Below are 57,671 nucleotides of genomic sequence, written 5' to 3' on the forward strand. Positions count from 1 at the left end.
TGCTCTATGATCATAGTGCAGGAACTTGCACTATGATCGGGGGCAGTCTTTCACCGAGCAATGCTCAATTCGATATCGCGTTTGTCAATCGGTCTGCTGGCACTGAAGAGTTCCGGGTCGGTAGCGGGGTTGGACACAACAGCAATACCCATAATGGCTGTTCGATCGGGAGCGTTACGAGAACTGCCGGGACCAGTTGCGCCGCTGATCGGACGACGAATGGGACGGAAACAGCGACGATCACGATTGATGGTAGCGATGGCGCAACCATTCGCATGACGCTTTCATATACCGTTGCCGCAGCGGGAGCCAATTTTAGCTACAACAGCGGTTCAGTAACAATCACTACGCCGGATTCGTCGGATTCGTCATCGGATAGATCGGCTGTAAGCCAACGCGCTGTTCAGGTGTCGGCGACACGGTCGCAATCTGCGGTGATCGGTCAGAATTTTGGGTCGCGGGTAGCAAATGTTGCGGCGGGTTCATCTGGTGTTGGGGTGCCAGGTGGTGTGGCACCAGAACCGACAACGCCAAGCCAACAGCCCAGCTTTGCGTCATATGGTTTTTGGGATGATGCTGAAAATCAGAAGCCGACAAGCATGGGGGCGTCCTTGCGCGGGCTGGCGATGCTTGCATCATTCGATACGTCGCACGCGCTAGGTGCGGCGGAAAATAGCAATCGGCCCACCGACGGCAGAGACCAACGCATATTAATGGGGGCTGAAAGCGCCTTTACAATTTGGGGGCATGGATCTTTTACGGATATCGAAAATACCCGCAATCGATCAGGTGAGGATAGTCGCTTTGACGGTAGCGTGTGGGGCTATAACCTTGGGGCCGATTACCGTGTGTCGCCGAAACTGGTCGCGGGTTTATCCATCGGCTACGCCCAAACCGACATTACCACCACATTTGAGAGTGGTAGTTATGAAGAAGACACCTGGAACATTTCGCCATATGTCATCTATATGCCGTCGGAAACACTGACATTTTCGGCAATCACTGGATATACGTTTGGGGATGTGTCCCGTAGCCGTGATAGCAATGTTACTGCAAACACCGATAGCCGCAGTTTTTATCTGCAGGTTGATGGACGCCAGACATTCCAGCCAATCGCCGAAAGCCCGGTTCGCATATCTGCCGGGCTTGGCGCGCTGGTATCGCGCAATAGGCTGAGTGCTTATAGCGAAAGTGACGGGACGCAGGTTGGGGAAACGTCGGTCAATACGATCCAAGTGAAGCCGAATGCCGAGCTGGCCTATCCGACGCAGATTGGCGGGGCGGGGATGGTGCCATATGTCAACTTGGCCTATATCCATGATTTTACCGATCAAATTAATGGCGATGCTGGCGCGTTTGACCTTGGTGGCGGGTTACGCTTCACGGCAGGAAATACCGGCCTTTCGGGTGCCATCGAAGGTTCGCGGCTATTTGGCCGTGAGGATTATGATGACTATACGGTTGGTGGGTTGGTTGCCTATGGGATTAGCTTCAGTGGCAAGGACGGTAATTTCGTCGGGGTTGTATCACCATATCTTGGCACCAACTTGTCGGAAGCGGGGGCTGCGGAAATGTCGGTCGGAGCGACACTGGTCGATTTTGGTGAACGATTTTCCGGCAAGCTTAATGTTTCCGGGAACCCCGGTACAAGGCGTGCAGGTGTGATGGTCATGGTCGATATAAAGTTCTGACCGCAAGCTTTGCAGACATCAAATTCCTAAAGGGACATTCACCAACATCAAAACAAAACCCCGCCTGATGGCGGGGTTTTGCGTTTCAGACCTTTGTAGCCGTAGGTAATTGCAGATCAGCTGCGCGGCTTGAGGTTTTCCGGGTCGTAGATCGGTTTGTAGCCGATGCCATAGACTTCGACCGGATAGATCTCGTCCATATAGGAGACCGTCAGTTTGCGACCTTCCTGGCAGTAATCCCACGGCAGATAGGCAAGGGCGATGTTTTTGCCAACACTCGGACCAAAGGCGATGGAGGTGGTGTAGGAACGACGGCCCAACTCATCAATCAGGGTTTTGCCGGTTTCCGGGTCCATCACTGGCAGGCTCCCGACCGGGTAACGCGCAACACCGTTGGCATCGACGTTTTCGGTCATGATCAGCGTGCAAAGCATAGCTGGCTGATGATCGCGTTCGCGGAATTCGACATGCTTGGCTTTGCCGCGGAAGTCGGCTTCCTTTACTTTCGGGCGGGCCAGATCGGCTTCGAGCAGGTTGTACTGGGTGTGCAGGTCAGCGTTCTGCAGACGCAGCGATTTTTCCAGACGGCGCGAGTTGGCATAGGTTTCAACACCAACGGCAAGAACGCCGATTTCACGCAGCGCATCCCAAACGGCCAGGCCGTCTTCGTAGCGCATGTGAAGTTCCCAGCCCTGTTCACCGACATAGGAAATGCGGAAAGCTGAAACGGTCTTGCCGGCAATCGTGATCGGGCGAATGGCGGCAAACGGGAAGTTTTCGACGTTGAGCGCGTCGGGATCAGCGACAACCTTTTTAAGGTTCTCACGTGCGTTCGGGCCCCAGATGCCAATCGTGGTGTAGTCTTCGGTCACATCAGTGATCGTGACATCCCACCCCTTGTCCTGGGCCATGCGACGCATATAGGTCAGGTCACGCGGGCCGGCATCGGCACCGTTTACCAGACGGCAGCGGTCTTCCATGCGGAAGACGGTGAAGTCGGCGCGTACCATGCCTTCGTCATCAAGCATGTGGGTATAGATACCCTTGCCGATATTGGCATCCCCGCCGATTTTGGCGGCACAAAGCCATTCCATCAGCTCGACATGATCCGGACCGGAAATGTCGGTCATGTGGAAGTGCGACAGGTTCATGATGCCGCAATCATCACTCATGGCGAGCTGTTCGGCGTTCGAGACACGCCAGAAGTGGCGGGTGTCCCATTCATTTTCACGGACAGGCACGCGATCAGCGTATTTTTCCAGAAGATGCTCGTTGGCGGCATAACCGTGCGCACGTTCCCAGCCGCCCAGTTCCATGAAGTAACCGCCCAGCTCGACTTCGCGCTCATAGAACGGGGAGCGACGAATGCCACGCGCGCTTGCAAACGGCTCACGCGGGTGAACTGGCGGATTGTAAATCTTCTTCGCGGTTTCGTAGCAGCGCTGATAGATGTAATCGGCGTCGAGCTGGAACTCGTTATAACGCGAGAAATCGACAGCGTGGTGGTCAACATGGGTACGGCCGTGGGTCATCCAGTCGGCAATCAGCTTGCCCATGCCCGGTCCGTCCTTGATCCAGATACCAACTGCATACCAAAGGCCACGCAATTTCTGGCTTTCACCCATCGACGGACCACCATCCGCAGCAGACTGCAGCAGGCCGTTGAACGAGTGGCTTTCGTTAAAGCCAAGCTCGGTCAGGATCGGGGTCAATTCCATGGCGCGTTCAAGCGGCTCGATGACGTCTTCGAGTTCAAGGTCGCGCTGGGACGGGGACAGGCGTGCCTGATCCTTTTCAAGGATGTCGCGCGGATGGACCAGACGCGGGTTTTCCTCGTAGTAGTAACCCCATTCGATCTGGCCGCCCTCGGTGCTTTTGGGGTCACCGGTATCGCGCATATAGGCCGAGTTGCCCTGGTCACGCAGCAACGGGTAACCGATTTCAACGCCGGTGCCTTCGAATTCGTTATACGGCCCGAAGAAGGTCAGCGGATGGTCGACCGGCATTACCGGCAGGTCTTCGCCCGCCATTTCAGCGATCAGACGGCCCCAGAGACCCGCACAAACCACAACATAGTCGGCATGAATCGTCCCGCGTTCGGTGACGACACCCTTGATGCGGCCATTTTCGGTGATGAGTTCAAGGGCTGAGGTGTTGGCAAAGATCTTGAGCTTGCCGGTTGCTTCGGCCTGATCGATCAGTTTGCCTGCAACGGTCTGAGAGCGCGGGATAACAAGGCCCGCATCCGGGTCCCACATCGCGCCCTGAATCTGGTCTTCTTCGAGAAGCGGGAATTTTTCCTTGGCCTCGGATGCCGAGATCATTTTGACGTTGGTGCCAAATGCCTTGCCAGAATCAACGCGGCGTTTGAGTTCACCCATGCGTTCGTCATCACCGACGCGTGCGACTTCCAGACCGCCGATGCGCGCGTAATGGCCCATCTTTTCGTAGAAATCCATGGAATACATGGTGGTCCAGGTGGTCAGCAGGTCGTGGCTGGTCGCATAGCAGAAGTCAGATGCGTGCGCGGTCGAGCCGATATCGGTCGGGATGCCCGATTTGTCGATGCCGACAATATCGTCCCAGCCATTTTCGATCAGGTGATGTGCCACCGAGGAGCCAACAATACCGCCGAGACCGACGATGACGACTTTGGCCTTGCTTGGAAATGCGCTCATTTCTCTCAATCCTTCTTTCCGAGATGTTTGTCAATGCTCGGCATGGCGAAAAACGCGTCAGAGACCGGTCAAAGCCGGCCCCCTTGCAGGAGTTTACTACAAAGTGAAGACAACCGTTCGGTGATCGTTAAGCATCACCCGGCCTTCAAGATGGTATTTGACGGCACGGGCGAGAACCCGTGATTCGATATCGCGGCCCGCCGCGACGAAATCTTCGGCCGACATCGCGTGGTTCACGCGTTCGGTTTCCTGTTCAATGATCGGGCCTTCATCCAGATCCGGCGTGACATAGTGTGCTGTCGCCCCGATCAGTTTCACACCGCGTTCGTAAGCCTGATGATAAGGCTTTGCGCCCTTGAAGCTTGGCAGGAACGAGTGGTGAATGTTGATGATCATGCCGTAGAACTGGCTTGAAAGCTCGTTGGTCAGGACCTGCATGTAACGGGCAAGGACCACCAGTTCAGACTTGGTTTCCTTGATCAGGTCAGCAAGCTTGGCTTCCTGTTCAGCCTTGTTTTCCTTGTTCACCGGCCAGTGATAGAAGGGAATGCCTTCCTGATCGGCAACCTTGCGGGCATCTTCGTGGTTCGAAACGATGGCTGCGACTTCGGCATCGAGCCAACCCACCTTGATTTGATACAGAAGGTGCAGCATCGCATGGTCAAATTTCGAAACCATGATGATGATCCGCGGACGGCGTGCAACTTCATCAATCTTGAGCTTGAGATTAAAGCGATCAACAGCCGGGTTAAGCGACAGGGCAATGGATTCCTTGTCGATATCTGACGGCGTGATGACTGCAACACGCAGGAAGAATTTGTTGGTGTGGCGATCCCAGAACTGGTTGGACTCGGCGATGTTCGCGCCGCGCGTGGCCAGAGCCGAGGTAACGGTCGCAACGATGCCCGGCTGATCGTCACAGGCAATACGCAGGATATAAGAGGTATCGTTCACTGGTTTGGTTCCGTCTCGATTTCTCTGGTTAAGCGTTAAAGCTGGTTTTCCAGCTGCGGCAGAATGTCAAACAGATCACCGACAATGCCGTAATCCGCGACCTGGAAGATCGGCGCTTCTTCATCTGTATTGATGGCGACAATGATCTTGGAATCCTTCATGCCTGCCAGATGCTGGATCGCGCCGGAAATGCCACATGCGATATATAGGTCCGGTGCAACAACTTTACCCGTCTGACCCACCTGAAGATCGTTTGGCGCATAGCCCGCATCAACAGCGGCGCGCGATGCACCAACAGCTGCACCAAGCTTGTCAGCCAGCGGCGTGATGACGGATTTGAATTTTTCTTCTGATCCAAGCGCACGACCACCGGAAACAATAATCTTTGCAGAACCCAGTTCCGGGCGATCATTTTCCGACAGAATGTTTTCGAGGAAGGAAGATTTCCCGGATTCTGCCGAGCCGGCTTCAACCGACTTGATCTCGGCTGCGCTGTCGCCAGCCTCAACCGCGCCAAAGCTTGAAGTCCGGATGGTCAGGACTTTTTTGGCATCCGTGCTTTGGACAACTTCGATGGCGTTACCAGCATAGATCGGACGTTTGAAGGTTTCCGCGTCGACAACTTCCATCACATCGGACACCTGCATGACATCAAGCAGGGCTGCAACGCGCGGCAGAATGTTTTTGCCATTCGCCGTGGCCGCAGCAACGATGGTGTCATACTCACCCGCAAGCGAGACGATCAGGTCTGCTGCGTTTTCCGCAAGATGGTTTGCCAGTGCGTCGCTTTCCGCAACCAGAACGCTGCGAACACCGGAAAGTTTGGATGCCTGTTCTGCAACCGCGCCAACGCCATTGCCAGCAACCAGAACATCGATATCACCACCGATCTGCGATGCAGCGTTCAGCGCCTTTGCAGTCTGTTCAGACAGAGCGGCGTTATCGTGTTCGGCAAAAAGAAGAATAGCCATGATTTCAATCTCCGCCTGGGTCAGATGACGCCAGCTTCATTCTTGAGTTTGTCGGTGAGTTCAGCAACATCGGCAACCTTGATGCCCGCCTGGCGCGTTGCGGGTTCTTCAACCCGGATGACGCGCAGACGCGAAGCAACGGTTACGCCGAAGTCAGCGGCGGTTTTGCTATCAAGCGGCTTTTTCTTGGCCTTCATGATGTTGGGAAGCGACGCGTAGCGCGGCTCGTTCAGGCGAAGGTCGGCCGTAACGATTGCCGGCAAGCTGACGCTGATCGCCTGAAGGCCACCATCCACCTCGCGGGTAACTTTTGCATGATCGGCCGACAGTTCCAGTTTGGAAGCAAAGGTTGCCTGCGACCAGCCCAGCAGGGCGGACAGCATCTGACCCGTCTGGTTGGCGTCATCATCAATCGCCTGCTTGCCCAGAATGACAAGGCCGGGGTCCTCGGCCTCGACAACGCCTTTAAGGATTTTTGCGACATCAAGCGGTTCAACCGGGCCATCGACCGTGATCAGGATGGCGCGATCGGCACCCATGGCAAGGGCGGTGCGCAGGGTTTCCTGTGCCTGAGCCGGACCAATCGAGACAGCGACGATTTCGTCAGCCTGGCCAGCCTCTTTAAGGCGGATGGCTTCCTCGACAGCGATTTCGTCGAAGGGGTTCATCGACATTTTGACATTGGCAAGGTCAACACCGGAACCATCCGTCTTGACGCGGATTTTCACGTTGTAGTCGACGACCCGTTTAACAGGTACGAGAACCTTCATCATTTCCCTCTCTGACGAAATCCGGAACAGGTCTGTCTGGTCCGGGGTGGTCGCCGACAAAGCGACCCGAGTTGTGTTTCAAAGACTGGAAGCGTTACGTGATGTGACACTACCGGAGGCGACATTTAACTTGGTGCAATTCGGGATGCCGATTTCCGGGAACGGGACAATTGTTACACATTTTTGGCCAACGTTTCGGGGCGCGAATGTACTGTTTGCCGATTTTGGCGTCTTCATCGCAATCCGATTGTTGATCCTGCCGAGACCCTGTGTTTCTCTTGCTTCCCCGATATACCCCTCGGTATCATGAAAATTAATCTGGCGACTTTTTGCGCCAAAAAATAGAATGTTTGCGTCAAACTGAGATTACCGCTACGACAAACCCGACAACCTTGCCTGTATCGGAGGAACCGATGCTCAAGAAGCCTGATTCCCGTGCTCAAGCCGCACCACGCTTGAACGTCGGTTTTATCCTCGCAAAGCGCTTTACGCTGTGTGCCTTTGCGAATTTTGTTGATGTTTTGCGACTGGCCGCAGACGAAGGCGATCGAAGTCGTCCGATTCTTTGTAAATGGACGGTTCTGTCGGACACGATGGATCCGATCACATCAAGTAGCGGCATCGCAGTCCATCCCAAGGAGAGGTTAGGGGACCCGAGACGGTTCAACTATATCGTGGTTGTCGGCGGGTTGATGGATGACGCCGAAAAGCTCAGTCCTGCCTATCAGAAATTCCTGCATGAAGCGGCCGCGGCCGGGGTGCCGCTTGTGGGGGTTTGTACCGGTGTCTTCATGCTGCATGAAGCAGGGCTTCTGGATGGTTATCGCTGTTGTGTCAGCTGGTTCCATCATTCTGAGGTTGTTGAACAATTCGAAGGGCTTGACCCTGTCACTGAGCAGATTTTCGTCGTTGATCGCGACCGGTTGACCTGTTCGGGCGGGGTGAGTTCTGCGCATCTGGCGGCCTATCTGGTTGATAAGCATGTTGGCCGGGCCCAGGCCAATAAAAGCCTGCATATCATGATCATTGATGATGCGCTTCAGGCGGAAAAACCGCAGCCGGGCATTCCGCTGGATCTGAAGACGCAGGATCAGATCGTCCAGCGTGCCCTTTTGATCATGCAGCAAAATATCGACATGCCAATCTCGGTTCAGGAAATTGCGCGCCGCATGGGCAACAGTAAGCGCCAGATCGAACGGCATTTCAGACTGGCGCTTGATACCTCACCACAGGTGGCGTTCCTGAATATCCGTCTGGATCTGGCCCAACACCTGATCGAGAAAAGCGACAAGTCTGTCGCGCAGATTGCCGTTGATTGCGGGTTCTGCGATTCGTCGCATCTGAGCCGCATGTTCCGGCGCCGCTATGGTTGCACGCCACAGGCCCTGCGGCGTCCGATCCCCGATTCGCTTGCAACCAGTGCCATGATCGAAGAAACCCCGCAGATTGAGGCACAGGCATAAGAAAACGCCCCGCTCACATTTGATTGCGAGCGGGGCGTTTTATATTGGTTGTCGGTCTCAGGCGACCCTAGAGTTCGACCTCGACATCGGAAAGCGGGGTCGAGCAGCAAATCAGGATTTTGCCCTGATCGACTTCGCGCTGGCGGATACCACCGCCATGCTGCATATCGACTTCACCCGAATTCAGCTTGGATTTGCAGGTGCCGCAAATGCCGCGCTGACAAGATGACATCGGCATCAGGCCGGCTTCCTTTGCAGCCGACAAGATGGTCATGCCCGGATTACATTCCACAACGTGGCCGGTCTTGACGAAGCTGACACGGAATTTTTGATCGCTGATCTCTGGTGCTACAGACTCATGTTCTTCGAGGGAGCCTGCGGTTTCAGCGCCGAAATCGAAGCTTTCCTCGTAGTATTTGTCCATGTCGAAGCCGGCTTCCTCGAGCATGGTACGCACGCCCTCCATGAAGCGGCCCGGACCACAGCAAAAGACCTTGCGGTCCTTGAAGTCCGGCGACATCAGCGACAGCATCGGCAGGCTCAACCGGCCGGTGAAGCCGGACCACTGATGGCTGGCAGAGGTCGTGTCAACGGTCAGTGAAACCTTGAGCGACGGATTCTGCGACATCAGAAGGTCAAGCTCATCGCGGAAAATCAGATCCGACGGTGTACGTGCCGCATGGACAAAATGCAGATCGGTCGGTTCCGACAGATCGCAGGCCGTCCGGGTCATCGACATCATCGGCGTGATGCCGCTACCAGCCGAAATGAACAGCAGTTTCTGATCAGCCGTCGCATCGGTGGTGAAGTCACCGGCCGGGCCGGTGACATTTACTTCCTTGCCCGGCAGCATGTTGTCATGCAGCCAGTTCGATCCCGGGCCACCCGGAACACGTTTGACCGTGATTTCCAGACGGTAAGGCCGTGCGGCCGATGCCGAGATCGTATAGCTGCGCGTGACCATGCCTTCGACCGGCAGCTCGAAGGTCATGAATTGGCCGGGGTAGAAACGAAACGCACGCGGCTCACGCCCGGAAAACACAAAGGTTTTCACGTCATGCGTTTCCTGACGAACTTGCCGACAAACAAGGACATCGTCGTGTTCCGGGTCCCACAGGGGGACCCGGTTGACTTCGGTCACGATTTCTTCGACGGGCACGTCTTCGCCCTTCGCGTCCTCGTTTGGCTTCTTCTCACTCATTCTGCGGCAATCCCGGCTTTAGTCGTTGCGTAGTGGTCTTCCAGGCGTTTGATGTACCAGTCACAGAACGCCTCAACGTGCGGTTCGGTGAACTGGGAATACGGACCCGGTTCGTAAGCAGGCTGTTCACTGCCAATCTGGGCAAGACGCACAAGATCTGCGTCCTGCTGGTTGGTCATGTTCCAGACGTGGGTGAGGTTATCAAGGGTATAGTCCTCGTTCTCACGCGCGTCCTTGTGAACCAGCCAGGTGGTGCGGACCAGCGTTCTGTTCGGCGAGAGCGGCAGAACAGAAAAGGTCACAATATGGTCGGCCATGAAGTGGTGCCAGGAGTTCGGGTGCGTCCAGAAACTCAGGCCACCAAGTTTGGCATCGGTAAAATTGCCAAGCAGTTTTTTTGATGCCGACTTTGTATCAAGCGTGTGTGATTCCCCTTCGCGCATCAGTGGCAAACGCATGGTACGGAAACCGGTGATGTTTGAAAGCTGATCCTGTTCGGCAGACGGCAGGCCGCAGGATTCCCAGCGGGCATGGTCATCCGCGATGGTTTGTGAGTACTTATTCACATCGTCGGAACGACGTTGATCAAGTTCGTCTGGTGAGAAACCAAAGCCGAATTCCGAGAGCGGTACGGTCAGCTGCGGGTGATTGCTCTCGCAGTGATAGCACTCGCGGTTGTTTTCCATGGTCAGCTTCCAGTTTCCTTCCTCGATCAGTTCAGAAACATGAGCGACCTTACAGTTCTCAATGTCATGGGGCGCAAGATAGGGCTCCATGACATTGGCCATTTCTTCGATATCGGACGGGGCTTCCTTGGCCAGGCAGATAAAGATCAAACCCGCGACGGAGCGGACATGAACGGTTTTCAGGCCATGGCAGCTTTTATCAAAGCCCGAACCCATATGTTCAGCAAGGATAAGGTCGCCATCCTCGTTATAGGTCCAACCATGATAACGGCAGACGATGTTGCCAATGGTGGTCTGGCGTTCGTCAATCAGTTTTGCACCGCGGTGACGGCAAACGTTATGGAATGCACGAAGATCCATATCGTCGCCACGCAGGATCAGGATGGATGCGCCGCCGATTTCGACGGTGATGCAATCGCCCGGCTCGGGAAGTTCCGGTTCGACGCCAACAAAAATCCAGTTCTGCCCAAAGATGACATCAAGATCGAGATCCAGAATGTCTTGGGAATTGTAAAAGGGTGCTTCGAGACTTTTGAATTTCTCGCGGCGGGCAACAAGCTTTTGAATATCAGAAGAATGCATGGTCGGATACCTCGGCTTCTCTCAATGGTATCTGGATGGAATCCTGTGCAGGGCTTGCCGTGTGCATCAGGGCGTAAGCATATCACCGAAGGGGACGGTCGGTGTACAAACATTTGAAACCGGTTGTTTCCGGTTTCGGGCTTATTTCCTGGACGTCTTCGGTGGCTATCTGCGTTCGAGAGAGTTGGTATAGCCGAGGTAGCTGACAGTTTTGCTTCTTTACATCACGCGATGAAGCCGAACGCAGCAATCCAGTTCCAACAACGTGGTGGTTGTCAGCACGATTGGTATTCGCAACCAAAAGCGAATACGAACAATGGTTCACGTACGGCGTACGTGCCAGATTGCGGGCTGTCAGTTGCACCCAAAGTCTCCCTCTTCTCAGCCGGCAGGTAACCTGCTCTTTGGCACGCCCACGGCATAGAGTGAGCGATCAGAAAATCTATTTCGGAAAGTGGGTGCTAAGGGAGAAAACATAAGTCAATTGGGCAGTAGTTTTGCGACGCAATTATCATTGTCTGGCACGCTATCCCGGCTACGTGGCCTTTGCGGGGATAAATTCCAATATCCGGGGGTCGTTTTTCTGCCCTTTTTTGACGTCCCCGGGTCTCAGTGGCATCATCAGAACATTTTACTGAGAAAATTGGGGATTCGGGTGATGAAAGTCGGAATTGTTGGGGCCGGAATGGTCGGAAGTTCGGCGGGCTATGCGCTGGCGGTTATGGGACTGGCAAGTTCGGTGGTTCTGGTCGACCGAAACCATGATCTCGCGGTTGCACAGGCCGAAGATATTGCCCATGCAGTTCCCTTCATGTCCTCCACCATTGTCGAGGCCGCAGACTATAGCGGTCTGGCCGGTGCATCGGTGGTCATTCTGGCCGCCGGGGTCAGTCAGAAACCCGGTGAAACCCGACTGGCATTGCTTGAACGAAATGCCGCCGTTTTCAAGGATGTGGTGGGCAATGTGCTTGCGGTTGCGCCAGACGCAATTCTTCTGATCGCGTCCAATCCGGTCGATATCATGACCCAGATCACCCAGCGTATCTCCGGGCTTCCGGCAAGCCGGGTGATCGGGTCGGGCACCATTCTTGATACTGCGCGCTTCCGAAGCCTTCTGGGGCGCCAACTTGGGATTTCGCCACAATCGGTGCATGCCTATGTGCTTGGGGAGCATGGAGATAGCGAAGTTCTCGCCTGGTCAAATGCCAAGGTGGGGTCGCTTTCGCTGGCCGATATTGCAGCCCAGGTCGGTTCACCGATCACTGAACATGTCCGGGCAACCATTGATGATGGTGTGCGCAATGCCGCCTATAAGATCATCAAGGGCAAGGGGGCGACCTATTACGGGATCGGGGCCGGACTGGCGCGAATCGTCAAGGCCATCGGCCATGATCAGCATGATGTTCTGACCGTGTCTTGTGTGACGCCGGAAATTGTCGGTGTTAAGGATGTCGCTCTTTCCATCCCGCGCGTGGTCGGGGCACAGGGGATCGAAACCGATTTGATGCCAGACCTGATTGCATCCGAGCGGGAGGGACTTGAAAAAAGTGCGAAGCTTCTCAAAGACAGCGTCGAATCGATCCGCCTATAGGGCGGGCGCGCCGGGTCAGGAGGTTCGTGCCGCCGACTGTCCTTTGCCGCGCATCGTGCGCAAGGTTGTGCCAAAGGCTTGCCCGTAGGCACGGCTTAGCGCCGCGTGGCTTTTAAAGCCGGTTTGAAGGGCGATATCGGCCAGTTTCAGGTCGGTCGACCGTGCCAGATCACGCGCCCGACCAAGACGCAGCATCTGATAATACTTTCCCGGTGCCATTTGCAGATTGTCCTGAAAAGCCCGGTCGAGGCTGCGCAATGAACATCCCGCATGTGTCGCGATGGTCTTAAGTGCAACAGGCGTTTCAATACAGGCAATCATTTTGGCAACGGCACGTCGCACATGATCTGCGTCCGGACCATGCAAACGATCCGCGCCGCGTGGTGCTGTGCTGTCGGGATCGGTTTGTGCCTGATGGCGGGCGTCATAGACAAACAGGTTGCTGACATCAAAGGCGACAGCGGCACCAAATTCCCGGGCGAGGATATGAAGCATCAATTCCATCACCGTTGCCGCCCCGCCTGACGTGATCATTTTGCCATCTTCAACGAACCGGTCCGTCGAAACACGCACATCGGGGAACTGTTCGCGGAACTGATCAAGTTCCTGCCAATGGATGGTCGCTGATTTCCCGTCCAGCATATCGCAAGCGGCCAGCAACCAGGCGGCGGTATCGACACCAATCACCGTCCTTGCATGTTGCGCAGCATTTTGCAGCCGGGCACGGTTTCGGGACGATAGATGATGGCGCATGTCATAGCCCGATATCACCACCAGATAATTAATCCGCGTGGGATCCGCGATGGCATTGAGCGCGGCCTTGGGCGTGATGACAAGATCACTTGAACTTGTCGCGGGGGATCCATCAATGGTGCAGATATCCCAACTGATTTCCGGCCCGCCCGGCAGGCCTGCGGCCGCGCGCAACGGCTCCAATGCGCTGGCGAGGACCAGATTGGAAAAACCGTCAAACAGGACAAAGACAAATCGGTGATGGGTATTTGGCATGATCAGGAAAGTAAATGACGGGATATGTAAAATCAATATCGCCAATCACGATACCCTGATCGCAGCAAAATGATCCCAAAAGCCAGAGAGGCCAACATGCCGCTTTCGATGAACAAGGAAGTCTTCATTACCGCCGCCGTAACCGGATCGGGCGGCACACAGGACAAATCGCCGCACGTGCCGCGCTCGTCAGAGCAGATCGCCAACAGCGCGATTGATGCCGCCAAGGCCGGTGCTGCGGTGGTGCATTGTCATGTGCGCGACCCTGAAACCGGTGCACCATCACGCGACGTCAAATATTACCGCGAACTGACCGAACGGGTGCGGGCCGCCGACACTGATGTTGTCCTGAACCTGACGGCGGGTATGGGCGGCGATATCGTCTTTGGCTCGACCGAGGCACCGTTGCCGGTCAATGAAGCCGCAACTGACATGATCGGGGCGTCCGAGCGCATGGCCCACATCGCTGATTGCCTGCCGGAAATCTGCACCCTTGATTGTGGCACAATGAACTTTGCCGAGGCCGATTATGTCATGACCAATACGCCGGGCATGCTGCGCGCTATGGGGCAGATGATGACCGATCTTGGCGTCAAACCAGAGATCGAGGCATTCGATACCGGCCATCTGTGGTTTGCCAAACAACTGGTGTCTGAAGGCATTCTCAAAAGCCCGGCACTGGTGCAGCTTTGTATGGGCATCCCGTGGGGGGCGCCCAATGATCTCAATACCTTTATGGCAATGGTCAATAATGTGCCCTCAGATTGGGAATGGTCGGCCTTTTCCATCGGGCGAGATCAGATGCCTTATGTTGCGGCATCGGTACTGGCCGGGGGCAATGTGCGCGTTGGTCTGGAAGACAATATTTATCTCTCCAAGGGCGTGCTTGCCACCAACGCCCAGTTGGTTGAACGGGCAGTCGGCATTGTTGAGGGCATGGGCGCCACGGTGATTGGCCCGGACGCGGTCCGCAAGAAGCTTGGCCTGACCAAGCGGGAGCCGCGCTGATGTCTGCGATCGCAATTAAAAAGGCCGCCATCATTGGCGGTGGCGTGATTGGTGGTGGCTGGGCCGCGAGGTTCCTGCTCAATGGTTGGGATGTCGCAGTATTCGATCCCGACCCACAGGCCGAACGCAAGATCAATGAAGTGCTGGCGAACGCACGCCGCAGCCTGCCGGCCCTTTATGATCGCGCCCTGCCAGATGAAGGCAAGCTGACCTTCCATGGCGATATGGCAGCGGCGGTGGCCGGGGCGCAGTGGATTCAGGAAAGTGTTCCTGAACAGCTTGCGCTCAAACACAAGATCCTTGCGCAGATTCAGGCCCATGCGCCCACTGATTGTCTGATCGGGTCTTCGACATCGGGCTTTAAGCCAAGCGAGCTGCAGCAGGGTTCGATCAAGCCCGAACAGATCGTTGTCGCCCATCCGTTCAACCCGGTTTACTTGTTGCCATTGATCGAAGTCGTGCCGTCTGCGGAAACCGACGCCGAGGTGCTCGCGGCCGGGTGTGACGTACTGCGGTCCGTCGGGCTGAAGCCGCTTGTCGTGCGTAAGGAAATTGATGCGCATATTGCCGACCGCTTGCTTGAAGCCGTCTGGCGTGAAGGGCTGTGGCTTGTTCATGATGAAGTCGCTACGACCGAGGAAATTGATGATGCCATCCGCTTTGGCTTTGGCCTGCGCTGGGCCCAGATGGGGTTGTTTGAAACCTATCGTATTGCCGGTGGTGAAGCCGGGATGGAACATTTCATCGGGCAGTTCGGCCCGGCCTTGAAATGGCCTTGGACGAAACTGATGGATGTGCCGGAACTCACCCCGGAACTGACCGCGCGTATTGCGCAGCAATCCGATGATCAATCCGGTCATATGAGCATCCGTGACCTCGAACGCCTGCGCGATGACAACCTTGTTGGCATGATGCGCGCGCTCAAGAAATCGGGCAGTGGTGCCGGTGGCACGATCAATGATCATGAGGCGGCTTTGCCCGAACCAGCACCGCTTGATGATCTTCCTGTGACCGGGGATCGTCAGATCCCGCAAAGCTGGACGGATTATAACGGGCATATGAACGAAGCCCATTATGTCGAAGTCAGCTCACAGGCAAGCGACCGCTTCATGGAGATGGTCGGTGCGGATGCCGACTATATCGCCAAGGGTGGCAGTTATTTCACGGTCGAAACCCATGTCTGCTATTTGCAGGAAATCAGTGCCGGGGATCATATCCGGGTCACGACACAGCTGATTAATGGTGCGGGCAAAAAGCTGCATCTGTTCCACCGTCTGATCAATGATGCGGGTGCGGTTGCTGCAACTGTCGAGACGTTCTTGCTGCATGTGGACCTTACAACCCGTCGGACGTCCGAACCGACTGGCCTGGTGGCGACCAATCTGGCGGAAATGGCCAAACGCCATGCGGCCCTACCCAAACCCGATCAGCTTGGCCGCGCAATTGGCTAGGCCGGTGCCTTGAACTGAATCGCTTGGAACCAGTTCACAATTGCGCTGTGAGTTGCCCCTGCAGTCTTTAACTACGGGGGCTTCCGCGTTAGGCTGAGACATCAAGTCTCTGCCCACAAGGATCCGTTGATGGCCAATTCTGATCAGGTTTCCTCCGAAATGGCCTATGACCCGATGCCAGAAGAAGAAGGCATTCGCGCCTTCATTGCCAAATGTGACGGGTTTTATCCGCCCGACGCAGTGGCGGCTTCAATTGATCAGCAACGCAGCTGGTATGATGCGCTTTGCGCAGAATTCGCCTTCGCCCACCCGGCAGGCATGCAGGTCGAAGACGATGAGATTGCCGGTGTACCGGTGCGTCATTACCGTCCGGTTGATTGCGCCTCAAACCACAAGATCGTCTATATGCATGGCGGTGGCTTTGTCGTTGGATCGCGCGACAGCCATGATGCGATTTGTGCCGAAATTTCCGAGGCGGCAAAGGCTGAACTGATCGCCATTGATTACCGTCTTGCCCCCGAACATATCTGGCCCGCCCAGCACGAGGACTGCCACAAGGTAACCCAAAGCATCTTGGCATCAGGCAAGAAGGTCGTGCTGGTCGGGGATAGTGCCGGGGGTATGCTGGCCGCCGGGATCGCCGTTCGGGCCCGTGAAGAGGGCTTTGGCGATCGCGTTCTGGGACAGGCGTTGATTTATCCGGCTCTTGGCGGGGATTTGAACTGGCCAAGCTATGGGCAGATGGCCAATGCGCCGGGCTTAAGCACCGATGACGTGATTTATTATCGCGATGTGCTCAAGGCGCCGATGGATGATCCGTTTGCCCATGCATTGTCGGTTGATGACCTTCGTGGGTTGCCGCCGACCTTTATTACGGCAGCCTATTTTGACCCGCTGCGCGATGATGGACGTGAATATACCGCACGCCTTGCCCGTGCTGGCATATCCGTGCAGTACCGCGAAGAACCGCAAATGATCCATGGCTGGCTGCGTGCACGGCATATGAGTCCGGGGGCGAAAACGGCATTCGGGCATCTTTGCGATGCGATCAGCGCGATGGTCGATAAGGACTAGAAAAAGGGCCGGAAAACCGGCCCTTTGTTTTTAGTGTGTGCTTACATGAAGTTTCGCGGGATGGCTTTTTCCCACTTCTTCTCAAACACCTGTTCGGTGCCTTCGTAGCCGATGACCCAGGCCGCGACATACCAGTTGTCCCGGTCACATTTAAGCTCGGCATGGCAGTCGGTGCGCACCGACCAGCCATCGCGTTCAAGATCGCAGGTCCAGGCGGCCTCACCGGTTACGGATGTCGGATCCAGCGGATTGATGGTCCAGGTTTCGCTGCGCACTTCACGTGTCGCAAGGCGCGAGTCCGGATGTTCAAACAGGCCGGTATCTTCATAAATGCGATAACGCGTTTCGTTTTGCGTCAGATTGCGCTGAACGCTGCGTTCCGTGCGGCTCGGTTTGTGTTCGATATATTTGGGCAGCGGATCGGGATTGTTCGGTTCCTTGACCTCAATCGCCTCATAATCGCCCAGAAGCGGTAGATCAAAGGCAATCGAAGACGGCGCGACCGTCAGGCCCGCATCGAAGGGCGGTGGCAGGATCATCGGCCAATAGGATGTCGAAAGCGAAAGCCTGATGCGATGCCCGGCATTAAAGCGATACCCGCAGGCATCAAGCACCAGCGTAATGGTGACCTTCTTGCCGCGCGGCATCGGTTTGGGATCGGCGTAGTTGGCATCGAGATCGCGATGGGCAAGGTTCAGCACCCCGAATGATACGCGGGTCGCAGTGCCATCGGGATGAACATCAACCAGCCGTGCGCACAGGTTTGACCAGTCCGCGTCGCATTCCACATCAAGCTTTACAACCGGACGGCCCAGAAGGTCGATTTCGGCTTCCAGCGGGGCTGTTTCGAACACCAGCGATCCGGCGTCATCAGAACGCTGATCAATCGCCATTTCGACGTCGGGTTTCAGGGTGAAGTACTCACCCGACGCGGTGCCGGTATCAAGCGGCGACTTCAGGTAAATGTCTGCGGCCGGGGCATCGTCGCTTTCCGGCTCGAACCCCAGTTTGCCGTCATTGACATAAAGTGTCCGGGGGTCGGGTTTTGACCACGTGTCCTTGCCAATCCAGAAGCCCGGGTCAAAGTCGCGCCGTGCGGCAGGTTTCGGGCCATCAAGGATATAGGCGCGCATCTGGGGCAGGTCGTCGACGCCATTATCTTCATCGCGCAGCCACTTGTTCCACCATTTGATGGCTTCGCCGGTGAAATCGGCGCGCGGTTTGGGCCATGCGAAATGCGGGTATTTGTGCACCCAGGGGCCAATCAGCGCCTTGGCGCGATCTGGCATGCCTTCGATCGCGCGCATCGGCGTGTTGCGATAACCATCGGCCCAACCGGCCAGAACCATCGACGGGATTTTGACCGCATCGAAATCCTCGCAAATTGAGGCATGCTTCCAGAAGTCATCACGTGTCTGGTGTTGCAACCAGTCTTCAAGGAAGAACGGTTCTTCCTTCAGGCGGTGCAGCCACATCGCGCGCCAATCATCACCGACCAGTGCCGGGTCGGGCGTGCGCGACTGGTAGGCCAGCATGGTACCGGCCCATGACAGTTGCACCGCCAGATGGCAGCCATTTTTATAGTGAATATCGTCGTTATAGCGATCGACGGTGGAGGCGATCGAAATCACAGCTTTCAGTGCGGGTGGATTAAGGGCTGCGACCTGCAGGCAGTTAAACCCGCCCCAGGAAATCCCCATCATGCCAACCGACCCGTTGCACCACGGTTGATCTGCAATCCAGGCAATCAGTTCGCAGGCATTGGCCAGTTCGAGTTCGGTATATTCGCCGTCAATCACACCGTCAGACTCACCCGATCCGCGAATATCAATCCGCACACCGGCAATGCCGGCCTTGGCGAATTCGGGATAGGTGGACTCATCGCGTGCACAGGTGCCGTCGCCCTTGCGATAGGGCAGGAATTCAAAAACGGCGGGTACCGGATCATTTTCGGCGTTGTCGGGCATCCACATGCGCGCGGCAAGGCGGGTGCCATCGGCAATGGTGATAAAGGTGTTTTCAATAACGGTGAAATTTCGGTCGGACATATTGGGGCGTCGTCCTTTTGGTGGCGCGTTGTAAGGTGTGGGGCTTATTCAAAAAGGCGGCCCGGATTGTGGGCCGCCTTTTGAGTGTTGCACGGTGTTTAGTGACCGGCACTTTCCATTTTGCGGGAGGCCAGAACTTTTTCCAGCCAACCCAGTTCCATTTCCGGCACCGACTTCAACAGAAGGTCGGTGTAATCGTCAAATGGCGGGTTCAGGACTTCGGAACGTGGGCCGAAATCGACCAACTTGCCCTGCAGCATCACCGCAACAGAATCGGCAATTGCACGCACAATTGCGATGTCGTGCGTGATGAACAGATAGGACACCTGACGTTCTTTTTGCAGGCGCAGCAAAAGATCAAGGATGCCTTCGGCAACCAGCGGATCAAGAGCCGAGGTTGGCTCGTCACACAGGATCAATTCCGGCTGTGCGGCCAGGGCACGTGCAATGGCCACACGTTGTTTCTGGCCGCCCGAAAGTTCGGCCGGATAACGATCATAGAAAGCCTCACCCATCTCGATTTCATCAAGAAGTTTGATGACTTCCTTTTTGCGTTCCGCACCGCGCATGCCGAAATAGAACTGCAACGGGCGACCAATAATCTGCCCGACGGTCTGGCGCGGGTTCATCGCCGTATCCGCCATTTGATAGATCAGCTGGATGCGCCGCAAATGATCGCGTGAGCGGTCCTTTTGGGCGTTGGAGAGTTCCTCATCACCGAATTTGACGCTGCCCTTAAACGGCGGCAGAAGCCCGGTGATGACACGTGCGAGCGTGGATTTACCCGAACCGGATTCCCCGACCACGGCCAGTGTCTGACCGCGCGGCACATGCAGCGACACGTCATGGAGAACCTGCACCCCGTTGCCATAGGCCGCCGAGATGTTTTCAACCTTCAGCAACGCGTCGGTCTGATCGCGGGCTTCCGTCTGCTTGGTCTGACGGACATTGACCAGCGCCTTGGTGTATTCCTGACGCGGGTTTTCAATGATCTGCTGGACCGGTCCGTATTCAACGGTATCGCCGTTACGCAGCACCATGATGTCATCGGAAATCTGGGCAACCACGGCCAGATCGTGGGTGATGTAAAGGGCAGCAGTACCGGTTTTCTCAATCGCGTTCTTGATCGCGGCCAGAACATCAATCTGGGTGGTTACGTCAAGGGCGGTGGTCGGTTCGTCAAAGACGATCAGTTCCGGTTTGGAACACAGCGCCATGGCGGTCATGGCGCGTTGCAGCTGTCCACCCGATACCTGATGGGGGAAACGGTTCCCGAAATTCTTGGGGTCCGGAAGGCCGAGAATTTCAAACAGGTAGTCGGCTCGTTTGCGGGCTTCCTCGCGGCTCATCAGACCGTGTTCGACGGTGGCTTCGATCACCTGATCGCCCAGCTTGTGCGCCGGGTTAAAGGATGCCGCGGCCGACTGGGCGACGTAGCACACGCGCGCCCCACGGATGCTGCGGATACCTTTTTTATCAAGTGGCAGGATATCCTTGCCATCCAGCAGGACTTCACCGCCAGTGATCCGCACGCCACCCCGGCCATAGGCCAGGGCTGCAAGGCCGATGGTTGACTTGCCCGCACCGGATTCCCCTATCAGGCCAAGCACCTTGCCCTTTTGCAGATCAAAGGAAACACCATGGACAATCTCGATGTCCTGCGGCGCTTCGCCCGGTGGGAAGATGGTCGCGCCAATGCGCAGATCGCGTACCGATAATAAATCAGACATCGCCGCGGCCTCCTTTCAGGCTGGAAGTACGTTTCAGCAACCAGTCGACAACCATGTTTACACAGACGGCCAACGCGGCAATTGCGCCACCCGGAATAAGGGCGGCCTGAATGCCAAAGATGATGCCATCCTTGTTGTCTTTCACCATGCCACCCCAGTCGGCAGCCGGTGGCTGAATGCCAAGACCAAGGAAGGACAGGGTCGACAGGAACAGGATCGAAAATGCGAAACGCAGCCCGAACTCGGCGAGAAGCGGTGAAAGCGTATTGGGCAGGATTTCACGGAAGATGATCCACATCCGGCCTTCACCACGCAGTTTCGCGGCCTCGACGAACTCCATCACAGCAACATCAAGCGCAACCGCACGACCCAGGCGGTAGACGCGCGTTGAATCGAGAATGGCCATCACGGCAATCAGGATGAAGATGTTCTGCGGCAGAACCGCCAGAACAACCAGTGCGAAAATCAGCGTCGGGATCGACATCATCAGATCGTTCAGACGTGACAGTCCCTGATCAATCGAACCGCCGGAAACAGCGGCCGTGAAGCTCAGGAAAATGCCGATCGAAAACGACAGGATCGATGCCGCGAGCGACACGAACAAGGTCGTCTGCGCACCGTAAATCAGACGCGAAAGAAGATCGCGACCAAGGTTGTCAGTGCCCAGAAGATAAAGATCACTGGCCGGTTCCCAGACACCCGCAACAATTTCACGTTCCCCATAGGGCGCGATGAGCGGGGCAAAGACGGCACAGCCAAGAGCGAACAGAATGCCCAGAATTCCGATCCAGGCGGTCAGCGGGATTTCACGTAATCTCATCGCGGATGCCTCAGTCTCGGATTGGCGACAATGGCGACGATGTCCGCCACCATATTGAGCAGGATATACACCGCCGCAAAGATCAGGCCGCAGGCCTGCACGACGGGCATGTCACGCACTGTCACGGCATCGACCATATACTGGCCCATGCCCGGATAGACGAAGACAACCTCGACCACGACAACCCCCACCACAAGATAGGCAAGGTTAAGGGCCACCACGTTGACAATCGGGGCAATGGCATTGGGGGCTGCGTGTTTGACAATCGCCTTGAAGGCACCAAGGCCCTTGAGTTCGGCCGTTTCCATATAGGCCGATGACATGACGCTGATGATGGCCGCACGGGTCATTCGCATCATGTGGGCCAGAACAACCATCACAAGGGTGGCGGTCGGCAAGGCAATCGCTGCCAGGCGTTCCGACCAGGCCATATTGTCATAGACCGTGGACGGGAATGTCGCGACACCCATCTGAACGGCAAAGAAAACAATCAGGATATATCCGATAAAGAATTCCGGCAGCGAGATCGCAGCAAGCGAGAGAACGTTAATCACGCGATCCGGAATACGGTTGCGATAGTGAACCGCCACCATGCCAAGACCAACTGCAAGCGGAACAGAAATCGCTGCAGCAAAGAACGCCAGGAACAGCGAATTGCCAAGACGTTTGGTGATCTGTTCGCTAACCGGGGCTCCGCTGGCCCAACTGTTGCCAAAGTCGCCCTGAACAACCCCGCCAAGCCATTCGAAATAGCGCGTCGTGATCGGGCGATCGAGACCAAGGTCTTCGCGGATAATGGCAATTGCCTGCGGTGTCGCAGACTGCCCAAGATAGGTTTCGGCGAAATCGCCCGGAAGGGCTTCAACGCCGGCAAAAATCAGGACTGAAACAGCCCAAAGCAACAACACACTCAAGCCCAGTCGTTCGGCAATCAGTACCGATAACGGATGGGTTTCTTTCAGTCTGTGTCGCGCGGCTCGCACGCCGGCCAAAGGACTGGCCATGAACACATACTCCCCCTTAGTGGCCTGAACGGAAATTCAAGACGGGTGGGACGGCAAAGGGTGCTTTGCCTCCATCTGGAAATTTCGATCAGACCATGTCTTAAACAAACAGGCGAACAACAAGACGGGGACCACGGCCAAAAAGGCCGTGATCCCGCAGGTCTTCAATCATGGGGATGCAAGGCACCCCGACTGATTAGCTGTTGATCCACAGACGCGAAGCAACATAACCGTTCGACATGTCGTTGCCGATATCATCGACAAAGCCCGAGACGTTGGTCGTGGTTGCGTTCACAAAGTCGTTGAACATCGGCAGGATCAGACCACCGGTGTCACGGACCATCAGGGCCATGTCGTGGTACATTTCCTTACGCTTGCTCTGGTCGAGTTCAGCACGTGCTTCGAGAAGGATCTTGTCGAAGTCGGTGTTGAAGAAGCGGGTATCGTTCCAGTCGGCACTCGACAGGTAAGCGGTCGAATACATCTGATCCTGGGTCGGACGACCACCCCAGTAAGAGGTCGAGAACGGCTGAACGTTCCAGACGTTCGACCAGTAACCGTCACCCGGCTCACGTTTGATTTCGATGTCGATACCGGCTTTTTTCGCGGTTTCCTGATAGAGGACCGCAGCATCAACCGCACCCGGGAAGGCAACATCAGACGTCCGCAGCAGAACCGAACCGTCATGGCCGGACTTCTTGAAGTGGAAGGCTGCCTTGTCCGGATCATATGCACGCTGTTCGATGCTTTCCGGGAACAGAGCATAGGTTTCGTTGATCGGGAAGTCGTTACCGACCTTGCCGTAACCGCCAAGGATCTTTTCGACCATGGTTTCGCGGTCCATCGCATATTTCAGCGCCAGACGCAGGTCGTTATTGTCGAACGGTGCGGTGTTGCAATGCATGATGAACACATAGTGGCCACGGCCCGAAGTGGTCTGAATTTCGACATTCGGTGCACGCTTGAGAAGGCCAACGGTCTTCGGATCGACACGGTTGATGAAGTGAACCTGACCCGATGACAGGGCTGCCATACGTGCGGTTGCGTCGTTCATTACGATCATTTCGACCGAATCAACGAAGCCACGGTCGGTGCGCCAGTCATTTTCGTTTTTCACAAACGTCGCGCGCACGCCAGCTTCGAAATTGTCGATCTTGAACGGACCGGTACCGATACCGGCATTCGGATTGTCATAGCCACCACCCGGCTGGATTACTAGGTGATAATCGCTCAGCAGAAGCGGAAGATCGGCATTGCCTTCGGAAAGGGTCAGAACAAGATCGCCGCCCTTGTTTTCGATGCCCTTGATCGAACCCAGAACACCCAGTGCGCCGGACTCGGACTTTTCGTCGGTGTGGCGGTTCAGGGTTTTGACGACATCGTCGATGGTCAGTTCGGAGCCGTCATGGAACTCGACACCCTTACGGATTTTAAAGGTCCAGACAGATGCATCCGCATTCGGTTCCCACGATTCAGCAAGCGACGGAACGGCAAGGCCGCTGCTCGGATGCGATTCAACCAGGGTGTCACCCCAGTTACGGTTCATGGCAAAGGTAAATTGCGAAGACGATTTCGCCGGATCAATAACGTCGGTCGAAGAACCGCCCTGCAGGCCAAGTTTCAGGTGGCCGCCGCGCTGGGGTTCCTGTGCCAAGGCGGACTTGCCATAAAGGCTGGTGGCAGCTGCAAGGGTCAGGCCGGCGGCCATTGAACGGCCGATGAATTCACGGCGGTTCATTTCATGTGCTGTGACGCGTGACGCGAAATGCTTGATAGGGTCAGTCATCCCTGTTCCTTCTCTGATGCTTTTGATCTTGTTGAATTATTTAAATGCTGTGGCAGTTCCCGCCCGCGATTTGGTTGTGCTTGGTTGTGCAGGGTCGGGTGTCGTTCAGACACAAACGGACATGCAGCGATAAGACGCGCTGGTTTGTCATGTCACCGCTTATGCGCAGTTATTGAACTCCCCCGTTGGCCACAATAATTTTCCCTTTCGGGAATGTGCACGGCCATGGATGTTCGCCTTTTACAAGGCGTATCCAGCAAATATGTCCAGCCAGAACCTATGATGTCCTGAGCTGGAAGCACATGTTGTGTGGGACAGACAGTGCACAAATCGCGGACATCGTGACACGAGTATGAGGCCTCATCAAGCCAAGTGCGTGTTGCGCTGCATTTTTTCGCCATCCGGAGATAGATTTTTGCCGTGAAATGTTCTCTGGAAAATAGAATAGATATCCGATGGATTTTTCCAAGAAATGCCTTACCCGGTAAGGGGTTTACGGGCGAAAAAACGGGCCGTGAAAACGGGGCTGTTTCAATGCGAAAAAATTTTTAAAATTTTCAGGTTCGAACATCGAAAATCGGCACAAAGATGCCCCGGGTTTTGCATTTGAAATCGAAAAATATTCGGATCAACGATTCGCTGTTAAGTGCAGAATTACCGAGCCACCCAGCCAGATTTCACCTGCAAATATTGTCAAACTTATGCGGGCAATGTTGCAAGAAATACTGCAGCAATGTTTATGGACAATTTCGAAAGTCGCTTTTTGATTTTGAACACCGTCAATGTTACGCTTCGGCCGCTACCCTGATATTTCATGAAATCATGGACTTCAGGGGTGGTGCACATAACGGAGGAATGAATGTATCAGAAGATGCTCGTGCCTGTCGATTTGGCCCACGTTGATAAATTGGATAAAGCAATTAAAACGGCGGTCGATCTAGCCAAGCATTACAAGGCCGAGATAAGCCTTCTCGGTGTCGGTACCAATACACCGTCATCGGTTGCGCATACACCAAAGGAATTCGAACAGAAACTGCAGGCATTTGCCGAGGATCTGGCGTCCAAACATGGTGTAAGCACCAAGGCCGTTGCCCACATTTCGCATGATCCCGCAGTGGATCTTAGCAAGGAACTTGTCGCCAAGGCCGACGAACTGGGTGCCGACGTTATCGTCATGGCATCGCACGTCCCCGGTATTGCCGACCATATCTTTGCATCTCATGGCGGATATGTGGCGTCTCACTCGGATCTTTCCGTATTCCTCGTGCGTTAAGGAATTCGGACGAACTATTACGGCTCGGGGTAGCTGTATATTCATTTAACCTAGGGAGTTTCAAATGGGGTCTGAAGCTGACACGGGCATAGAAAGCCCGGACGGTGCAGCGAACCCGATTGATACAGAATATGAAATCGGGCAGGACAATATCCAGGCAGAGATCGGGCCATTTGGATTGGATGTCCATAACCCGGTCTTTCTGATTTCGGGTCTTGCAATTGTTGCTTTCGTCTTTCTTACCCTGGCCTTTCAGGAAAGTGTCGGGCCGATGTTCAACGACCTGCGTGGTTGGCTGACATCGTCGCTTGACTGGTTCTTCCTGTCTGCAGCCAACGTATTTGTCGTGTTGTGTCTGTTCCTGATTGTTTCACCGCTCGGCCGTGTGCGCCTTGGCGGTGCGGACGCAACACCGGATTATTCCTATTCCGGCTGGTTTGCCATGCTGTTTGCTGCAGGCATGGGTATTGGTCTGATGTTCTACGGTGTGTCAGAACCGATTTCGCATTTCACGTCCTCGATGGGCGGGATTTCGGTCGGCGATGATGGCATGCGTACCGACTGGGCACCGTTGGGTGCTGCTGCCGGTGATACGGATGCTGCCTTTGACCTTGGCATGGCCGCGACGATCTTCCACTGGGGTCTTCATCCGTGGGCGATCTATGCCACGGTGGCGCTGGCACTGGCGCTGTTTTCGTTTAACAAGGGTCTTCCACTGACCGTTCGTTCGATCTTCTATCCGATCTTTGGCGAGCGCGTCTGGGGCTGGACCGGTCATGTTATTGATATTCTGGCCGTGTTTGCGACCCTGTTTGGTCTTGCAACCTCGCTTGGTTTCGGCGCGGAACAGGCCAATGCCGGTCTTGATTACCTGTTTGGCATTTCGGTTTCCGATACCTCGAAGGTCTTCCTGATCATCGGGATTACCGGTGTGGCGCTGATTTCGGTTCTGGCGGGTCTGGATGCCGGGGTGAAACGCCTGTCGGAAATCAACATGATCCTGGCGGCCCTTCTGCTGGTGTTTGTTGTGGCGGTTGGCCCGACGATGGAAATCATTACCGGTTTCTTCTCAAGCCTGCTGTCCTATGCAGAGTATCTGCCGGCGCTTTCGAACCCGATCGGTCGTGAAGATGCCAACTTCAGCCAAGGATGGACGTCCTTCTATTGGGCGTGGTGGATTTCCTGGTCACCGTTTGTTGGTATGTTCATCGCACGTGTGTCGCGCGGCCGTACGGTCCGTGAATTCATCACCTGCGTTCTGATCATTCCGTCGCTGGTTTGTGTTCTGTGGATGACTGCTTTTGGCGGTACCGCCGTTCACATGGTGACCGAAGGCGTTTCGGCAATTGCCGAAGCAGGTCTGCCGATCAAGCTGTTCACCATGCTTGATCAGCTTCCGATGCAGGCGATCACATCCTTTATCGGGATTGTCCTTGTGATCGTGTTCTTCGTGACTTCGTCGGACTCCGGTTCGCTTGTGATTGATACCATCACCGCAGGCGGCAAAGTCGATGCACCGGTTCCGCAGCGTGTGTTCTGGTGCACCTTCGAAGGTCTGGTCGCAATTGCACTGTTGCTTGGCGGTGGCCTCGGGGCACTGCAGGCAATGGCCGTCTCGACGGGCTTCCCGTTTGCGATTGTGCTGTTGTTTGCCTGCTACTCGATCATTCAGGGGCTGCGATCCGAACCCAAGGCGGTTGGCGCGAACTCCGAAGCGACCGACGGCAAAGACTAAGACATCGACATATATGTATCGCAGCGATTTGTTCGCTGCGATACACCGTCAAACGAAAGGGGCATCATTTGGTGCCCCTTTTTGTTGTGCCAGACGTTGTGAAGTGTCGGGGGTGTTTACGGAGTACCGGGCGCAAATTCGATCACTGCATTCCCGTCCGTATCCATGAGAACAAGGTGGCCATCCATCACATCCCAGCTGTCAACAAGAACAAATGCGCCGCTTAGCGCATTCTCGATCTTCATGGCTTCTTCTGCGATACACATTTTGCGCGTCATGGCCAGTTGCGCGATGCCAAGTGACGATCCGGCTTGCGTGTAGCCCCCGGAATACTGATTGCACCCGACATTGCCCGATACCATGCCGTCATCTGAAAATGTCGCTGTCGCCACGACCGGCGTTGTTGGCGATATGGGGCCGCTTGGGTCTTTTACAGTTACCAATTGCCATTGCTGACCGGTGACAGACGACCAGTAAGTTGTCATGCCACCATTTGATGTCACGTTACAGGCCGCAAGCGACATCAAGGCGATGCCGGCCAACGGGGAGATGATCCTGTGTTTTACACGATGCATGTCTGAATTCCTGTGTCGCTTACCCGGTCATGTGCGGCTTTGATGCCGATGGTTGCGGGCAATAGTATCATATTTTCAAGGACCTTTGCCTCATACTGTTACGGTGTTTGGACGAAAACGCCTTTGCGCAGGGGGATGGCTTGCGACTATGCTGTAAGGCCCACAGGCGCATGATCCCTGCGCCATTATTTCCGCTATCCAAAATCTAAGGTCCGCCCCGATGAAGATTTCGCTCGAAGATGCCCACACGCTTGTGCGTGATACCCTGATGCGTTGCAACGTAACCGCGGAAAACGCCACTTCGGTCGCAAAGGCACTGGTGGCGGCAGAAGCATCCGGACAAGGCGGACACGGTTTTCGTCGGGTGCCGGCCTATTCGGCTCAGGCGAAGGTCGGCAAAGTCGATGGCACGACCCATCCGGTTTTTGAAAAGCCCGTACCCGGCGTTTTGCGGATTGATGCGCAGCATGGCTTTGCCTATCCGGCGCTTGATCTGATGATGGATCACTTGCCCGATATGGCGCGCAGTCAGGGAATTGCGATTGCATCGATCCACAGATCACATCATGCCGGGGTCATGGGCCTGACCGTTGAGCGTCTGGCAGAGCAGGGTCTGGCGGCAATGATGTTTGCCAATGCCCCGGCAGCCATGGCCGCGTGGGGTGGGCGGCGTCCGATGTTCGGGACAAATCCGATTGCCTTTGGGGTGCCGGTCGGGGATGCCGGTGATCCGATCATTATTGATCTTGCCCTTTCAAGAGTCGCGCGCGGCAAGATCATGGCGGCTAAGCAAAAGGGTGCGGAAATTCCTGATGACTGGGCACTTGATGTGGATGGGAACCCGACCACCGATGCTCGGAAGGCGCTTGATGGCACGATGATCCCCGCCGGTGGGGTAAAGGGCGCAGCCCTTGCAATGATGGTTGAGCTTCTGGCCGCTGGTCTGACCGGTGCGCAATTTGGCCATCAGTCTTCGTCGCTTTTCGATGACAAAGGTGCACCGCCTGCACTTGGCCAGCTGATCATTGCGATTGATCCCAAGGCAACTGGTGGTGTCGATGTGATGGATCATCTTGCCTATATCGCCAACGAGATCGCCGCCGAAGAAGGCGTTCGCCTGCCGGGGCGTCGCGGCAAGCAGGCGCGTGCAGCAGCCAAAACGGATGGGCTTGATATCGAAGACGACGTGCTCGACGTTATCAACCAGATAAAATAAAATCCGTCCGGATTGTTGAAAAAATCGACCTTTCAGGTTTGGTTATCCGGTCTGTTACTGTGTGCTGATTTCAAAAAATGACATTCATCACAAAAATAGGTCGATAAAAGTCAAACATGTTACAAATTTATTCTCTGGTTCATTTATGAATATTTCTATGAATACTTGATGTATAGACAAGTTTGATTGTTGTCGGGGTGATATCCCCGCCGTAATCATCGAACTGTAACATCAGTGTCACCGTAGAGTCGCGGTTTGTGCGTAGCTTCTTGGTCCAGCGAAACACTTTCAGGCGACTCTTTGATGCTGGTTGTAGATATCTCTGGACTGAACAAAAGCTTTACCCGTGACAAGCGCGCGCTTAGCGACGTCAAGCTGCAGGTGCGCGAAGGCGAGATGGTCGCCCTGATCGGCGCATCGGGGTCAGGCAAGTCCACTTTGATCCGTCATATTGCCGGTTTGCTGCGCGGAGATCGCGACGGCGGCAAGATCGCTGTGTTTGGCGAAACCATTCAGGAAAATGGCAAGATTTCACGCGGTGCACGCAAGGTGCGCTCCGATATCGGTGTTGTTTTCCAGCAATTCAACTTGGTCAGCCGTCTTTCGGTTCTGACCAACGTGTTGATGGGGCTTCTTGGTCGTGTTCCGGCATGGCGCGGATCGCTTGGCCTGTTTACCAAGGCCGAAAAGATGCGGGCCATGGGTGCCCTTTCGCGTGTCGGTATTGATGCGCATGCCTCCAAAAAGGCACGTAATCTTTCGGGTGGTCAGCAGCAGCGCGCAGCGATTGCCCGCACCATCACCCAAGGGGCGCGGCTTATTCTGGCGGACGAGCCGATTGCATCGCTTGATCCGGCATCTTCGCGCAAGGTGATGAACACGCTTGATCGTGTGAACCGCGAAGACAATGTCACCGTGATCGTATCGCTTCATCAGGTTGATTACGCCAAGGACTACTGCAAACGCACCATCGCCATGCGCGATGGTGAAGTCGTTTTTGACGGACCTTCAAGCGAACTGACGCCGCAATTCCTGCAGGAATTGTACGGCGAACATTCTTCCGAACTTTTTGCAGATGGCGCGATGGAGGTTGCTGAACCTGCTGTGTCACACGTTGCAGAAAAGGACCTGGCTGTCGCAACAAGCTAGCCGGGCCAGTTGTCATGACTGCCTTATCTTCTCGAAACACGTCCAAATCTATTTTGACAGGGGACTTCTTATGAACGTTAAGACAATTGCATCCGCAGCATTTGCAGCCACGATGCTGGCTTCTTTTGTTGCCAAAGCCGATGTTGAGTACAAGCCGCTCGAACAGGATCCAGAAAAGCTGGTGTTCGGTTTCATCTCGACTGAGTCGAGCTCGAACCTCAAAGCCCAGTGGCAGCCGATGATTGATGACATGGAAGAAGCACTCGGTATGGAAATCGAGGCATTCTTCGCCCCCGATTATGCAGGCATCATCGAAGGCATGCGTTTTGGCAAGGTTCATGTGGGCTGGTTCGGTAACAAGTCCGCAATGGAAGCCGTTGACCGCGCCGGTGGCGAAGTCTTCGTTCAGACCTCCAAATCTGATGGTTCGAACGGTTACTATTCCCACATCATCACCCAGGCAGATAACGAAAAGCTGAACTCGCTTGAAGACCTTCTGAAATGTGATGGTTCGCTGAACTTCGGTATCGGTGATCCGAACTCGACCTCCGGTTTCTTGGTTCCGTCCTACTATGTGTTTGCACAGAACGGTGCTGATCCGAAAGATTGCTTCAAAACCGTCCGTAATGCGAACCACGAAACCAACCTGATGGCGACTGCCAATGCACAGGTTGATGCTGCTGCCAACAACTCCGAGCAGCTTGCACGTACGAACATGAACAAGCCGGAAATCACTGATAAGGTCAAAGTCATCTGGACCTCGCCGCTGATCCCGTCTGACCCGATGGTGTATCGCAAAGACATGTCGCGTGAACTGAAATCCGAGATCAAGGCCTTCTTCCTTGGTTACGGCCGCATGGGCGATACCGTTGCTGCGGAAAAAGTGCTGGCCGGTATTCAGGATGGTATGGGTAAATTCATGGAAAGCTCAAACGCGCAGCTTTACCCGATCCGTCAGCTTGCCCTTTTCAAAGACAAGCTGAAAATCCAGAACACCGAAGAGCTTTCTGATGAAGAGAAAGCTGAGCGTGTTGCTGAAATCGACAAGAAGCTTGCTGAGCTCGACATTCTGGTTGCTTACCAGTAATCGGACTTTCGACGGGGAGTGCACTGATCGGTGCGCTCCCCGTTTGCTTTTACTTCCGGGATTTAAACGATGAACAGCAGCATTTCTTCGACATCATCTGTCGCAATTGACCTCCCGCCGCGCGATCTTAAGCGGTCTGCTTCAAGCTTCCTGCTTTGGGCGTTCATTCTGGGTCTTCTGGCTTGGTCGTGGGAAGGGGCGGATATGCGCCCGATGGCGCTGTTTGAAAACAGCGGCAATATGGTCGACTTTGCGGAGGGCTTCTTCCCGCCCGACTTCCTGATGTGGAAGATGTATGTCGAAGAAATGTGGATCACCATCCAGATCGCGATCTGGGGGACAGCGCTTTCCATCGTTTGCTCGATCCCGTTTGGTATTCTTTCTTCCGAAAACATCGTGCCGATTTGGGTGTACCAACCCGTGCGTCGCCTGATGGATTCCTTCCGCGCAATCAACGAAATGGTCTTCGCCATGCTGTTCGTGGTCGCGGTCGGGCTTGGTCCGTTTGCCGGTGTTTTGGCCCTTTGGATTCACACAACGGGTGTTCTGGCTAAACTGTTTTCCGAGGCGGTCGAGGCAATCGATCCCGAGCCGGTCGAAGGCATTCGGGCCACGGGGGCCAATGCCCTTCAGGAGGTTATCTTTGGCGTGATCCCGCAGGTCCTGCCGCTGTGGATTTCCTATTCGCTCTATCGCTTTGAATCGAACGTGCGTTCGGCAACGGTGCTGGGCATTGTTGGTGCGGGCGGTATCGGCATGGTGCTTTGGGAATATATCCGCGGTTTCTATTACGCTGAAACGGCCGCCGTCATGATCATCATCATCATTTCTGTCAGCCTGCTTGATATGGTGTCGCAGCGTCTGCGCAAACTGGTGACCTGATCCATGGGCTTCAAGATTACGCAGGCCAAACCGGCAATGAAGGCATTGTCGGAGCGGCCCACGATTGACGACAGCGCGATTGTTGTCGATTGCGACATGGGGGTCTGGACCGAAGTGGGTGCACGCACCTCCATGCGCGAAACCCGGATGGATGATTATTCCTATGTCGTGAATGACAGCGAAATCATCTATTCCGATATCGGCAAGTTCGTAAATATCGCTGCCCATACACGCATCAACCCGGGTCAGCATCCGATGGACCGGGCCTCTATGCATCATTTTCAATATCGTTCCAGCGCCTATGAACTGGGCGAAGATGATCCGGCCTTCTTTGACTGGCGCCGTGAAAAGCGCGTGCGTCTTGAACATGATGTCTGGATCGGCCACGGGGCGATTGTGCAAGGTGGGGTGACGATTGGCATCGGCTCCGTCGTTGGATCGGGGGCGGTGGTGACCAAGGATATCGCGCCCTACACGATTGTAACCGGTATTCCGGCAAGTCCACTGCGTCCGCGGTTTGAAGCGGATATTGTTGAGGCCCTGTTACGCATTCGCTGGTGGGACTGGTCGCACGAAATGCTGCGCGAAAGATTGCAGGATTTCCGTACGCTTCCGGTGCGTGATTTCTGCTTGAAATACGATACGCTCTGAGCGATCAGACTTTCTCCGTGATAAGATCCGCGCAGGAGGTTAGTCTGGTTACTCCGGCGTTTCTTGTTTCCGACCTGCTATTATTTCCAGAGTTCATTCATGACCGAAAACTACCAACGTTATGGCATCTATTACGCGCCAGAACCGCAAAGCGGGTTGGGGCAGTTCGGCAATGCCTGGCTGGGGCGTGATCCGGAAAGCGGAGACAGTTTGGCGCGGCCGGCAGTCATGGGCTTAAGCGAAGCTGGCATCGTGGCGGCAACGACATCACCAACCCGCTATGGTTTTCACGGTACGCTTAAGCCGCCCTTCGCCCTGCCGGACGGTCAAGGTCGCGATGCGCTTGAAGCGGCTGTTGCCAGTCTTTGCAAAACAACCGCGCCGGTGGTCTGTGGGCCTTTGATGCTGAAATCAATCGGGCGTTTCCTGGCCCTTGTTCCGACCGAGCCAGTTTCGCCTTTGGGGGATCTTGCAGCGATGCTGGTGCGCGAACTTGATGGTTTCCGCCAACCCGAAAACGAAGCGGCGATGAACAAGCGCCGCGCGGCGGGGCTGACGGATCGGCAGGAAGAAAATCTTGTGCGCTGGGGCTATCCCTATGTCATGGAAGAATTTCGCTTCCACCTGACATTGACCAACAAACTTTCTGACGAACAGATAGAACCGTTCATGAGCGCGCTATCTGATTTGGTTACACCACTTTGCGCGGATCCGTTTGTGGTCAGAGAAGTCTGTCTTTTCGGCGATCCGGGCGGCCAAAAGCCATTCAGATTGCTCAGACGTTTTCCGCTCGCCGGATAAAAATGCTGCGCTTTGAGGGTGCAGCATTTTTGACGTGATGGGCGTTTGATCTAGGCCCTGTTTGCCATGGGCTGTGGCAATTCAAGAGCACGAATAAAGCGCAGGATACCGGTTTCCATATCAGCGTCATTATCGACATGGACAACGTAATCGCCTTCCACCTCATAGGCAGATGCACGTGCAAGGCGCCGTTCGATATCAAGCGCGTCTTCGCGCCCGCGGGCTTCAAGGCGTTTACGCAGGGCCTCAGCACTAGCCCGGATATTGACGACCCGGATATTGTCGCGACCGACAAGCGTACAGGCATCCTCGATCACACTGCGCGACACGTTGACGATGGCTGTCTTGCCGGCTTCGACTTCTGCAAGTACATGGCGCGGAATGCCATATCCCAGATCATGTGCCTTCCAACTTAAAAGAAACGCACCCTGACGGGCCATCTGCCCGAAATCTTCGGGGCGGACAGGAATGTGGATTTCGCCAACTGTTCCGGCCGGGCGGGTAATGCAGCGCCGCGGGAAACAGAATTGTTTGTCCTTGGCAAGTCTGTCGCGGGCTGCATCAAGTAGTGTGTCCTTGCCAACACCACTGGGGCCGACGACAAGGACCAAAAGCCCGTATCCCGAATTGCTGCCGTGTGCCGGAGTTGCAGGGGCTGTGGGGGTGTCGGTCATGACACCCTGACCCCTTCGCGCCACACACCGCGCACAATCGGATGGTGCGGGGAATGATGAACCCGGATCAGATCACCCCGCTTGCCAACCGCGATCTCGCCGCGATCATCAAGTCCGACCTGGGTCGCCGGATTGAGGGATACGGTTCGAATGGCACGCGGCAGGTCATATCCATCAAACTCGTCAAACAGCTTCATCGCCCCGTGCAAAAGACTGTGCGGGACATAGTCGCTTGAAATGATGTCGAGATAACCCTGCTTTGCCAGGTCACCGGCGGCGACATTGCCACTATGCGATCCGCCGCGCACAAGGTTCGGTCCGCCCATCATGACACCAAGCCCGCCTTCATGCGATGCCTTGGCGGCTTCAAGCGTGGTGGGGAATTCCGCCACGGTCATTTTGTCTGCGACTGCCTCGGCCACATGGGCCTCGGTAGCGTCATCGTGGCTGGCAAGGGCCAGGCCCTTGGCGTGGGCCTGCTCGACCACATGACGGCGATGCTTTTCGGAATACAGCTCTGCATCACGACGGCGGGTGGCGATGAATTTGCGCATTTCTTCGTCGCTGAGGCCATATTTGCCCTGATAGTAGGTGTAATAGGCATCAAGGCTGACGAATTGGCGCTGCCCCGGTGTGTGGTCCATCACCGAAAGCATGCTGACCAGCGGCAGGTCGATCAGTTGACCCAGCGCCTCGACCATGCCCGGAAAGGATGTCTCGCAGCGTAGATGGAGTTTGTGGTCCGCACGCAGCAACGCGTTTTCAAGCGCATGTTCAAGTGCGGTGACCGATTCAATCAGGCGCACGATGCGTTCAGAGCCCTCGTTGACATCGCCGATGGACACCGCATCAAACACGGTGGTGATTCCCGCACTCGCGACCTGGTTGTCATGGGCGACAACGGCAGCGGTGGCAGGCCAGCGGGTCTTGGGGCGTGGGGTCAGATGTTTGTCGAGATTGTCGGTATGCAGCTCGACCAGGCCCGGCATCAGATAATCGCCGTCCATGTCCTCTGCGCCCGGAAGGTTCGAGGCGCGATCAGAAATATCGCTGATCCTGCCGTCCTTGACCTGCACGGCCCCGTCAATGACTTCGTTTGCCAGAACCAGTTTGGCATTGGTGAAAATCTGTTCAGTCATTGGCCCCAACTTTAAAGGAAGTCACATCAAACGACCCGGTGCAGACCGCATCACGGGTTTCATGGTCGTGGAAAATGCCGGCGATTGCCGCCCCGCGGCTTTTGGCTTCTTCAATCAGCGCCAGAACTGTGGCGCGATTTTGGGCGTCAAGCGATGCGGTCGGCTCATCAAGCAGCATGATCGGATAATCGGCAATAAAGCCGCGTGCAATATTCACACGCTGTTGCTCCCCGCCCGAAAAGGTCAGTGGTGAAAGCTGCCAAAGACGTTCGGGGATGCGAAGCCGGGTTAAAAGATCGCGCGCCTTATCTGTCGCGGCCTTACGATCTGTGCCAAGGGCGACAAGCGGTTCGGCCACGATATCAAGCGTCGGGACACGTGGGATCACGCGCAGGAACTGCGACACATAGCCAAGTGTGCGCTTGCGGATATCAAGGATCGAGTGCGGACTGGCGGTGGTGATATCGAGCCAGTCGCCATCATGAAACACCTTGATGGATCCTTGCGAGCAGGTGTAATTGGCATAAAGCATGCGCATGAAGGTACTTTTCCCGGAGCCGGATTCACCGGTCAGCGCGATACATTCCCCAGCCGAAAGCATGAATTCAACGCCCTCGAAGACCGGAATGGTCACGCTACCTTGTGTGTGCAGGGTAAAGCTTTTGGCGACGTTTTGAGCATGAAGCATTTCAGACATTTTCTTCGCCCCGATCAATTCTGCAGAATGGAAGAAACAAGCAGCTGGGTATAGGCATGCTGTGGGTCATCAAGAACCTGATCGGTCAAACCATGTTCAATCACATTGCCCTGTTGCATCACCATCAGCCGGTGCGAAAGAAGTCGTGCGACCGCCAGATCGTGGGTCACGATGATCACCGCAAGATTAAGATCGTGAACCAGCCCGCGCAGCAGATCGAGCAATCTGGCCTGAACAGAAACATCAAGCCCACCCGTGGGTTCGTCCATAAAGACGAGGCGCGGGCTGGTTACGAGGTTGCGGGCAATCTGCAAACGTTGCTGCATGCCGCCCGAAAAGGTTGATGGCAGGTCATCAAGGCGCTCGGATGCGATTTCGACCTTGCCAAGCCAGCTGTCCGCATTGCTGCGAATGTTGCCGTAATGACGATCCCCGATGGCCATCAACCGTTCGCCAATATTGGCCCCGGCACTGACATTCATGCGCAAACCATCACGCGGGTTCTGATGCACAAAGGCCCAGTCGGTCCGCATCAGAAGACGGCGCTGTGCTTCGGACATCTGATAGACATCGCGCACACCATCAATGCGGGTTTGATACTCAACCAAACCTTTGGTCGGTTCTTGCTGGGCGGATATGCTGCGCAGCAAAGTCGATTTACCCGATCCGGATTCCCCAACGATGCCAAGAACTTCACCGGGACGGAGTTCAAAGCTGACATCCTTGCAGCCAACCCGGTCGCCATACATCATGGTCAGGTCATCAACGCGCAGAAGTGGTTCGTTCATCTGGGTCATTATTCTGCTGCCTTTTCGCGATCTGCGGTGCCAAGGGGTTGGTCATGATGTTGCGGGCCGCGATGGCCGGCTTCCTGTCGTTCCGCACAGTAATCGGTATCCGAGCAGACAAACATCCGGTTGCCCTGGTCATCGAGAATGACTTCATCAAGGTAACTGTCGCGCGCACCACACATGCCGCATTCATCTTCCCAGGTCTGGACTTCGAACGGATGATCTTCGAAATCGAGGCTTTTGACCTTGGTGTAGGGCGGTAGGGCATAAATGCGTTTTTCACGACCCGCGCCGAAAAGCTGAAGGGCAGCCATGTCGTTCATTTTCGGATTGTCGAACTTGGGCGTCGGCGACGGATCCATCACATAGCGATCATCGACCATCACCGGATAGGCATAAGTGGTCGCGATATGGCCATGGCGTGCGATGTCTTCATAAAGCTTCACATGCATCAGGCCGTATTCTTCAAGCGCATGCATTTTCCGCGTTTCGGTTTCGCGCGGCTCCAGGAAGCGAAGCGGTTCGGGGATCGGCACCTGATAAACAAGAACCTGATCTTCGCGCAGTTCCTTTTCCGGAATGCGGTGACGGGTTTGAATGATCGATGCTTCCGCGGTTTTTTCCGTGGTGGCGACCTGTGCCGTCTTGGCAAAGAATTGCCGGATGGAGACCGCGTTGGTGGTGTCATCCGCCCCCTGGTCAATGACTTTGAGCGTATCATTAGGTCCGATCACAGCAGCCGTCACCTGAACACCGCCAGTGCCCCAGCCGTACGGCATTGGCATTTCGCGTCCGGCAAACGGTACCTGATAACCTGGGATTGCCACGGCCTTGAGCAGCGCGCGCCGGATCATGCGTTTGGTCTGTTCATCAAGATAGGCAAAGTTATAGTCCGGTGCCCCGTCGGCCGGGTTTTTGACAGTCTGTTCCATGGGATTACTCCGCGGCCTCGGGTTGGGATGTGCCATTTTCGGCGTCGGCCTTCGCCAGACGTTCCTCGACCTCGGCGCGCATGCGGCGCACCAGTTCAAGTTCGCCCTGGAAATCGACATAGTGTGGCAGCTTGATATGTTCGACAAAGCCGGTGGACTGGACATTGTCGCTATGTTCCATCACGAACTCGCTGTCCTGTGCCGGGCCCATGATCTGTTCGCCCATTTCATTGGCGCGCATGGCACGATCAACCAGCGCCATCGAAATGGCCTTGCGTTCGTTCTGACCAAACACCAGCCCATAACCACGGGTAAATTGCGGCAGCTTGGTTTTTGATCCCTTGAACTTGTTGACCGTCTCGCATTCGGTCAGTTCGATGTCACCGATATCAATCGCAAAGCCGAGTTCTTCGGGTTCGATCTCGACCGAAACAGTGCCATAGCGGATTTCACCGACGAAGGCGTGGCTGTTGGCATAACCGCGCTGGGTGGAATAACCGAGTGCCAGAACAAATCCCTCATCACCGCGTGACAGGTTCTGCAAACGCAAATCACGCCCGGCCGGGAATTTGACGGGCTCACGGGTCAAATCGGCGACGGGCGCATCGTCATCAACCGGGACTGGTTCGTCCTGAATAAGGCCTTCATAGTTCAAGATGTCATCGAGAACGCGCGGCATGTTTTCATCGACCGGGTGTTCACCGCTTGATGCTTCGGTCGGTTCTTCCCCATTGGCCATCAGGGTGAAGTCGAGAAGACGATGCGTGTAGTCAAAGGTCGGGCCCAAAATCTGGCCGCCGGGCAGGTCCTTGAAGGTTGCCGAAATGCGGCGCGACACATCCATCTCGGCGGTTTTGATCGGCTTGGAAAACGCAAAACGCGGCAGCGTCGTGCGATAGGCCCGCATCAAAAAGATCGCCTCAATCAAATCACCACGGCCCTGCTTGATGGCAAGGGCAGCCAGATCGCGGTCATAAAGCGATCCTTCGGCCATAACGCGCGTGACCGACAGCGACAATTGCTGTTCGATCTGATCGGTTTCGATTTCGGCAATGTCTTTGTCGCCCCGGCGTTGCTCGGCCAGAAGCTTGTGAGCATTGTTGATGGCGCGTTCGCCACCTTTTACCGCAACATACATGATTAATTGACCTCGATCCGGGTGGTGCGCGACAGGGCGGCGATCTGGGTTGGGCTTGCGAAAATCACATCAACGCCGCACGGAAACAGGTGATGGTTCTCTGCCCGCCAGGCATGGAAGCTTTCCGGCAAATCCTTGATCGCAAGGCTGTGTGTGTCCTTGATGCCCGGTCCCGACAGGGTCATGGACGGGCGATCGGAAATCTCTTCGACCATCAGGACCAGGGTCGCGGATTGGTCCGGATATTCTGCGTTGCCGACCGAAAGATCGGTGACGAAGGACAGGTCATCTGAAATGCGGGCAATTGCAAAGTCCGCCTGTTTGACATCCGTGCTGATCGGGGAGCCGCAATGGAACTTCAAATGATCGCCGGCGGTCTTGGTCGCGCGTGATGGCGAAAGCCACACGGTGGTATCCATATCCGCCATGGCAAGAAGGGTTGCCGTTGCAGCTTCGTTCAGGCCATCAGGCGCCGTAACAGTGACCGGCAGATCATAAATCCGACCGGGGCGCGACATGGCATCAAGCAGGGCACGAAAGACGGCGTTTGAATCAAAGGCCGCATGGTCAAAACCGGGCAGCAGGTCACTTGTCTGGGCGGTTGTTGATTGGGATTGGGACGTCATTCGTCTTCTCCGCGGACAAGGGTGAAGAAATCAACTTTGGTGGCGGCAACCTTGCGCGCATGATCGTGTTTGGCGGCGGCCTGTTCGGCGGCGAGCGTTTCGATAAAGTCGCTTTCCGATCCATCGCGCAGCATCACCGCGTCAAACAGGGCGGCATATTGCGCCTGAATGCGATCGCGTCCCTTGACGTATGAATGCCCGACGGTGCCGTCAGACAGTGTCACGGCACAGCGCGTTACCGTCATTTCACCAAGGTTAAACCGCTGTCCGGCACCACCGGCCCGACCGCGCACCATCACCATGCCAATCTGTGGTTCGCGCAGGTGGGTCCAGGTTTCACTGCGATGGTTTTCCGACCATTGTGTTTTCAGCCGGGCACGCGATGTGCGGGCCAGAACCGACATCCATTTCTGACGTGCGGCAATTTGTGGATCGGAGGGGGTGTCTGTAGTCCGGTTCTGATCGGTCTCGGCATTCGGGGCAGGGTGCGCCGTCATCAATCTGATCCCTTTTCAACTTGTGTCGACAAATTCAAAATTTGTCTAGACGTCTATACCTATTGACGTTATAAGACGATCCAGAACCAAAGGCAAAGGTCTTGCGGTGAAAGTTTTATGAACGGGGAATTTAATGGATTGGGAACCGGGTCTATCTATCTGGAAGCAAATAGAAAAGCAGCTTCTGACTGATATTGCCGACGGGGTTTTCGCGCCCGGTGACAAGATGCCGACCGAGATGGAACTGGTTCGGCGCTTTGGCGTGAACCGCCATACGGTGCGCCGTGCGATGGCCGCACTTGTCGATTCCAATGTTGTCCGGGTCGAGCAGGGGCGCGGGGCCTTTGTGCAGGAACAGATCCTGGATTACCCGCTGGGTTCGAAAACCCGCTTTTCGCAGATTGTATCGGGCCGGCATCGTTTGCCCGACAAGCGTCTGGTATCGTCCGAGGTGCTAAAAGCCAGTGCAGCCGTTGCGCAATTCCTTGATGTCAAACCGGGCACACGGGTGATTGAGCTGTTCTCTGTGTCAGAGGCCGATGGTGTGCCGCTGGCGGTGGCGACAAGTTATCTGCCGGCTGCCCGCTTTGACGGCATTGTCGAAATATTTGTCGAGACCAAGTCGCTCACCGAGGCCTTCAAGCGCTTCGGGATTCATGATTATAGTCGCAAAACCACGCGTATCTCTGCCACCCTGCCGTCATCAAGGGTTGCCAACCTGCTCAAGCAGGCGCGCAACCGTCCGGTGATTTCGACCGAAAGTGTCGATGTCGATTCCGCAGGTGTGCCGATTGAATACGGGATCACCGCCTTTTCCAGCGACCGGGTGCAGTTGATCGTTGAGTAGGCTTTATGTGGTCGAAAGCCCCCTAGTACTCCCGACCCGGTCGGGCCTTGTAGACCGGGAAACGCAGACCAAACTTGATCGCACTTGCCCGCATCGTGAAGGCGGCAAAAAAGCCGATGACGGCAATCGGCCCGCGCGGCAATCCAAGGATTGTGGTGCCGATGACATAAATTCCGGCACCGACGAGTGCACAGGTAATATAAATCTCTGGCCGCAGGATCAGCGGTATTTCATTACACACCACATCGCGCACCATCCCGCCAAAGGTTGCGGTGATCATCCCCAGAATGACGGCCACCAAGGGTGACACGCCAAGATTAAGGCCAATGGCCGCCCCGGTGACGCCAAACATCGCAAGCCCCAGCGCATCGAGCCACAGCAAGGCGACATAGCGCCGCTCCACCAGATGGGCGGTGAAGTATGTCAGGATTGCAGCGCTGATACAGCTCACAAGCCAGGTGATGTCACGGATCCAGAAGACCGGTGTTGCCCCTGTGATGACATCACGCACCGTGCCGCCGCCGATCCCGGTAAAGGTCGCGATCAAAACGAACCCCATGATGTCCATCTGACGACGGGATGCCTCAAGTGCGCCGGTAATCGCAAAAACAGCAACCCCGGCCAATTCAAGCCAATAGATGATTTCTGTAATCGTCATTGTGTCCTTTGCGGGGCCTGCCCCCTAAGTTTGCGAAACGGGTTCTTTGGTTGGCATACGCAATCGGGTTGCGACAACATCTTCAAGCTGTTCGCGCAACCAGCGATGCGATGGATCATGCTGATAACGTTGGTGCCAGCACATGAAAATCGGCAGATCAAGCGTGCGGTCCTTCAGACCGGTGACCGGCATTGGTGCACGCGCAAAATCGCGCAGGGCATGCTTGTGCAAAAGACTGGGCAAGGTTGCGATCATATTGCTTCCGCGCAGGAATTCGGCAATGGCGGTAAAGTTCGGCACCCGCAAAACGATGTTGCGATCAACGCCCTGACTTTCAAGCATGTCATCAAATTCAAGCGTACGGTTATTGCCATAGCGCACCGTGATATGGCGTGCGGCAAGATAATCATCCGCGCTTTGCGGGGTATCCCGCATATCCGGATCATAAAACACCATGTAGTGATCGGTCAGAAGGCGCTTTTGCACGATATCGATCCCTTCGGGTGGGCGGGGTGAAATCAGAAGATCACAGTGATTCTCGCGCAGCAAGGCCGGCCCCGGCAAAAGGGACGGCACCACCGTCATGCGGATGTTGGCAAGCGCACCTTCAAGATTATGAAACAGGGTCGGCAGCAAAAGATCACGCTGCAGATCGTTGGCGGCAATCGTCAGCGTCATCGATGCGCCGTCGGGTTCGAAATCCGCACCACTGGCAAAGGCCTGCATCTGATCCAGAAGAAACCGCGCCTGTTCCGCCAGGTTTTGCGCATGTGCGGTCGCCACAATCCCGCGCCCGGATTTGGTGAAAAGCGGGTCGCGCATGATGCGGCGCAATTTGGTCAGGTTGTGACTGACCGCAGATTGCGTAACACCCAGCCGTTCGGCCGCAGCCGTAACTGACCCTTCTTCGAGAACGGCCAGAAACAGACGCAGCGCATGGCCGTCCAGTTCCAAATGATCAAAGTTGCTCATGAATTACATGATAAATGATGCATTTATTTTATGCAATCGGCCGCGCAGGATGGTCTTAACGCGGACATTCAACTGTCCGGAGCATCATCTGCGGAGGAAACATCATGGAATTCTATCAGCGTGACAGAACGCTTCAGCCCGCTGGTTATACGCCGATCTACAAGACATCGGTCGCGCGTTCACCGCGCCAGTCGCTGCTGTCGCTGCAAGGGTCCTTGTCCGAAGTCACCGGTCCTGTGTTCGGGCAGAACGAATTGGGGCCGCTTGATAACGATCTGATCCGCAACTATGCCAAGGATGGCGATCCAATTGGCGAGCGCATCATCGTTCATGGGCGGGTTCTTGATGAAAACAACCGCCCGGTGCCCAATACACTGGTTGAATTCTGGCAGGCCAATGCCGGTGGGCGCTATCGCCACAAGAAAGATACCTATCTGGCGCCGATTGATCCGAACTTCGGCGGGTGTGGCCGCGCGCTGAGTGATGAAAATGGCTACTACTTCTTCCGCACCATCAAGCCGGGCCCCTATCCATGGCGTAACTACGTCAATAGCTGGCGTCCGGCCCATATCCATTTCTCGGTCTTCGGGTCCGGCTTTGCCCAGCGCCTGATCACCCAAATGTATTTCGAAGGCGATCCGCTGATCAAGGAATGCCCGATTGTCCATGTCATCCCGGACGAAGATGCAATCAACCGCCTGATTGCGCCGATTGACCTGAATGGCTCGGTGCCGCTCGATACCATTGCCTACAAGTTCGACATCGTTTTGCGCGGCCGTCGTTCGACCCTGTTTGAAAACCGTCTGGAAGGAAACTGATCCATGGTTCAGAACCTTGATTATCTCAAAGAAACAGCCTCCCAGACGGCGGGCCCGTATGTTCATATCGGGCTCATTCCCAAGCAGGCCGGTTTTGACATCTTTGAAAACAATTTCACCAACATACTGGCCGATGAGAACACCCGTGGGGAACGGATCATTATCGAAGGCCGGGTGATTGATGGCACGGGTACGCCGCTTCGTGATGCGCTGCTTGAAATCTGGCAGGCCAATGCGGACGGGCGCTACAATCACGAACTTGATCGCCAGAAATCCGGCAAGGTCGATGAAGATTTTCGCGGTTGGGGTCGGACCGGAACCGATTTTGATACCGCTGTCTATCGGTTTGAAACCATCAAGCCGGGCGTGGTTTCGGGGCGCAACAATCGCGATATGGCACCGCATATCAATTTCTGGATCGTGGCGCGCGGGATCAATATCGGTCTGAACACCCGGATGTATTTCGCCGATGAAGCCGATAAAAATGCGACGGACCCGGTGCTGAACCTGATCGAGCAGCATGAACGTCGCAAAACCCTGATCGCAAGCCGCGATGACAGTGGGCCGGTTCCGGTCTATCGCTTTGACATCGTGCTACAGGGCGAAAACGAAACCGTGTTCTTTGATATCTGATCACGCTTGATCGGATTGAAACCTCAATGCATTGCGACGGCCATCACCAGTGGCCGTCGTTTCTTGTGAAACGGTTTGTCACGGCACAGGGGTTTTCTTGACTTTGCTTCGGTGCATCGCAATAAGCATTCCATGACAATTTCATCAGAAAGAGAACTCGAACAGCTGCGCAAGATCGGGCGCATTTGTGCCCGTGCGCGTGATGTCATGGGGGCGGCCGCCGTTCCCGGGATCACGACTGCCGAACTTGACGAGATCGGACGCAAGGTTCTTGAAGATGCCGGGGCGATTTCCGCCCCTGAAAGCGAATATAAATTCCCCGGTGCGACCTGCATCAGTGTCAATGAGGCCGTCGCCCACGGCATTCCCGGGGATCAGGTTCTTGCCGATGGGGATCTGGTCAATATCGATGTGTCGGCATCACTTGATGGATATTTCTCCGATACCGGTGCCAGCTTTATTTGCGGCACGGCGAAACCCGAAATCGCCAAGCTGTGTGAAGACGGCAAAAAGGCGATGTGGACGGGCATCAAGGTCGTGCGCGACAAGGCCCCGATCCGCGAAATCGGGCTTAAGATCGAAAACTTTGCCCGTAAGGGCGGTTATACTCTGATCCGTAATCTTGCCAGCCATGGCATTGGCAAGTCGCTGCACGAACATCCCCACACCATCCCGACATGGGACGATCCCAAGGAACGCCGGGCGCTCAAGAAAGGGCAGGTCATTACCATCGAACCGTTCCTGTCACTTGGCGCGAAATGGGCACTTGATAGCGAAGATGGCTGGACGCTGTATGCCGATACCGGTGATGCAACCGTGCAGTACGAACACACCCTTGTTGTCACCGATAAGGGCTACGAAATCATGACGCTGGGCAGTTGATCCCGGCAAAAAATGCTGCACTTTATGCTGCAGTATTGTCTGCAACATAAAAGCCGCCCGAATGGATCGGGCGGCTTTTGTTTTTGGTCTGATCTGGAGTCCGGTATCGCGATCAGGCGCCGTATTTTGCCTTGGCTTCGCGCCGGCGCGCATGCAGAACCGGTTCGGTGTAACCGTTCGGTTGCTCACGCCCTTTGAAGACCAGATCACAGGCCGCTGCAAATGCGATGCTGTCATCAAAGTTCGGGGCCATGTTGCGATAGGTCGGGTCGCCGGCATTCTGTTTGTCGACGACGGCGGCCATGCGCTTCATGGTTTCCATCACCTGTTCTTCGCTGCACAGGCCATGATGGAGCCAGTTGGCAATATGCTGGCTTGAAATACGCAGCGTCGCACGGTCTTCCATCAGGCCGACATCATTGATGTCAGGCACCTTCGAACAGCCAATGCCGCTATCGATCCAGCGCACGACATAGCCCAGAATGCCCTGGGCATTGTTATCAAGCTCTTCCTGGATTTCGCTTGGCATCGGTTTGATGTCACCCAGACGCGGGATCGCCAGAATGTCATCAAGGCTTGCGCGTTCGCGTTTGCCGATCTCGTCCTGAACAGCGCGAACATCAACCTGATGATAGTGGATGGCATGCAGGGTGGCCGCCGTCGGCGACGGAACCCAGGCACATTTTGCACCGGCCTTCGGATGTCCGATCTTGGCTTCCATCATTTCGGCCATGCGGTCCGGTTTGGCCCACATGCCTTTACCGATCTGGGCAACGCCTTTCATACCGCATTCAAGCCCGATATCGACGTTCCAGTTTTCATAGGCAGCGATCCAGTATTGATCCTTCATCGCTTCCTTGCGGACCATCGGGCCAGCTTCCATGCTGGTGTGGATTTCATCGCCGGTACGATCAAGGAAGCCGGTATTGATGAAGACCACGCGGTCTTTTGCGGCACGGATGCATTCCTTGAGGTTCACCGTCGTGCGGCGTTCCTCATCCATGATACCGACCTTAAGCGTGTGCTCAGGCAGATCAATCGCCTGTTCAACAAAGCCAAACAGATCGTTGGTCAGCTCGACCTCTTCGGGGCCGTGCATTTTCGGCTTCACGATATAGACGCTGCCATTGCGTGAATTCGAAAGTTCATTGTTGCCGATCACATCATGTTTGGCGATCAGGCTGGTGACCATGGCATCAAGGAAGCCTTCCGGGACTTCGTTGCCATTGGCATCAAGCACCGCATCGGTGGTCATCAGATGACCAACATTACGAATGAGCATTAGGCTGCGGCCCGGCAGGACAACTTCATGCCCGTCCACACCCTTATAGGTGCGGTCCGGGTTAAGGCGACGCGTGATCGTCTTGCCACCCTTTTCAAACTTTTCCTCAAGCGTGCCCTTCATCAGGCCAAGCCAGTTGCGATAGGCAATGGCCTTGTCATCGGCATCAACGGCTGCGATCGAATCTTCGCAGTCCTGAATGGTACTGACGGCGGATTCCATGATCACGTCGCACACACTTGCAGCATGTTCCTTGCCGATCGGGTGGGTCGGATCGATATGGATTTCAACATGCAGGCTGTGACGGCGCAGCAGGATATCGGAAAGCTTGCCATCCTTTTCGTTGTAACCGATGAACTGCGACGGCAATTCAAGTGCGGTTTCGCTGCCATCCGAAAGGGTCACAACCAGTGTCCACCAGCCTGATCCGTCTTCGCGGACTTCGTATTTCGTGGCATCGGCATGTTTGCCGGTTGCAAGCGGGGCGGCTTCATCGAGGAATTCGGCGGCATAGGCAACAACGGCTGCGCCACGCTTTGGATTGAATTCCTTGGTCTTTTCCTTGCCGTCTTCCTCGTCGATGACGTCGGTGCCATACAGCGCATCATAAAGGCTGCCCCAACGCGCATTGGCGGCATTCAGGGCATAACGCGCATTCATCACCGGCACGACAAGCTGCGGACCCGCAACCCGGCCGACTTCCGGATCGACATGGGTGGTGGTGATATAAAAGTCATCACCTTCGGGCAGAAGATAGCCGATCTCGGTCAGAAATTCCTTATAGGCCGCCGGATCCCGCGGCTGGTCCTGACGCGACAGGTGCCATTCGTCGATCTTGGTCTGCAATTCGTCGCGCTTTGCCAGCAGCGCCTTGTTGCGCGGTCCAAGTTCGGTGACGAGTTTTTCAAAGGATGCCCAGAACTGATCGGAACTGATCCCTGTTCCCGGAATGACTTCGTTGGCCACCAGATCATGCAGAACTTTTGCAATCTGAAGGCCACCTTCTTGGATGCGTTGGGTCATGTTTTCTCTCACCAGACTTGGAACTGTTGCGGGCGATAAAGGGTCTGAGCCGACAATCATAACATGCGTGGCAATGCCAACCCGCCAATCATTTGGTCCACAACATATGGGTTGAAGCCGGGGTCGGTCCACAGCCTGTTTCAAATTTACGGGATGTTTTCCGTATTATGGAAGCCCGCCCGGTGGGTGCCGAACGGGGTCGACTTAGCTTTTCTTGTCGCTATCCGCGCCCGCTTCATCGCTGTCAGTTGCATCATTTTCTGTGTCGGTATCGGCCGGTGGAACCTGTCCGATATCGTCCGGATGTGCGGTGCCATCGGGGCTCAGGGCGTCTTCCAGATCGTGCGGATCGAACGGTTTTGTTTCTGAGTCTTCGTCCGCAGTGCTTTCATCACCATCGTCTTCGGTGGCGATATCGTCGGTAATCGGAGACAGCTCAAACGCCATGGGCGTTGTACGCGGGACGGCAACGAACTGACCCTGTTCCTCGATCGAGATACGACGGCCAAAGCCTGCGCGATACATCGCAAAGCTTGCGACCGAAACACCAATAATGGAAAACAGAACCGGCAGTGCCCATGGCCCGAAATAGCCAATCGCACTTGATCCCAGAAGCGGACCACTCGCAGCCGACCCGCCATAAATGATCAAAAGGCCGCCGGATGCCGGCACGATATCCTCGGGTTCAAGATAGTCATTCACATAGGCCACGGCCAGCCCGTAAACCGGCATGATAAATACGCCTGTGATCCCGCCCCAGACCGAGAGATTGTCACGCACAAGATCGGGCGCGATCAGCGGGAAAAGACCGCACAGCATCAAACCGACCAGAACCGCGATCATGACATATTGGCGCGGCACACTGTCGGAAAGCTTGCCGATCGGGAACTGCATGATCATGCCGCCCAGAATGACAAAGAACATGAAATAGGCGACATCATTGGTCGCAAGGCCAAGGTCGGCGGCAAAAACCGGACCGACACCATAAACCGCGCCCGAAAGCACCCCGGCACCCGATGCCGCGACAAAGCCAAGCGGCGAGATTTTATAAAGACGACGGAACGTCATGCGTTCCCCGCTGACCGCCGATGGTGGTGGCTGACGGGTGAGCGCCAGCGGAACAAGTGACAGAGACAGCAAAACAGACGCCACGGTAAACAGCTCAAAGCTGCTGACGGGCGCGCCATTCAGCAACAACTGACCAATTGCCAGACCACCAAGCGATACGGTCATGTAAATCGCAATGGTGCTGCCGCGTGATGTGTTGTCAGCTTGTGCGTTCAGCCAGCTTTCAACGACCAGATACAAACCCGAAAGGCACAGGCCGGTCATTGCGCGAAACAGCGACCAGGTAATCGGATCGACAAATACCGCGTGCAACAGCGTGATGGCCGAACCGGTGGATGCCAGTGCGGCAAAGGTCCGGATGTGGCCAACCCGGTTCACAAGGCTGGCACCCCAGATGATACCGGCGACGAACCCGATATAATAGGAAGCCATAATGATACCGGTATAGACCGGTGCAAATCCCTCGGCCGAGGCACGCAGTGCCAGCAAGGACGATTGGAGGGATGAACCACTGTTCAGGGCAAAGGCAGCAAACAATGTCGCAGACAATGCAATGATCAGGGCGACCGGCGAACGCGGCATGGTTTCCTCATATTAAGTTCGTCAGGGCGGGCACCCTGCGGCAAGGGGGTGAAACCTGTCAATCCTCGCAAGCCAATGGATCAAACCATTGGCACAAAAGTCTGCCAGTGCATCTGTGTCTTAACACCGTGACGGACAATAAGTTCCCGTCAAATTTGTTGGCTTCCTTTATGCCTGCTTGGCATGCGCGCATAGTGCCGGCTTTGCGCAACTGCCATGTGCAAAAGGCGCACATTCAGCGCCGAATTCCGCTTTGATTGTTGAAAATCGCACAAGCTGCTTGACCTTTGGGGGATTGATGCTTTCTATGGTCCGAAATCAGGCGCATTTTGCCAAAATCCTTTTGAAACGGGGTTGGTTTTTGCGTCTCGCCACCAGACTTTTGGTTCATCGGCCATAAACGGCGTTCAAGCCAGACGATGAACCCACCATACAAGGGGAGGAAACCTTGAAAATTATCCGCACACTCGGCGTGATTGCCGCCGGTATGATGGCGCTGTCCGTGGCAAATGCCGCGCAGGCCGAAACCCGTGTCACCCTGAAATCAGCCAAGGCCGCATCATCCTATTACCAGATGGCTGCCCAGTTCGCCGAGGCGATGAAAACCGGTACCGATGGCGACATCATCGTCACGGTCGAGGAAAGCCAAGGCTCGGTTCAGAACGTCATGGAAGCCATGGTGCGTCCAGGCAATTATGTCTTTACCTCCCCGCCCGGTCTGGTTGGGCTGGCTCAGAAGGGCAAAGGCCCGTTCGATGGCCGTCCGACTGAAAAGTTTGCCGACGTCCGCGCCCTGTTCCCGATCCCGTCGCTGACCATGCATTTCGTCATGCGTGCTGATTCCGGTGCGACCAGCTTTGCCGACCTTGAAGGCAAAACCGTTCTGCTGGGCAAGGGCTCATTTGGGGCGCGTGAAGGGGAAAAGTACCTCAAACTGTTTGGTCTTGAAGGCAAGGTCGATCTGGCAGACGCCGAACTGTCGAATGCTGTTGCTGCGCTTAAAAACGGTCAAATTGATGGTTTCGTGACGGCTGGTTCATGGCCGGCGCCGAACGTGATCGAGGCTGCGGCGGGCACCGATGTGAATGTTCTTTCGCTTTCCGATGATCAGCTTGCCCAAACCAAGCGCGACAAGACCGTTATTCCGGCGGGGACCTATAACGGTCAGGATGCGGACATCACTACCGCATCGCTTTCGGTTGTGGCTTTTGCCACCACCCAGATGGATGCCGATACTGCCTATGAACTCACCAAAACCTTCTGGGAGCAGAAGGCAAAAATGGGTGAAAGCTCGTCCTGGTGGAATGGTGTTACCCCGGAAATGCTGGCCAACATCAATGGCAAAATGCATGCCGGTGCGCTGCGTTATTATGACGAAGTCGGCTTTAACGTCCGCGATGATCAGCGCTGATCGCTGATCCGATCACTTGTTCAAGGCCCGGCAGAACTGCCGGGCCGTTTCTTATCAAGCAAGCCATTTACAACATGTCAGCCTCCACTCGCCCCTTCTGGATCGCCCTTGGCGCCGTTTCGATTGCCTTTCACCTGTGGCTGATCTTTTCTGGATTGGTGCCCAATCTTGTCAGCCGCCCGATCCATATGGCGCTGGCCTTGCCCTGGGCGCTGATCTTTGTTGCCAAAACCCGTGCCCAGAAAATCTCGGGCATCTTTCTGACCATTATCGGTCTCATCGGATGTGGCTGGATCGTTGCCAACCATCAGGCGCTTGGCGATCAGTATGGTTTTCTGATGGGCAACAGTCAGATCGTTCTGGCGGGTGCGTTGCTGTTGATCGTGCTTGAAATGGCACGGCGCGCGATTGGCTGGCCCTTGCCGACAGTGGCGGCGATTGCGCTTCTTTATGCGCTGTTTGGTCAACATGTCCCGGGCGAGTTCGGGCATGCGGGGCTTCCGATTGAAAGCATGCTGGGGACCCTCACCATTGCCGAAGGCGGTCTTTGGGGCAGCTTGACCGGGGTGTCAGTCAATATCGTTGCGATCTTTGTGATTTTTGGTGCGGTTCTGAATGGTGGCGAAGCCGGTCAGGGCTTCATGAATGTGGCCGGGGCTGCTGCCGGACGGCTCAAGGGCGGGGCAGCCAAGGTGTCGGTGGTGTCATCGGCGCTGTTTGGCTCGATCTCGGGGTCGGCGTCGGCCAATGTTGCCTCGACGGGGGCAATTACCCTGCCGGCCATGACCAAGCTTGGCTATCCCAAACGTCTTGCTGCGGCGGTTGAGGCCGTGGCATCAAGCGGTGGTCAGATCATGCCACCACTGATGGGGGCCGGCGCCTTTGTCATGGTGGAGCTGACCGGCAAACCCTATGTCGAGATCATGGTTGCGGCCATGTTGCCGGCCATTCTTTATTTCCTGGCCGTCTGGGTTGGCATCAATGCCTTTGCCATGCGGTTTGATCTGCCCGGTGTGCCCAAGGAAGACCGCCCGAACATGCGCGCAGTCCTGATTACTTCGGGCTTTTTCCTGGTACCTTTTACCATCCTGCTCTGGGGCATGTTTGGCGGTGGGTTTACGCCGCAATATGCTGCTTGTCTGGCGCTTTTGGCCGGGGCGGTGTTGCTGCTGCTGGATGCGGATCTCACGGTTGATCTTGCGCGCAGCAAGCAACGGTTTACCGATGTGTGTCTGAATGCCGGGCGTCAGGTGGCGATGATCGGGTCGATCATTTTGTGCGCGTCGATCGTGATCGGGGTGCTGGGCCTGACCGGGCTTGGTGTCAAGATTACCTCGCTTCTGATCTCGGGCTCGGGCGGCATGTTGTGGCCGGCCCTTCTTCTAACAGCCCTTGCCTGTCTGATCCTTGGCATGGAAGTGCCAACCACGGCGGCTTATGTCATTTGCGTCTCGGTGGCGGGCCCCGCCCTGATTGAGTTGGGGCTTGAGCCGCTTCAGGCGCATTTGTTCGTTTTCTGGTTTGCGCTGCTGTCGACCATCACCCCGCCGGTATGCGGGGCGGTGTTTATCGCCGCTGGCATGGTCGAGGAAAACTGGCTCAAGGTTGCCGGCACTGCCATGGCACTTGGCATCGGGCTTTATATCGTGCCGCTTGCCATGATCGCCAACAGAACCCTGATCGAGCTTGCCAGTGATCCGCTTTGGGCGATTGTCGCCGGGCTTAAGGTGGCACTTGGATTGACCGCAATTTCCTATGGGCTGATCGCCCCGCGCTCAGTCCTGGTGCGCGGCGCACTGATTGGTATCGGGGCCGCTGTCATTTTTGCTGCAGGCGTTTAAACAAACAAAAAAGCCGACAGTTTCCTGTCGGCTTTTTTGTCATTGAGGGAATGATTGATGTCCGGTTTTATGCGGTCACGCGGCCACTGCGCGGTCCGGCAAAGAACCAGATAATCAGACCAAGGACCGGCAGAACAACAACAAGCACAGTCCACAGGACTTTTGAGCCGGTGCTTGCACCGCTACCCATAATGTTCACGATTGCCCAGATATCGGCAATCAGGACGAGAAGTCCAAGAATTCCACCATATTCCAACATGTTCCAACCTCACATTTGTTGCAGCGGTATTTGCACCGCGCTTACAACTCAAACGGTTGGATGCCTAACTTGTTCCCGGTTTACCAAAAACGGCATACGGAACAAGGATCTGAACGGGGGTTAAACGACCTGTCCGGCGGACCAGCCCGACGACCACGCCCATTGGAAATTGAAGCCGCCAAGATGGCCGGTGACATCGACCACTTCACCGATGAAATAAAGACCGGACACGTCGCGGGCTTCCATCGTCTTCGATGACAGGGCATTGGTATCCACCCCGCCAATCGTGACCTCGGCCGTGCGATATCCTTCGGTGCCGCTGGGTGTCAGGGCCCATTGATTGACGTCCATGGCAAGTTTGCGCAGCGCCTTGTCACCGGTTTCGCCAATCGGCCGATCCAGACCGTGGGTGGATGCAATCATCTGGGCAAGCCGGTTGGGCAGAATGCGTGACAGAACCGTATGTACGGCCTGTTTCGGGTTTTCACCCTTGGCAGATTTCAAAAGATCAAAGGCATCTTCTTCCGGGTTCAGGTTGACGGTGATGGCATCACCCTCATTCCAGTAAGACGAAATCTGCAAGATCGATGGCCCGGAAAGACCGCGATGGGTGAACAACAATCCTTCGCGGAACTGCATTTTGTTGCATTGCACAATTGCATCAACCGAGATGCCGGAAAGCTCCCCGGTGCGGGCGCGCAAATCCGGATCAAACACGAACGGGACAAGGGCGGCACGGGTCTGAATGACATTGATGCCGAACTGCCGCGCAATCTGATAGCCGAAACCGGTCGCTCCGATCTTGGGGATTGATAAGCCGCCGCAAGCCACGACAAGTGATTCACAAGTCCATTGTGCGCCGGTGCGCGTGGTGACGTCAAAGCCGCCATCGTCGCGCTTCATGATGTTGGAAATCTCGGTATTGAGCTTGATCGTCACATCGGCGGCGTCACATTCATCAAGCAACATGTCGATGATCTGAAACGACGATTCATCGCAGAACAGCTGGCCCAGCGTTTTTTCATGCCAAGCGATGTTGTAGCGATTCACCAGATCAAGGAAGTCATGCTGCGTATAACGCTTGAGCGCGGATACACAGAAACGCTTGTTCTCGGAGATGAAGTTTTCCGGGCTCGTGTGGATATTGGTGAAGTTGCAACGCCCACCGCCGGAAATACGGATTTTCTGCGCCGGCTTGGCACAATGATCCACCACCACGACGGACCGCCCGCGTTTACCTGCTTCAATCGCACACATCAGGCCGGCTGCACCCGCCCCGATGACAAGAACATCAATCTTTTTCAAGCCCGTCAGATCCATTCATTTGAGTTTCGGACCTGCTTATACGTGGAAATGACCGTGTTGTCAGTGCCAGCAGCGCAATTCCCTATTGGGCCGCCATGCCTTTGCGGGTTTGCGCAGGGCTATCGTTGCCCAAAACCTGATTCTCGCTGGCGACCTGATTGCGTCCGTTTTCCTTGGCGAAATACAGCGCCATGTCGGCGCGTTCGATCAGTTTGGCGATCGGTTCACCGGGGCGGAATTCGGCAACCCCGATAGATGCCGTCACCTTGCCAATCATGGTCTTGCCGCTTTTGGACACGACCTTGTGGCTTTCGATGTAATGGCGCAACTGATTACCAAACAGCACGGCGTTGCCAAGAGATGTGCTGGGCAGGATGATGGCAAATTCCTCGCCGCCATAACGGGCTGCGGTGTCCTGGCCTTTGACATTGCGTGTGAGGGATTCGGCCATCAGTCGGATCACCTGATCACCGATCTGGTGGCCATAGGTGTCGTTGAACTTCTTGAAGTGATCGATATCAAGCAACAAAAGGCTGAGCGGTTGGCCATCCTCCATCGCGTGCATCATGCCTTCGCGCAGTTGCATGTCAAAAGCCTTGCGGTTGGCGATACCGGTCAGGCCATCGGTCAGGGCTTCACGTTTGAGGTCTTCCATATGCTCGCGCAGACGGGTGATTTCGCATGAGCTGTTGGTCAACCGGTTTTCAAGGGTGCGGTTGACACCTTCCATCTCGCGGGTGGCGCCAAGCAGGGTATGAAGCGCTTGCTCAAGATTGCTGAGATCGCGGTTTTTGTCCCCGACATAGGAACAGAAATGATCCAGCGCTTTGTTGTATTTCCGGGTGTCGACGCCGACCTTGTGAACCGTATCAAGGATACTGCCCAACTGTTCGCGCAAATCGTTGGAAATGCGTTCGATGATTTCGTTCTCGCGCTTGTCGCTGAAGAACCGGGTATGGAGTTCTTCACATTGCGCCTCATCAAATTCGCGATGATTGCTGCGCAGGATATCGATGGTGCGGCACAGATCGAAATTGGTTTTCGCGACATAGGTAAAGAAAATCTGGAAATTGTCCGGGTGTGACATCACGCCGAGCTCCGCCATCAATTTAAGGGCAGACTCGGTATAGGTTTGTGCTGTTTTGTGATTAAGCCCGTGCGCGGTCATCAATTTCCTGCAGTAGAATTATGTCGCTGAAAGTTGCGGCATTATCCTATGCAAGAGAATAAGCTAACGGTTTGATATAGGTCAGCAGTAGACCGGGATTTTGAACAAGTTTCCGTGTGGTTGAGAAGTGGCTTGGCGACTGCCACTGTGCCTAGGCACTTTCCGCGCGTACGATCGGTTGATGAAGCAGATCGTTCTGGTTCATCACAGAGTTTCGGCCGCTTTCCTTGGCAAGATACAATGCCTGGTCGGCGCGTTCGATCACGCGGGTCAGGGGCTCACCCAGCTGATAGGTCGCAACCCCGATGGAGGCAGTAATACGCCCAAGGTCTTCGTTGCGATTGATGCTTTTGAGATGCAGCACCTCAATGGATGCGCGGATATTTTCCGCCACCCGCATGGCATCTGACAGGGTCGTGGCCGGAAGGATGACTGCGAATTCCTCGCCACCATATCGCGCGGTGGTGTCGCGTCCTTTGACATTTTGCTGCAGCGTCTTGGCCAGGGTGCGGATGACCTGATCCCCGGCCTGATGGCCGTGGGTATCATTGATCCGTTTGAAGTGGTCAATATCGATCAAAAGAATACTCAGGCACTCGCCACCTTCCATCGTTGCCATGGCGGCATCGCGCAGGCTTTCATCAAACGCCTTGCGATTGGCAATCCCCGTCAGCCCGTCGGTGTGGGCTTCGCGCTTCATTTCTTCAAGATCAAGAAGCAGCTGGGTCACTTCGGCCGGGTCCTGACTGGTGTCCTTGTTGCCTTCTTTCGTGCTTTGGGCATCAGAAAGGTCGGCAACACCAAGAAGATCGTTGGCCGCCGCGCGAAGTTCAGCCGCACTGATCTGATCTTTCCCGTCAGACAGGCGACGCAGAAGGTTGGAAACCTGTTGGTGCAGATCACTTGATATGGTTTCGCGCAGAAGCTCGGCCCGGCCCGGTTCGATGAAGCGTTGATAGAGCTCGTGGCACTTCAGATCATCAAGCGCACGCTGGTTGCTGCACAGGATATCAATCAGGGCAACCAGATCGTCATTGGATTTTTCAACATAGGCAAAGAACACAGCGAAATTGATCGGGTTTGCACTCAAACCCAATTCATTTAGTAATTCCAGCGTTTCACGCGACAGGGCATACGACCGCTGTCGGTATTGTTCTTGCTGAGGCATTCCGGGGAACCTGAAGGAGCGATATCGTGGGGACTTTAGGTCTGGGACGCGTATTTAATATAAAGACTATATCAGTTTTGTCACATGCGCGTACAGAGTGTGCAGGTTGTAATTTTATTGGTTTGTTCAAGCATGTTCGGTAGTTTCAGTGATCGCGAAACGGTTCCAATCCGGACAAGAAGAAGACGGGAAGAAAAGATGCGGAAACTATCTGCTTTGATCGCTGCTCTGACGGTGATGTCGGGGTTTGTCCTTTATGGCGGTGTGGCCGTCGCGCAAAGCAACGATACATCCGACCAGACAACGGTCAATGGTCAGGTTACCGACAGTACGACCGACAACCCGGCAATTGATTACCGCCCGCTATCCGCCGAAGAACGCTCCAACATGCCGCCGCTTATGGAACGGTATGTTCTGGATGAGCTGAAAAATCTGCGCACCGAAATGCAGGGCATGCGCGCCGAATTGCTGCGCGAAGTCGTCAATCGCCAGCTTGAGGCCATCGACAAGGCGATCTCGTATTCTTCGAACACCGTGACCTACTTCTTCTATTTCGTGGCAGCGGTCGGTGCGCTTCTGACCATGCTGGGCTGGCAGTCCCTGCGCGAGCTGAAATCAAGCGTGCGTAATCTGGCCGATACCGAATTGCAGCGCCTGTCGCAGGAATTCGAAGGACGCCTGACCTCGCTTGAAAATGAACTGCTGCTGAAATCCAAACTGATCAACGACCATCAGCACGAAATCGAACGCACCCAGACCATTCATGCGCTTTGGCTGCAGGCCAACCAGTTGGGCAATCCGCGCGCAAAGATCGAAACCTATGACAAGATTCTCGAACTCGCCCCCGGCGATCCCGAAGTCATGGCCTATAAGGCGGACGCCGCCTTGCAGCTCGGTGATCGTGACTGGGCGCTAAGTCTGTGTAACCGGTTGCTGGCCGAGGAACCCGAAAGTGCCAATGGCCATTATCAGCGTGCATGCGCCAATGCGGGTCTGGGCTTCAAGGAAGCCGCCCTTGCGGATCTGCGCCGTGCGGTCGAGCTTTCTGATGCCATGCGCCAGCCGGCCTGGAACGAGGAAGAGTTCGAACCGCTGCGCGATATGCCGGAATTCACCGATATTCTCGGCAACAAGGAAGATTTACCACCTGCCGAGTAGGTCAGAACGTCAAAGTGTCCAAGCAAAAAGCCCTGCAGAATTGCTGCAGGGCTTTTTCTTTGTTGGGCGTATGACGTTGCTTAGCTGCTTGGCAGTTCGTTCCACAGCGGATGGATCGGCGCGACGTCTTCTTCGATTTCGGTAAAGCGGGCATCGCAATCAAAGAAGTAATTGTCTGTGAGGTCGTCATTAACCTGTGACACTTCGCCGACAATCA

General features: G+C 55.4%; 51 protein-coding genes (2 of these 51 cut by a window edge). 21 read left to right on the top strand and 30 right to left on the bottom strand.

The window, feature by feature from the left end:
* Positions 1-1,691: the 3' portion of an autotransporter outer membrane beta-barrel domain-containing protein gene (locus ACXAF0_RS03870; RefSeq protein WP_475343920.1), read on the top strand. It extends 151 nt beyond the left edge of the window; the window shows 1,691 of its 1,842 coding nt (coding positions 152-1,842); its start codon lies off the left edge, out of view; its stop codon occupies positions 1,689-1,691.
* 116 nt (positions 1,692-1,807) lie between these two features.
* On the opposite strand, the gene ACXAF0_RS03875 is transcribed toward ACXAF0_RS03870, so the two are convergent.
* The 4 genes from ACXAF0_RS03875 to ACXAF0_RS03890 form a co-directional block, all read right to left on the bottom strand.
* A complete protein-coding gene (locus ACXAF0_RS03875; protein ID WP_475343921.1) occupies positions 1,808-4,369 on the bottom strand; it encodes a GcvT family protein in 2,562 nt (853 codons plus the stop codon).
* A gap of 96 nt (positions 4,370-4,465) precedes the next feature.
* On the bottom strand, positions 4,466-5,323 hold the full coding sequence (gene purU, locus ACXAF0_RS03880; RefSeq protein WP_062953826.1) for a formyltetrahydrofolate deformylase: 858 nt from the start codon (positions 5,321-5,323) through the stop codon (positions 4,466-4,468).
* Between the two features lie 35 nt (positions 5,324-5,358).
* Positions 5,359-6,294, bottom strand: coding sequence for an electron transfer flavoprotein subunit alpha/FixB family protein (locus tag ACXAF0_RS03885; RefSeq protein WP_475343923.1), 936 nt, complete (start codon positions 6,292-6,294; stop codon positions 5,359-5,361).
* 20 nt (positions 6,295-6,314) lie between these two features.
* Positions 6,315-7,064 (bottom strand): electron transfer flavoprotein subunit beta/FixA family protein, encoded by a 750-nt coding sequence (locus ACXAF0_RS03890; protein WP_475346220.1) that lies wholly within the window; start codon positions 7,062-7,064, stop codon positions 6,315-6,317.
* A gap of 413 nt (positions 7,065-7,477) precedes the next feature.
* On the opposite strand from ACXAF0_RS03890, the gene ACXAF0_RS03895 reads away from it, so the two are divergent.
* Positions 7,478-8,527 (top strand): GlxA family transcriptional regulator, encoded by a 1,050-nt coding sequence (locus ACXAF0_RS03895; protein ID WP_475343925.1) that lies wholly within the window; start codon positions 7,478-7,480, stop codon positions 8,525-8,527.
* Positions 8,528-8,594: 67 nt separating this feature from the next.
* On the opposite strand, the gene ACXAF0_RS03900 is transcribed toward ACXAF0_RS03895, so the two are convergent.
* Positions 8,595-9,728, bottom strand: coding sequence for an FAD-binding oxidoreductase (locus ACXAF0_RS03900; protein ID WP_475343928.1), 1,134 nt, complete (start codon positions 9,726-9,728; stop codon positions 8,595-8,597).
* Positions 9,725-10,996 (bottom strand): aromatic ring-hydroxylating oxygenase subunit alpha, encoded by a 1,272-nt coding sequence (locus ACXAF0_RS03905; RefSeq protein WP_475343931.1) that lies wholly within the window; start codon positions 10,994-10,996, stop codon positions 9,725-9,727. The genes ACXAF0_RS03900 and ACXAF0_RS03905 overlap by 4 nt, the downstream gene beginning before the upstream one ends.
* A gap of 658 nt (positions 10,997-11,654) precedes the next feature.
* Between ACXAF0_RS03905 and ACXAF0_RS03910 the strand changes: the two genes are divergently transcribed.
* Positions 11,655-12,587 (top strand): L-lactate dehydrogenase, encoded by a 933-nt coding sequence (locus tag ACXAF0_RS03910; RefSeq protein ID WP_475343934.1) that lies wholly within the window; start codon positions 11,655-11,657, stop codon positions 12,585-12,587.
* Positions 12,588-12,602: 15 nt separating this feature from the next.
* Here the strand turns inward: ACXAF0_RS03910 and ACXAF0_RS03915 are convergent, their stop codons facing one another.
* Positions 12,603-13,640 (bottom strand): GlxA family transcriptional regulator, encoded by a 1,038-nt coding sequence (locus tag ACXAF0_RS03915; protein WP_475343936.1) that lies wholly within the window; start codon positions 13,638-13,640, stop codon positions 12,603-12,605.
* A gap of 51 nt (positions 13,641-13,691) precedes the next feature.
* Here ACXAF0_RS03915 and bcoG point away from each other — a divergent pair, with 51 nt between their 5' ends.
* The 3 genes from bcoG to ACXAF0_RS03930 all read left to right on the top strand — a co-directional run bounded on the left by bcoG (position 13,692) and on the right by ACXAF0_RS03930 (position 17,128).
* Complete coding sequence (gene bcoG / locus ACXAF0_RS03920) at positions 13,692-14,603, top strand: 3-dehydrocarnitine:acetyl-CoA trimethylamine transferase BcoG (RefSeq protein ID WP_475343939.1); 912 nt, start codon at positions 13,692-13,694, stop codon at positions 14,601-14,603.
* Positions 14,603-16,054 carry a carnitine 3-dehydrogenase gene (locus ACXAF0_RS03925; RefSeq protein WP_475343943.1) on the top strand — a complete coding sequence of 484 codons (1,452 nt, stop codon included), beginning with the start codon at positions 14,603-14,605 and terminating at the stop codon, positions 16,052-16,054. The genes bcoG and ACXAF0_RS03925 overlap by 1 nt, the downstream gene beginning before the upstream one ends.
* Positions 16,055-16,183: 129 nt before the next feature.
* The gene (locus tag ACXAF0_RS03930; RefSeq protein WP_475343944.1) at positions 16,184-17,128 is read left to right on the top strand and encodes an alpha/beta hydrolase; all 945 of its coding nucleotides are present in this window, start codon (positions 16,184-16,186) and stop codon (positions 17,126-17,128) included.
* 41 nt (positions 17,129-17,169) lie between these two features.
* On the opposite strand, the gene ACXAF0_RS03935 is transcribed toward ACXAF0_RS03930, so the two are convergent.
* The 5 genes from ACXAF0_RS03935 to ACXAF0_RS03955 all read right to left on the bottom strand — a co-directional run bounded on the left by ACXAF0_RS03935 (position 17,170) and on the right by ACXAF0_RS03955 (position 24,516).
* Positions 17,170-19,176, bottom strand: a complete 2,007-nt coding sequence (locus ACXAF0_RS03935) for a CocE/NonD family hydrolase (RefSeq protein WP_475343946.1) — start codon at positions 19,174-19,176, stop codon at positions 17,170-17,172.
* 98 nt (positions 19,177-19,274) lie between these two features.
* The gene (locus ACXAF0_RS03940; protein ID WP_475343948.1) at positions 19,275-20,906 is read right to left on the bottom strand and encodes an ABC transporter ATP-binding protein; all 1,632 of its coding nucleotides are present in this window, start codon (positions 20,904-20,906) and stop codon (positions 19,275-19,277) included.
* A complete protein-coding gene (locus ACXAF0_RS03945; RefSeq protein WP_475343949.1) occupies positions 20,899-21,726 on the bottom strand; it encodes an ABC transporter permease in 828 nt (275 codons plus the stop codon). Before ACXAF0_RS03945 ends, ACXAF0_RS03940 begins: the two co-directional genes overlap by 8 nt.
* Positions 21,723-22,730 carry an ABC transporter permease gene (locus ACXAF0_RS03950; RefSeq protein WP_475343950.1) on the bottom strand — a complete coding sequence of 336 codons (1,008 nt, stop codon included), beginning with the start codon at positions 22,728-22,730 and terminating at the stop codon, positions 21,723-21,725. Before ACXAF0_RS03950 ends, ACXAF0_RS03945 begins: the two co-directional genes overlap by 4 nt.
* 196 nt (positions 22,731-22,926) lie before the next feature.
* On the bottom strand, positions 22,927-24,516 hold the full coding sequence (locus ACXAF0_RS03955; RefSeq protein ID WP_475343951.1) for an ABC transporter substrate-binding protein: 1,590 nt from the start codon (positions 24,514-24,516) through the stop codon (positions 22,927-22,929).
* 859 nt (positions 24,517-25,375) lie between these two features.
* On the opposite strand from ACXAF0_RS03955, the gene ACXAF0_RS03960 reads away from it, so the two are divergent.
* On the top strand, positions 25,376-25,789 hold the full coding sequence (locus ACXAF0_RS03960) for a universal stress protein (protein WP_475343952.1): 414 nt from the start codon (positions 25,376-25,378) through the stop codon (positions 25,787-25,789).
* A gap of 64 nt (positions 25,790-25,853) precedes the next feature.
* A complete protein-coding gene (locus ACXAF0_RS03965; protein ID WP_475343954.1) occupies positions 25,854-27,524 on the top strand; it encodes a BCCT family transporter in 1,671 nt (556 codons plus the stop codon).
* Positions 27,525-27,640: 116 nt separating this feature from the next.
* Here ACXAF0_RS03965 and ACXAF0_RS03970 read toward each other — a convergent pair whose 3' ends face one another.
* On the bottom strand, positions 27,641-28,099 hold the full coding sequence (locus tag ACXAF0_RS03970; protein WP_475343955.1) for an META domain-containing protein: 459 nt from the start codon (positions 28,097-28,099) through the stop codon (positions 27,641-27,643).
* A gap of 220 nt (positions 28,100-28,319) precedes the next feature.
* Between ACXAF0_RS03970 and ACXAF0_RS03975 the strand changes: the two genes are divergently transcribed.
* From ACXAF0_RS03975 to ACXAF0_RS04000, 6 genes are all read left to right on the top strand, one after another.
* Positions 28,320-29,315, top strand: coding sequence for an Ldh family oxidoreductase (locus ACXAF0_RS03975; protein WP_475343957.1), 996 nt, complete (start codon positions 28,320-28,322; stop codon positions 29,313-29,315).
* Between the two features lie 303 nt (positions 29,316-29,618).
* Positions 29,619-30,464: a phosphonate ABC transporter ATP-binding protein gene (gene phnC, locus ACXAF0_RS03980; RefSeq protein ID WP_475343959.1), complete on the top strand. Its 846-nt coding sequence runs from the start codon at positions 29,619-29,621 to the stop codon at positions 30,462-30,464.
* A gap of 70 nt (positions 30,465-30,534) precedes the next feature.
* Positions 30,535-31,551, top strand: a complete 1,017-nt coding sequence (phnD, locus tag ACXAF0_RS03985; RefSeq protein WP_475343960.1) for a phosphonate ABC transporter substrate-binding protein — start codon at positions 30,535-30,537, stop codon at positions 31,549-31,551.
* A 69-nt stretch (positions 31,552-31,620) separates the two neighbouring features.
* A complete protein-coding gene (gene phnE / locus ACXAF0_RS03990) occupies positions 31,621-32,433 on the top strand; it encodes a phosphonate ABC transporter, permease protein PhnE (RefSeq protein ID WP_475343962.1) in 813 nt (270 codons plus the stop codon).
* 3 nt (positions 32,434-32,436) lie between these two features.
* Positions 32,437-33,084 (top strand): LbetaH domain-containing protein, encoded by a 648-nt coding sequence (locus ACXAF0_RS03995; protein ID WP_475343965.1) that lies wholly within the window; start codon positions 32,437-32,439, stop codon positions 33,082-33,084.
* 99 nt (positions 33,085-33,183) lie between these two features.
* Positions 33,184-33,885: a DUF1045 domain-containing protein gene (locus ACXAF0_RS04000; protein WP_475343967.1), complete on the top strand. Its 702-nt coding sequence runs from the start codon at positions 33,184-33,186 to the stop codon at positions 33,883-33,885.
* Between the two features lie 50 nt (positions 33,886-33,935).
* Here the strand turns inward: ACXAF0_RS04000 and phnN are convergent, their stop codons facing one another.
* From phnN to phnG, 8 genes are read right to left on the bottom strand one after another with little or no spacing between them, the layout of a single operon-like run.
* A complete protein-coding gene (gene phnN, locus ACXAF0_RS04005) occupies positions 33,936-34,559 on the bottom strand; it encodes a phosphonate metabolism protein/1,5-bisphosphokinase (PRPP-forming) PhnN (protein ID WP_475343971.1) in 624 nt (207 codons plus the stop codon).
* On the bottom strand, positions 34,556-35,698 hold the full coding sequence (locus ACXAF0_RS04010; RefSeq protein WP_475343973.1) for an alpha-D-ribose 1-methylphosphonate 5-triphosphate diphosphatase: 1,143 nt from the start codon (positions 35,696-35,698) through the stop codon (positions 34,556-34,558). Before ACXAF0_RS04010 ends, phnN begins: the two co-directional genes overlap by 4 nt.
* Positions 35,691-36,395, bottom strand: coding sequence for a phosphonate C-P lyase system protein PhnL (gene phnL, locus ACXAF0_RS04015; RefSeq protein ID WP_475343977.1), 705 nt, complete (start codon positions 36,393-36,395; stop codon positions 35,691-35,693). The genes ACXAF0_RS04010 and phnL overlap by 8 nt, the downstream gene beginning before the upstream one ends.
* Positions 36,396-36,409: 14 nt before the next feature.
* Positions 36,410-37,192 (bottom strand): phosphonate C-P lyase system protein PhnK, encoded by a 783-nt coding sequence (gene phnK, locus ACXAF0_RS04020; protein WP_475343979.1) that lies wholly within the window; start codon positions 37,190-37,192, stop codon positions 36,410-36,412.
* Complete coding sequence (locus tag ACXAF0_RS04025; protein ID WP_475343982.1) at positions 37,192-38,118, bottom strand: alpha-D-ribose 1-methylphosphonate 5-phosphate C-P-lyase PhnJ; 927 nt, start codon at positions 38,116-38,118, stop codon at positions 37,192-37,194. The genes phnK and ACXAF0_RS04025 overlap by 1 nt, the downstream gene beginning before the upstream one ends.
* 4 nt (positions 38,119-38,122) lie before the next feature.
* Positions 38,123-39,256, bottom strand: a complete 1,134-nt coding sequence (locus tag ACXAF0_RS04030) for a carbon-phosphorus lyase complex subunit (protein ID WP_475343984.1) — start codon at positions 39,254-39,256, stop codon at positions 38,123-38,125.
* 2 nt (positions 39,257-39,258) lie between these two features.
* Positions 39,259-39,882 (bottom strand): phosphonate C-P lyase system protein PhnH, encoded by a 624-nt coding sequence (gene phnH, locus ACXAF0_RS04035; protein ID WP_475343986.1) that lies wholly within the window; start codon positions 39,880-39,882, stop codon positions 39,259-39,261.
* Positions 39,879-40,379, bottom strand: coding sequence for a phosphonate C-P lyase system protein PhnG (gene phnG, locus ACXAF0_RS04040; RefSeq protein WP_475343987.1), 501 nt, complete (start codon positions 40,377-40,379; stop codon positions 39,879-39,881). The genes phnH and phnG overlap by 4 nt, the downstream gene beginning before the upstream one ends.
* 133 nt (positions 40,380-40,512) lie before the next feature.
* Here phnG and phnF point away from each other — a divergent pair, with 133 nt between their 5' ends.
* A complete protein-coding gene (gene phnF / locus ACXAF0_RS04045) occupies positions 40,513-41,226 on the top strand; it encodes a phosphonate metabolism transcriptional regulator PhnF (protein WP_475343988.1) in 714 nt (237 codons plus the stop codon).
* Positions 41,227-41,248: 22 nt separating this feature from the next.
* On the opposite strand, the gene ACXAF0_RS04050 is transcribed toward phnF, so the two are convergent.
* On the bottom strand, positions 41,249-41,884 hold the full coding sequence (locus ACXAF0_RS04050; RefSeq protein ID WP_475343989.1) for a trimeric intracellular cation channel family protein: 636 nt from the start codon (positions 41,882-41,884) through the stop codon (positions 41,249-41,251).
* 24 nt (positions 41,885-41,908) lie between these two features.
* On the bottom strand, positions 41,909-42,856 hold the full coding sequence (locus ACXAF0_RS04055; protein ID WP_475343990.1) for a LysR family transcriptional regulator: 948 nt from the start codon (positions 42,854-42,856) through the stop codon (positions 41,909-41,911).
* 104 nt (positions 42,857-42,960) lie between these two features.
* Here ACXAF0_RS04055 and pcaH point away from each other — a divergent pair, with 104 nt between their 5' ends.
* The 3 genes from pcaH to map all read left to right on the top strand — a co-directional run bounded on the left by pcaH (position 42,961) and on the right by map (position 45,189).
* Positions 42,961-43,674, top strand: coding sequence for a protocatechuate 3,4-dioxygenase subunit beta (gene pcaH, locus ACXAF0_RS04060; protein ID WP_475343992.1), 714 nt, complete (start codon positions 42,961-42,963; stop codon positions 43,672-43,674).
* A 3-nt stretch (positions 43,675-43,677) separates the two neighbouring features.
* Positions 43,678-44,307, top strand: a complete 630-nt coding sequence (gene pcaG, locus ACXAF0_RS04065; RefSeq protein ID WP_475343995.1) for a protocatechuate 3,4-dioxygenase subunit alpha — start codon at positions 43,678-43,680, stop codon at positions 44,305-44,307.
* Positions 44,308-44,439: 132 nt separating this feature from the next.
* A complete protein-coding gene (gene map, locus ACXAF0_RS04070; protein ID WP_475343998.1) occupies positions 44,440-45,189 on the top strand; it encodes a type I methionyl aminopeptidase in 750 nt (249 codons plus the stop codon).
* Positions 45,190-45,301: 112 nt separating this feature from the next.
* On the opposite strand, the gene ACXAF0_RS04075 is transcribed toward map, so the two are convergent.
* Positions 45,302-47,494, bottom strand: a complete 2,193-nt coding sequence (locus tag ACXAF0_RS04075; RefSeq protein ID WP_475344001.1) for a malate synthase G — start codon at positions 47,492-47,494, stop codon at positions 45,302-45,304.
* A gap of 204 nt (positions 47,495-47,698) precedes the next feature.
* A complete protein-coding gene (locus tag ACXAF0_RS04080) occupies positions 47,699-49,144 on the bottom strand; it encodes an MFS transporter (protein WP_475344002.1) in 1,446 nt (481 codons plus the stop codon).
* Positions 49,145-49,592: 448 nt separating this feature from the next.
* On the opposite strand from ACXAF0_RS04080, the gene ACXAF0_RS04085 reads away from it, so the two are divergent.
* Positions 49,593-50,555, top strand: a complete 963-nt coding sequence (locus tag ACXAF0_RS04085) for a TAXI family TRAP transporter solute-binding subunit (protein ID WP_475344003.1) — start codon at positions 49,593-49,595, stop codon at positions 50,553-50,555.
* Positions 50,556-50,629: 74 nt separating this feature from the next.
* A complete protein-coding gene (locus ACXAF0_RS04090) occupies positions 50,630-52,396 on the top strand; it encodes a TRAP transporter permease (RefSeq protein WP_475344004.1) in 1,767 nt (588 codons plus the stop codon).
* Positions 52,397-52,463: 67 nt separating this feature from the next.
* Here the strand turns inward: ACXAF0_RS04090 and ACXAF0_RS04095 are convergent, their stop codons facing one another.
* The 4 genes from ACXAF0_RS04095 to ACXAF0_RS04110 all read right to left on the bottom strand — a co-directional run bounded on the left by ACXAF0_RS04095 (position 52,464) and on the right by ACXAF0_RS04110 (position 56,296).
* Positions 52,464-52,655 (bottom strand): PLDc N-terminal domain-containing protein, encoded by a 192-nt coding sequence (locus ACXAF0_RS04095; RefSeq protein ID WP_475344005.1) that lies wholly within the window; start codon positions 52,653-52,655, stop codon positions 52,464-52,466.
* 120 nt (positions 52,656-52,775) lie between these two features.
* Positions 52,776-53,975, bottom strand: coding sequence for a BaiN/RdsA family NAD(P)/FAD-dependent oxidoreductase (locus tag ACXAF0_RS04100; protein WP_475344008.1), 1,200 nt, complete (start codon positions 53,973-53,975; stop codon positions 52,776-52,778).
* A gap of 67 nt (positions 53,976-54,042) precedes the next feature.
* Entirely contained in the window at positions 54,043-55,128 is a 1,086-nt protein-coding gene (locus ACXAF0_RS04105) for a GGDEF domain-containing protein (protein WP_475344011.1), read from the bottom strand.
* Between the two features lie 151 nt (positions 55,129-55,279).
* Positions 55,280-56,296, bottom strand: coding sequence for a GGDEF domain-containing protein (locus ACXAF0_RS04110; RefSeq protein ID WP_475344012.1), 1,017 nt, complete (start codon positions 56,294-56,296; stop codon positions 55,280-55,282).
* A 198-nt stretch (positions 56,297-56,494) separates the two neighbouring features.
* Here ACXAF0_RS04110 and ACXAF0_RS04115 point away from each other — a divergent pair, with 198 nt between their 5' ends.
* Positions 56,495-57,454, top strand: a complete 960-nt coding sequence (locus ACXAF0_RS04115; RefSeq protein ID WP_475344014.1) for a tetratricopeptide repeat protein — start codon at positions 56,495-56,497, stop codon at positions 57,452-57,454.
* An 80-nt stretch (positions 57,455-57,534) separates the two neighbouring features.
* Here ACXAF0_RS04115 and ACXAF0_RS04120 read toward each other — a convergent pair whose 3' ends face one another.
* Positions 57,535-57,671, bottom strand: partial view of a D-lyxose/D-mannose family sugar isomerase gene (locus ACXAF0_RS04120; protein ID WP_475344016.1) — the 3' portion only. It continues 541 nt past the right edge of the window; the window shows 137 of its 678 coding nt (coding positions 542-678); the start codon falls outside the window, past its right edge; it ends in the stop codon at positions 57,535-57,537.

The sequence above is a fragment of the Thalassospira sp. ABD4_177 genome (genome assembly GCF_056160125.1).

Bases quoted from the DNA above. Each gene is read 5' to 3' on its own strand.
- ACXAF0_RS03875 (WP_475343921.1), bottom strand. From the start codon at position 4,369: ATGAGCGCATTTCCAAGCAAGGCCAAAGTCGTCATCGTCGGTCTCGGC.
- ACXAF0_RS04095 (WP_475344005.1), bottom strand. From the start codon at position 52,655: ATGTTGGAATATGGTGGAATTCTTGGACTTCTCGTCCTGATTGCCGAT.
- phnD (WP_475343960.1), top strand. From the start codon at position 30,535: ATGAACGTTAAGACAATTGCATCCGCAGCATTTGCAGCCACGATGCTG.
- pcaG (WP_475343995.1), top strand. From the start codon at position 43,678: ATGGTTCAGAACCTTGATTATCTCAAAGAAACAGCCTCCCAGACGGCG.
- ACXAF0_RS03940 (WP_475343948.1), bottom strand. From the start codon at position 20,906: ATGTCTGATTTATTATCGGTACGCGATCTGCGCATTGGCGCGACCATC.
- ACXAF0_RS04075 (WP_475344001.1), bottom strand. From the start codon at position 47,494: ATGACCCAACGCATCCAAGAAGGTGGCCTTCAGATTGCAAAAGTTCTG.
- ACXAF0_RS03950 (WP_475343950.1), bottom strand. From the start codon at position 22,730: ATGGCCAGTCCTTTGGCCGGCGTGCGAGCCGCGCGACACAGACTGAAA.
- phnN (WP_475343971.1), bottom strand. From the start codon at position 34,559: ATGACCGACACCCCCACAGCCCCTGCAACTCCGGCACACGGCAGCAAT.
- ACXAF0_RS03975 (WP_475343957.1), top strand. From the start codon at position 28,320: ATGAAGATTTCGCTCGAAGATGCCCACACGCTTGTGCGTGATACCCTG.
- ACXAF0_RS03945 (WP_475343949.1), bottom strand. From the start codon at position 21,726: ATGAGATTACGTGAAATCCCGCTGACCGCCTGGATCGGAATTCTGGGC.
- ACXAF0_RS03930 (WP_475343944.1), top strand. From the start codon at position 16,184: ATGGCCAATTCTGATCAGGTTTCCTCCGAAATGGCCTATGACCCGATG.
- ACXAF0_RS04055 (WP_475343990.1), bottom strand. From the start codon at position 42,856: ATGAGCAACTTTGATCATTTGGAACTGGACGGCCATGCGCTGCGTCTG.
- phnG (WP_475343987.1), bottom strand. From the start codon at position 40,379: ATGACGGCGCACCCTGCCCCGAATGCCGAGACCGATCAGAACCGGACT.
- ACXAF0_RS03970 (WP_475343955.1), bottom strand. From the start codon at position 28,099: ATGCATCGTGTAAAACACAGGATCATCTCCCCGTTGGCCGGCATCGCC.
- ACXAF0_RS03955 (WP_475343951.1), bottom strand. From the start codon at position 24,516: ATGACTGACCCTATCAAGCATTTCGCGTCACGCGTCACAGCACATGAA.
- ACXAF0_RS03900 (WP_475343928.1), bottom strand. From the start codon at position 9,728: ATGAGTGAGAAGAAGCCAAACGAGGACGCGAAGGGCGAAGACGTGCCC.
- ACXAF0_RS03965 (WP_475343954.1), top strand. From the start codon at position 25,854: ATGGGGTCTGAAGCTGACACGGGCATAGAAAGCCCGGACGGTGCAGCG.
- ACXAF0_RS04110 (WP_475344012.1), bottom strand. From the start codon at position 56,296: ATGCCTCAGCAAGAACAATACCGACAGCGGTCGTATGCCCTGTCGCGT.
- ACXAF0_RS03995 (WP_475343965.1), top strand. From the start codon at position 32,437: ATGGGCTTCAAGATTACGCAGGCCAAACCGGCAATGAAGGCATTGTCG.
- phnH (WP_475343986.1), bottom strand. From the start codon at position 39,882: ATGACGTCCCAATCCCAATCAACAACCGCCCAGACAAGTGACCTGCTG.
- bcoG (WP_475343939.1), top strand. From the start codon at position 13,692: ATGCCGCTTTCGATGAACAAGGAAGTCTTCATTACCGCCGCCGTAACC.
- ACXAF0_RS03960 (WP_475343952.1), top strand. From the start codon at position 25,376: ATGTATCAGAAGATGCTCGTGCCTGTCGATTTGGCCCACGTTGATAAA.
- phnL (WP_475343977.1), bottom strand. From the start codon at position 36,395: ATGTCTGAAATGCTTCATGCTCAAAACGTCGCCAAAAGCTTTACCCTG.
- ACXAF0_RS04080 (WP_475344002.1), bottom strand. From the start codon at position 49,144: ATGCCGCGTTCGCCGGTCGCCCTGATCATTGCATTGTCTGCGACATTG.
- pcaH (WP_475343992.1), top strand. From the start codon at position 42,961: ATGGAATTCTATCAGCGTGACAGAACGCTTCAGCCCGCTGGTTATACG.
- ACXAF0_RS03885 (WP_475343923.1), bottom strand. From the start codon at position 6,294: ATGGCTATTCTTCTTTTTGCCGAACACGATAACGCCGCTCTGTCTGAA.
- phnE (WP_475343962.1), top strand. From the start codon at position 31,621: ATGAACAGCAGCATTTCTTCGACATCATCTGTCGCAATTGACCTCCCG.
- ACXAF0_RS03890 (WP_475346220.1), bottom strand. From the start codon at position 7,064: ATGAAGGTTCTCGTACCTGTTAAACGGGTCGTCGACTACAACGTGAAA.
- ACXAF0_RS03905 (WP_475343931.1), bottom strand. From the start codon at position 10,996: ATGCATTCTTCTGATATTCAAAAGCTTGTTGCCCGCCGCGAGAAATTC.
- ACXAF0_RS04090 (WP_475344004.1), top strand. From the start codon at position 50,630: ATGTCAGCCTCCACTCGCCCCTTCTGGATCGCCCTTGGCGCCGTTTCG.
- map (WP_475343998.1), top strand. From the start codon at position 44,440: ATGACAATTTCATCAGAAAGAGAACTCGAACAGCTGCGCAAGATCGGG.
- ACXAF0_RS04025 (WP_475343982.1), bottom strand. From the start codon at position 38,118: ATGGAACAGACTGTCAAAAACCCGGCCGACGGGGCACCGGACTATAAC.
- ACXAF0_RS04000 (WP_475343967.1), top strand. From the start codon at position 33,184: ATGACCGAAAACTACCAACGTTATGGCATCTATTACGCGCCAGAACCG.
- ACXAF0_RS04030 (WP_475343984.1), bottom strand. From the start codon at position 39,256: ATGTATGTTGCGGTAAAAGGTGGCGAACGCGCCATCAACAATGCTCAC.
- ACXAF0_RS03925 (WP_475343943.1), top strand. From the start codon at position 14,603: ATGTCTGCGATCGCAATTAAAAAGGCCGCCATCATTGGCGGTGGCGTG.
- phnC (WP_475343959.1), top strand. From the start codon at position 29,619: ATGCTGGTTGTAGATATCTCTGGACTGAACAAAAGCTTTACCCGTGAC.
- ACXAF0_RS04115 (WP_475344014.1), top strand. From the start codon at position 56,495: ATGCGGAAACTATCTGCTTTGATCGCTGCTCTGACGGTGATGTCGGGG.
- ACXAF0_RS04100 (WP_475344008.1), bottom strand. From the start codon at position 53,975: ATGGATCTGACGGGCTTGAAAAAGATTGATGTTCTTGTCATCGGGGCG.
- phnK (WP_475343979.1), bottom strand. From the start codon at position 37,192: ATGACCCAGATGAACGAACCACTTCTGCGCGTTGATGACCTGACCATG.
- ACXAF0_RS04010 (WP_475343973.1), bottom strand. From the start codon at position 35,698: ATGACTGAACAGATTTTCACCAATGCCAAACTGGTTCTGGCAAACGAA.
- ACXAF0_RS03910 (WP_475343934.1), top strand. From the start codon at position 11,655: ATGAAAGTCGGAATTGTTGGGGCCGGAATGGTCGGAAGTTCGGCGGGC.
- ACXAF0_RS04050 (WP_475343989.1), bottom strand. From the start codon at position 41,884: ATGACGATTACAGAAATCATCTATTGGCTTGAATTGGCCGGGGTTGCT.
- phnF (WP_475343988.1), top strand. From the start codon at position 40,513: ATGGATTGGGAACCGGGTCTATCTATCTGGAAGCAAATAGAAAAGCAG.
- ACXAF0_RS03895 (WP_475343925.1), top strand. From the start codon at position 7,478: ATGCTCAAGAAGCCTGATTCCCGTGCTCAAGCCGCACCACGCTTGAAC.
- ACXAF0_RS03935 (WP_475343946.1), bottom strand. From the start codon at position 19,176: ATGTCCGACCGAAATTTCACCGTTATTGAAAACACCTTTATCACCATT.
- ACXAF0_RS04105 (WP_475344011.1), bottom strand. From the start codon at position 55,128: ATGACCGCGCACGGGCTTAATCACAAAACAGCACAAACCTATACCGAG.